Origin of the sequence: Streptomyces sp. NPDC005963, from assembly GCF_040638655.1 — a bacterium.
Lineage (GTDB): Bacteria > Actinomycetota > Actinomycetes > Streptomycetales > Streptomycetaceae > Streptomyces.
The window spans coordinates 227,476-285,146 of sequence record NZ_JBEXVD010000004.1 but is presented as its reverse complement, the minus strand read 5'-3'; the positions used below and the strand labels follow the sequence as shown (position 1 = coordinate 285,146).

The 57,671-nt window shown below is 70.4% G+C and carries 52 protein-coding genes (2 of these 52 only partly in view); 34 read left to right on the top strand and 18 right to left on the bottom strand.

Annotation, left to right across the window (positions count from 1 at the left end; translation table 11 throughout):
- On the bottom strand, positions 1-1,640 hold the 5' portion of the coding sequence (gene ileS / locus ABZ348_RS09125) for an isoleucine--tRNA ligase (protein WP_358930895.1). 1,498 nt of this gene lie to the left of the window's left edge; 1,640 of the gene's 3,138 nt are visible here — the first part of the coding sequence; the start codon lies at positions 1,638-1,640; the stop codon falls past the left edge of the window.
- Positions 1,641-2,204: 564 nt separating this feature from the next.
- On the opposite strand from ileS, the gene ABZ348_RS09120 reads away from it, so the two are divergent.
- From ABZ348_RS09120 to ABZ348_RS09095, 6 genes are all read left to right on the top strand, one after another.
- On the top strand, positions 2,205-3,209 hold the full coding sequence (locus ABZ348_RS09120) for a TraR/DksA family transcriptional regulator (protein ID WP_358930893.1): 1,005 nt from the start codon (positions 2,205-2,207) through the stop codon (positions 3,207-3,209).
- Positions 3,210-3,289: 80 nt separating this feature from the next.
- Positions 3,290-3,829: a signal peptidase II gene (lspA, locus tag ABZ348_RS09115; RefSeq protein WP_358931077.1), complete on the top strand. Its 540-nt coding sequence runs from the start codon at positions 3,290-3,292 to the stop codon at positions 3,827-3,829.
- Positions 3,830-3,922: 93 nt separating this feature from the next.
- The gene (locus tag ABZ348_RS09110) at positions 3,923-4,864 is read left to right on the top strand and encodes an RluA family pseudouridine synthase (RefSeq protein WP_358930891.1); all 942 of its coding nucleotides are present in this window, start codon (positions 3,923-3,925) and stop codon (positions 4,862-4,864) included.
- A gap of 2 nt (positions 4,865-4,866) precedes the next feature.
- The gene (locus ABZ348_RS09105) at positions 4,867-5,340 is read left to right on the top strand and encodes a GNAT family N-acetyltransferase (protein WP_358930889.1); all 474 of its coding nucleotides are present in this window, start codon (positions 4,867-4,869) and stop codon (positions 5,338-5,340) included.
- A gap of 130 nt (positions 5,341-5,470) precedes the next feature.
- Entirely contained in the window at positions 5,471-7,057 is a 1,587-nt protein-coding gene (locus tag ABZ348_RS09100) for a Na+/H+ antiporter (protein WP_358930887.1), read from the top strand.
- Between the two features lie 106 nt (positions 7,058-7,163).
- Positions 7,164-7,910, top strand: coding sequence for an SDR family oxidoreductase (locus ABZ348_RS09095; protein WP_358930885.1), 747 nt, complete (start codon positions 7,164-7,166; stop codon positions 7,908-7,910).
- 33 nt (positions 7,911-7,943) lie between these two features.
- On the opposite strand, the gene ABZ348_RS09090 is transcribed toward ABZ348_RS09095, so the two are convergent.
- Entirely contained in the window at positions 7,944-9,095 is a 1,152-nt protein-coding gene (locus ABZ348_RS09090) for a mechanosensitive ion channel domain-containing protein (RefSeq protein WP_358930883.1), read from the bottom strand.
- Positions 9,096-9,118: 23 nt separating this feature from the next.
- Between ABZ348_RS09090 and ABZ348_RS09085 the strand changes: the two genes are divergently transcribed.
- Positions 9,119-9,697 (top strand): dienelactone hydrolase family protein, encoded by a 579-nt coding sequence (locus tag ABZ348_RS09085; protein ID WP_358930881.1) that lies wholly within the window; start codon positions 9,119-9,121, stop codon positions 9,695-9,697.
- 177 nt (positions 9,698-9,874) lie between these two features.
- On the opposite strand, the gene ABZ348_RS09080 is transcribed toward ABZ348_RS09085, so the two are convergent.
- From ABZ348_RS09080 to ABZ348_RS09070, 3 genes are all read right to left on the bottom strand, one after another.
- Positions 9,875-10,690 (bottom strand): DsbA family protein, encoded by an 816-nt coding sequence (locus tag ABZ348_RS09080; RefSeq protein ID WP_358930879.1) that lies wholly within the window; start codon positions 10,688-10,690, stop codon positions 9,875-9,877.
- Positions 10,691-11,030: 340 nt separating this feature from the next.
- Positions 11,031-11,714 carry a hypothetical protein gene (locus ABZ348_RS09075; protein WP_358931075.1) on the bottom strand — a complete coding sequence of 228 codons (684 nt, stop codon included), beginning with the start codon at positions 11,712-11,714 and terminating at the stop codon, positions 11,031-11,033.
- Between the two features lie 36 nt (positions 11,715-11,750).
- On the bottom strand, positions 11,751-13,115 hold the full coding sequence (locus tag ABZ348_RS09070) for a DUF2252 domain-containing protein (RefSeq protein ID WP_358930877.1): 1,365 nt from the start codon (positions 13,113-13,115) through the stop codon (positions 11,751-11,753).
- 399 nt (positions 13,116-13,514) lie between these two features.
- Between ABZ348_RS09070 and dnaE the strand changes: the two genes are divergently transcribed.
- Entirely contained in the window at positions 13,515-17,057 is a 3,543-nt protein-coding gene (gene dnaE, locus ABZ348_RS09065; RefSeq protein ID WP_358930875.1) for a DNA polymerase III subunit alpha, read from the top strand.
- A gap of 180 nt (positions 17,058-17,237) precedes the next feature.
- Here the strand turns inward: dnaE and ABZ348_RS09060 are convergent, their stop codons facing one another.
- Positions 17,238-17,417 (bottom strand): hypothetical protein, encoded by a 180-nt coding sequence (locus ABZ348_RS09060; RefSeq protein ID WP_358877758.1) that lies wholly within the window; start codon positions 17,415-17,417, stop codon positions 17,238-17,240.
- Positions 17,418-17,726: 309 nt separating this feature from the next.
- Here ABZ348_RS09060 and ABZ348_RS09055 point away from each other — a divergent pair, with 309 nt between their 5' ends.
- The 4 genes from ABZ348_RS09055 (at position 17,727) to ABZ348_RS09040 (ending at position 21,532) form a co-directional block, all read left to right on the top strand.
- On the top strand, positions 17,727-18,962 hold the full coding sequence (locus ABZ348_RS09055) for an NYN domain-containing protein (RefSeq protein WP_358930873.1): 1,236 nt from the start codon (positions 17,727-17,729) through the stop codon (positions 18,960-18,962).
- A 37-nt stretch (positions 18,963-18,999) separates the two neighbouring features.
- Positions 19,000-19,974, top strand: coding sequence for an ABC transporter ATP-binding protein (locus ABZ348_RS09050; protein ID WP_358931073.1), 975 nt, complete (start codon positions 19,000-19,002; stop codon positions 19,972-19,974).
- An 11-nt stretch (positions 19,975-19,985) separates the two neighbouring features.
- Entirely contained in the window at positions 19,986-20,798 is an 813-nt protein-coding gene (locus tag ABZ348_RS09045; RefSeq protein ID WP_358931071.1) for an ABC transporter permease, read from the top strand.
- A gap of 110 nt (positions 20,799-20,908) precedes the next feature.
- A complete protein-coding gene (locus ABZ348_RS09040; RefSeq protein WP_358930871.1) occupies positions 20,909-21,532 on the top strand; it encodes a DUF2567 domain-containing protein in 624 nt (207 codons plus the stop codon).
- Positions 21,533-21,776: 244 nt separating this feature from the next.
- Here the strand turns inward: ABZ348_RS09040 and ybaK are convergent, their stop codons facing one another.
- From ybaK to ABZ348_RS09020, 4 genes are all read right to left on the bottom strand, one after another.
- Complete coding sequence (ybaK, locus tag ABZ348_RS09035) at positions 21,777-22,271, bottom strand: Cys-tRNA(Pro) deacylase (RefSeq protein WP_358930869.1); 495 nt, start codon at positions 22,269-22,271, stop codon at positions 21,777-21,779.
- Between the two features lie 17 nt (positions 22,272-22,288).
- The gene (locus tag ABZ348_RS09030) at positions 22,289-23,029 is read right to left on the bottom strand and encodes an LON peptidase substrate-binding domain-containing protein (protein ID WP_358930867.1); all 741 of its coding nucleotides are present in this window, start codon (positions 23,027-23,029) and stop codon (positions 22,289-22,291) included.
- An 11-nt stretch (positions 23,030-23,040) separates the two neighbouring features.
- Positions 23,041-24,054 (bottom strand): hypothetical protein, encoded by a 1,014-nt coding sequence (locus ABZ348_RS09025; RefSeq protein ID WP_358930865.1) that lies wholly within the window; start codon positions 24,052-24,054, stop codon positions 23,041-23,043.
- Positions 24,055-24,232: 178 nt separating this feature from the next.
- Positions 24,233-25,837, bottom strand: a complete 1,605-nt coding sequence (locus ABZ348_RS09020) for an oxidoreductase (protein ID WP_358930863.1) — start codon at positions 25,835-25,837, stop codon at positions 24,233-24,235.
- A gap of 230 nt (positions 25,838-26,067) precedes the next feature.
- On the opposite strand from ABZ348_RS09020, the gene hisD reads away from it, so the two are divergent.
- The 9 genes from hisD (at position 26,068) to ABZ348_RS08975 (ending at position 33,151) form a co-directional block, all read left to right on the top strand.
- The gene (hisD, locus tag ABZ348_RS09015; RefSeq protein ID WP_358930861.1) at positions 26,068-27,405 is read left to right on the top strand and encodes a histidinol dehydrogenase; all 1,338 of its coding nucleotides are present in this window, start codon (positions 26,068-26,070) and stop codon (positions 27,403-27,405) included.
- 64 nt (positions 27,406-27,469) lie between these two features.
- A complete protein-coding gene (locus ABZ348_RS09010; protein ID WP_358931069.1) occupies positions 27,470-28,573 on the top strand; it encodes a histidinol-phosphate transaminase in 1,104 nt (367 codons plus the stop codon).
- Complete coding sequence (gene hisB, locus ABZ348_RS09005; RefSeq protein WP_358930859.1) at positions 28,570-29,163, top strand: imidazoleglycerol-phosphate dehydratase HisB; 594 nt, start codon at positions 28,570-28,572, stop codon at positions 29,161-29,163. Before ABZ348_RS09010 ends, hisB begins: the two co-directional genes overlap by 4 nt.
- Positions 29,160-29,324 (top strand): hypothetical protein, encoded by a 165-nt coding sequence (locus tag ABZ348_RS09000; RefSeq protein ID WP_358930857.1) that lies wholly within the window; start codon positions 29,160-29,162, stop codon positions 29,322-29,324. Before hisB ends, ABZ348_RS09000 begins: the two co-directional genes overlap by 4 nt.
- Positions 29,321-29,971 (top strand): imidazole glycerol phosphate synthase subunit HisH, encoded by a 651-nt coding sequence (hisH, locus tag ABZ348_RS08995; RefSeq protein WP_358930856.1) that lies wholly within the window; start codon positions 29,321-29,323, stop codon positions 29,969-29,971. Before ABZ348_RS09000 ends, hisH begins: the two co-directional genes overlap by 4 nt.
- Complete coding sequence (gene priA / locus ABZ348_RS08990; RefSeq protein ID WP_358930854.1) at positions 29,971-30,696, top strand: bifunctional 1-(5-phosphoribosyl)-5-((5-phosphoribosylamino)methylideneamino)imidazole-4-carboxamide isomerase/phosphoribosylanthranilate isomerase PriA; 726 nt, start codon at positions 29,971-29,973, stop codon at positions 30,694-30,696. Before hisH ends, priA begins: the two co-directional genes overlap by 1 nt.
- Positions 30,693-31,106, top strand: coding sequence for a RidA family protein (locus ABZ348_RS08985; RefSeq protein ID WP_358930852.1), 414 nt, complete (start codon positions 30,693-30,695; stop codon positions 31,104-31,106). Before priA ends, ABZ348_RS08985 begins: the two co-directional genes overlap by 4 nt.
- Positions 31,103-31,858, top strand: a complete 756-nt coding sequence (gene hisF / locus ABZ348_RS08980; RefSeq protein ID WP_358930850.1) for an imidazole glycerol phosphate synthase subunit HisF — start codon at positions 31,103-31,105, stop codon at positions 31,856-31,858. The genes ABZ348_RS08985 and hisF overlap by 4 nt, the downstream gene beginning before the upstream one ends.
- Before the next feature lie 87 nt (positions 31,859-31,945).
- Positions 31,946-33,151 (top strand): cytochrome P450, encoded by a 1,206-nt coding sequence (locus tag ABZ348_RS08975; RefSeq protein ID WP_358930848.1) that lies wholly within the window; start codon positions 31,946-31,948, stop codon positions 33,149-33,151.
- Positions 33,152-33,306: 155 nt separating this feature from the next.
- Here the strand turns inward: ABZ348_RS08975 and ABZ348_RS08970 are convergent, their stop codons facing one another.
- The gene (locus ABZ348_RS08970; RefSeq protein WP_358930846.1) at positions 33,307-33,948 is read right to left on the bottom strand and encodes a TIGR03085 family metal-binding protein; all 642 of its coding nucleotides are present in this window, start codon (positions 33,946-33,948) and stop codon (positions 33,307-33,309) included.
- A gap of 75 nt (positions 33,949-34,023) precedes the next feature.
- Here ABZ348_RS08970 and hisI point away from each other — a divergent pair, with 75 nt between their 5' ends.
- The 11 genes from hisI to lgt all read left to right on the top strand — a co-directional run bounded on the left by hisI (position 34,024) and on the right by lgt (position 43,624).
- Positions 34,024-34,398, top strand: a complete 375-nt coding sequence (gene hisI, locus ABZ348_RS08965) for a phosphoribosyl-AMP cyclohydrolase (protein ID WP_358930844.1) — start codon at positions 34,024-34,026, stop codon at positions 34,396-34,398.
- 11 nt (positions 34,399-34,409) lie between these two features.
- Complete coding sequence (locus ABZ348_RS08960) at positions 34,410-35,909, top strand: anthranilate synthase component I (RefSeq protein ID WP_358930842.1); 1,500 nt, start codon at positions 34,410-34,412, stop codon at positions 35,907-35,909.
- 25 nt (positions 35,910-35,934) lie between these two features.
- Complete coding sequence (locus ABZ348_RS08955) at positions 35,935-36,579, top strand: TIGR02234 family membrane protein (RefSeq protein ID WP_358930840.1); 645 nt, start codon at positions 35,935-35,937, stop codon at positions 36,577-36,579.
- A gap of 150 nt (positions 36,580-36,729) precedes the next feature.
- Positions 36,730-37,011, top strand: coding sequence for an HGxxPAAW family protein (locus ABZ348_RS08950; protein WP_358930838.1), 282 nt, complete (start codon positions 36,730-36,732; stop codon positions 37,009-37,011).
- A gap of 202 nt (positions 37,012-37,213) precedes the next feature.
- A complete protein-coding gene (locus ABZ348_RS08945) occupies positions 37,214-37,654 on the top strand; it encodes a DUF2752 domain-containing protein (protein WP_358930836.1) in 441 nt (146 codons plus the stop codon).
- Positions 37,655-37,802: 148 nt separating this feature from the next.
- A complete protein-coding gene (gene trpC, locus ABZ348_RS08940) occupies positions 37,803-38,612 on the top strand; it encodes an indole-3-glycerol phosphate synthase TrpC (protein ID WP_358877741.1) in 810 nt (269 codons plus the stop codon).
- A gap of 7 nt (positions 38,613-38,619) precedes the next feature.
- Positions 38,620-38,811 (top strand): hypothetical protein, encoded by a 192-nt coding sequence (locus ABZ348_RS08935; protein WP_358930834.1) that lies wholly within the window; start codon positions 38,620-38,622, stop codon positions 38,809-38,811.
- 466 nt (positions 38,812-39,277) lie between these two features.
- The gene (gene trpB, locus ABZ348_RS08930; RefSeq protein WP_358930832.1) at positions 39,278-40,534 is read left to right on the top strand and encodes a tryptophan synthase subunit beta; all 1,257 of its coding nucleotides are present in this window, start codon (positions 39,278-39,280) and stop codon (positions 40,532-40,534) included.
- Positions 40,531-41,370, top strand: coding sequence for a tryptophan synthase subunit alpha (gene trpA / locus ABZ348_RS08925; protein WP_358930830.1), 840 nt, complete (start codon positions 40,531-40,533; stop codon positions 41,368-41,370). The genes trpB and trpA overlap by 4 nt, the downstream gene beginning before the upstream one ends.
- Before the next feature lie 86 nt (positions 41,371-41,456).
- The gene (locus ABZ348_RS08920) at positions 41,457-42,290 is read left to right on the top strand and encodes a thioredoxin domain-containing protein (protein WP_358930828.1); all 834 of its coding nucleotides are present in this window, start codon (positions 41,457-41,459) and stop codon (positions 42,288-42,290) included.
- Between the two features lie 230 nt (positions 42,291-42,520).
- Positions 42,521-43,624 carry a prolipoprotein diacylglyceryl transferase gene (gene lgt, locus ABZ348_RS08915; protein WP_358930826.1) on the top strand — a complete coding sequence of 368 codons (1,104 nt, stop codon included), beginning with the start codon at positions 42,521-42,523 and terminating at the stop codon, positions 43,622-43,624.
- A 110-nt stretch (positions 43,625-43,734) separates the two neighbouring features.
- Here the strand turns inward: lgt and ABZ348_RS08910 are convergent, their stop codons facing one another.
- From ABZ348_RS08910 to ABZ348_RS08880, 7 genes are all read right to left on the bottom strand, one after another.
- Positions 43,735-44,553, bottom strand: coding sequence for a CoA ester lyase (locus ABZ348_RS08910; protein WP_358931068.1), 819 nt, complete (start codon positions 44,551-44,553; stop codon positions 43,735-43,737).
- A 152-nt stretch (positions 44,554-44,705) separates the two neighbouring features.
- Positions 44,706-45,914, bottom strand: a complete 1,209-nt coding sequence (locus tag ABZ348_RS08905; RefSeq protein WP_358930824.1) for a CoA transferase — start codon at positions 45,912-45,914, stop codon at positions 44,706-44,708.
- Entirely contained in the window at positions 45,911-46,798 is an 888-nt protein-coding gene (gene rbsK, locus ABZ348_RS08900; RefSeq protein WP_358930822.1) for a ribokinase, read from the bottom strand. Before rbsK ends, ABZ348_RS08905 begins: the two co-directional genes overlap by 4 nt.
- Positions 46,795-48,285, bottom strand: a complete 1,491-nt coding sequence (locus ABZ348_RS08895) for an ADP-ribosylglycohydrolase family protein (RefSeq protein ID WP_358930820.1) — start codon at positions 48,283-48,285, stop codon at positions 46,795-46,797. Before ABZ348_RS08895 ends, rbsK begins: the two co-directional genes overlap by 4 nt.
- A gap of 131 nt (positions 48,286-48,416) precedes the next feature.
- Positions 48,417-49,598, bottom strand: coding sequence for an ADP-ribosylglycohydrolase family protein (locus tag ABZ348_RS08890; RefSeq protein ID WP_358930818.1), 1,182 nt, complete (start codon positions 49,596-49,598; stop codon positions 48,417-48,419).
- Positions 49,549-51,042 carry an ADP-ribosylglycohydrolase family protein gene (locus ABZ348_RS08885; RefSeq protein ID WP_358930816.1) on the bottom strand — a complete coding sequence of 498 codons (1,494 nt, stop codon included), beginning with the start codon at positions 51,040-51,042 and terminating at the stop codon, positions 49,549-49,551. Before ABZ348_RS08885 ends, ABZ348_RS08890 begins: the two co-directional genes overlap by 50 nt.
- Complete coding sequence (locus tag ABZ348_RS08880; RefSeq protein WP_358930814.1) at positions 51,039-52,112, bottom strand: ADP-ribosylglycohydrolase family protein; 1,074 nt, start codon at positions 52,110-52,112, stop codon at positions 51,039-51,041. The genes ABZ348_RS08885 and ABZ348_RS08880 overlap by 4 nt, the downstream gene beginning before the upstream one ends.
- A 264-nt stretch (positions 52,113-52,376) precedes the next feature.
- On the opposite strand from ABZ348_RS08880, the gene ABZ348_RS08875 reads away from it, so the two are divergent.
- Together ABZ348_RS08875 and gltB are read left to right on the top strand one after the other, a co-directional pair.
- Positions 52,377-53,105 (top strand): VIT1/CCC1 transporter family protein, encoded by a 729-nt coding sequence (locus ABZ348_RS08875; RefSeq protein ID WP_358930812.1) that lies wholly within the window; start codon positions 52,377-52,379, stop codon positions 53,103-53,105.
- A gap of 552 nt (positions 53,106-53,657) precedes the next feature.
- Positions 53,658-57,671 carry the 5' portion of a glutamate synthase large subunit gene (gene gltB, locus ABZ348_RS08870; RefSeq protein WP_358930810.1) on the top strand. Its footprint extends 552 nt past the window's final position, so the window shows 4,014 of its 4,566 coding nt (coding positions 1-4,014); its start codon is at positions 53,658-53,660; its stop codon lies beyond the right edge, outside the window.

Here is a 57,671-nt window from a genome sequence, read left to right as displayed (position 1 = left end):
TCGAAGACGTCCTTGTTCTGGTACGGGTACCCCCACTGAGCGAAGGGCATCGAACCCGAGTCGTACCAGGCGTCGATGACCTCGGGCACGCGCGTCGCCGTGCCGGAGCACTGGGGGCAGTCGAAGGTGACGTCGTCGATGTAGGGCCGGTGCGGGTCGAGCGCCGACTGATCGGTCCCCGTCAGCTCGGACAGTTCGGCGCGGGATCCGACGCAGGTGAGGTGGTCCTCCTCGCAGCGCCAGATCGGCAGCGGCGTACCCCAGTAGCGGTTGCGGGACAGGGCCCAGTCGATGTTGTTGTTCAACCAGTCGCCGTACCGGCCGTGCTTGACCGAGTCGGGGAACCAGTTGGTCGCCTCGTTCTCCGCGATCAACCGGTCCTTGACCGCGGTGGTGCGGATGTACCAGGAGGGCTGGGCGTAGTAGAGCAGCGCGGTGTGGCAGCGCCAGCAGTGCGGGTAGCTGTGCTCGTACGGCACGTGCCGGAAGAGTCGGCCGCGTGCCTGGAGGTCCGCGGTGAGCTGCTCGTCCGCCTTCTTGAAGAAGACACCACCCACGAGCGGGACGTCCTCGTCGAAGGTGCCGTCCGGGCGGACCGGGTTCACCACGGGCAGGCCGTAGGCGCGACAGACCTTGAGGTCGTCCTCACCGAACGCGGGGGACTGGTGGACCAGACCCGTGCCGTCCTCGGTGGTGACGTACCCGGCGTTGACGACGTAGTGCGCCGGAGCGGGGAACTCCACCAGCTCGAACGGTCGCTCGTAGGTCCAGCGCTCCATCTCCGCGCCGGTGAAGGTCTGCCCCGTCTGCTCCCAACCCTCGCCGAGCGCCTTCTCGACCAGCGGTTCGGCGACGACGAGTCGCTCCTCGCCGTTCGTGGCGACCACATAGGTGACGTCGGGGTGGGCGGCGACGGCCGTGTTGGAGACCAGGGTCCACGGGGTCGTCGTCCACACCAGGAGCGAGGCGTCGCCGGCGAGCGGGCCCGAGGTCAACGGGAAGCGGACGAACACGGAGGGGTCGACGACCGTCTCGTACCCCTGTGCCAGTTCGTGGTCGGACAGACCGGTGCCGCAGCGGGGGCACCAGGGGGCCACCCGGTGGTCCTGGACGAGCAGGCCCTTGTTGAAGATCTCCTTCAGCGACCACCAGACCGACTCGATGTACTCGGGCTTCATGGTCCAGTAGGCGTCGTCGAGGTCGACCCAGTAGCCCATGCGCTCGGTGAGCTCGGCGAAGGCGTCCGTGTGGCGGCCGACCGACTCACGGCACTTCGCGTTGAACTCCGCGATGCCGTACGCCTCGATGTCCTTCTTGCCGGAGAAGCCCAGTTCCTTCTCGACGGCGAGTTCGACCGGCAGTCCGTGGCAGTCCCAGCCGGCCTTGCGGGCGACGTGGTAGCCGCGCATCGTACGGAACCGGGGGAAGACGTCCTTGAAGACGCGGGCCTCGATGTGATGGGCGCCCGGCATCCCGTTGGCGGTCGGCGGGCCCTCGTAGAACACCCACTCGGGGCGGCCTTCGGACTGGGCGAGGCTCTTGGCGAAGACCTTGTTGTCGCGCCAGAAGTCGAGCACGGCGTGCTCCAGCGCGGGCAGGTCGACCTGGGCGGGCACCTGGCGGTACTGCGGGGGTGTCATCGACGAACTCCTCCGGCGGACAGTTTCTCTTCCGTCGGAGGGACGAGAGCTGATTGCTCCCGCGGTACCACCCTCCTTGGCGGCGCAGTGCGCACCGCCCCCTCATTGGGGTCGCGTAGCCGGGTCTAATCGCCTGACGGCTTTCTTCCGGCGGCTCCGGGGTGATCCTTCGCATCGCGCTCGCCCCCGGGCTCGCACCGTCCCCGGGTCGCTCATGGCTGCGTACGACGCTACTCGTCCCCATCCAAGCCTTTCGCTCCGGCCAGTGTAAGGGGCGCCGCGGTGGATCCACGACCGGCTTCCTCCGAGCTCGGCGAAGGGCTCCCGGGTGACCCGAACGGCCAGATGGGCGTCCGTGGGCGTCCCTGGATGTTCGAGGGATCCGCGCGCCCGTCCGGGCCGGTTCGTCGAGCGGGGAGCTGGGCACAACGGATGCAGGTCCGTTTGACGGGACGACTTACGAGCGGAATAGGCGGTGTGCCCCGTTTGCTGCGGAGCTGGAGTCGATTTATCGTCCCAGCACGATTCGCGTGCAAGATCACAATATGTGAAGGGGCCGCGGCCATGGTGGCGAAGAAGACTGCCGAGGGTGAATCGGCGTCCGGGCGATCCACCGCGGCTGCGGCGAACGCCGAGGGCTCGGAAGGCTCTGCCGACACACCGCACGGGGCGGCGAAGAAGGCCGCGGGCGGGGCCCGCAAGGCGACTCCCGCGAAGAAGGCCGCAACGAAGAGAGCGGCGGCGAAGAAGTCTCCGGCCAAGAAGGCGGCTGCGAAACGGACGGAGGAGCCAGCAGAGGCGGCCCCCAAGAAGGCCGCAGCGAAGAAGACCTCAGCGAAGAAGACCCCCAGCAAGAAGACCGCCAGCGAGAAGGCCGGCACCCAGCACGCCGGCGCCAAGAAGACCACGGCCGCGAAGACCGCCCAGAAGGCGGCTACGAAGGCCGCGGCTAAGAAGGCTGCGACGGGGAAAGCGTCCGATCGAACCGACGTGCGAATCCCCCCGCGGAAGAAGGCGGCTGGTCAGGCCGCGCACGAGGCCGCATCCGCGGCCGGGGCGGCTGAGGCCGCGAAGCAGACAGGAGCCAGAACGGTGGGAACAGAGAAGACCGTGGCTGCCGGCGACGGCCCGGCGGCGGTGCCCACGGCCCGTGCGGCGGCTGCTGCCACTCCGCAGGAGCTGGCGGTGCGCCCGGGCGAGGACCCGTGGACCCCGCAGGAGGTCGCAGAGGCCCGCACGGAGCTGGAGGGCGAGGTGACCAGGCTCAATGCCCAGCTCGCGGCCTCCGAGGCCGCACTGATGGGCTTGATGCGCGATTCCGGTGGCGGAGCGGGTGACGACGACGCCGACATGGGCTCGAAGAACATCACCCGCGAACACGAACTGTCACTGGCGGCCGGCGCCCGCGAGATGCTGGAGCAGACGGAGCGCGCGCTGCTGCGATTGGACGCGGGCACCTACGGTGTCTGCGAAAACTGCGGGAAGCCCATCGGCAAGGCCCGTATGCAGGCATTCCCCCGCGCCACACTGTGTGTGGAGTGCAAGCAGAAGCAGGAGCGCAGGGGCTGAGTTCGTACGTCCGTGCCGTACCCTCGTGGTCAGTCAGGCACCTAGGTTGAGGGACTCACGTGGCAGAGGCGGAGCGGACCATCGGTACGCCGGATGTGGACGGCGACGCTGCGGCGTCGGCCGAGCAGCCGAAGGGCAGACGGCGGATCGCCGTGCTCTTCGGTGTGGCGGTCGTGGCGTACGCGCTCGACCTCGTCACCAAGATGATCGTGGTGGCGAAGCTGGAGCACCATGCGCCGATCGAGATCATCGGTGACTGGTTGCAGTTCGAAGCGGTACGGAACGCCGGTGCCGCCTTCGGTATCGGCGAGGCCTTCACCGTGATCTTCACCGTCATCGCCGCAGCGGTGATCGTGGTGATCGCCCGGCTGGCCCGCAAGCTCTACAGCCTGCCCTGGGCCATTGCGCTCGGCCTGCTGCTGGGCGGGGCGCTCGGCAATCTCACCGACCGCATCTTCCGGGCGCCGGGAGTCTTCGAGGGTGCGGTGGTGGACTTCATCGCACCCAAGCACTTCGCCGTCTTCAACCTGGCCGACTCCGCGATCGTCTGCGGCGGCATCCTGATCGTGATCCTCTCCTTCCGCGGACTGGACCCCGACGGGACCGTCCACAAGGACTGATCGACCACCGCGCGCACCGGGTGCCGGGCGGGTTGTCCACAGGCGTCCGCTCCGGCGGGCCGTGCACGGTGGCGGACAAGGCATACTCGACAGGTGAGCACGCTTCCCGAGATCCGCACCCTGCCCGTACCCGATGGCCTTGAAGGCGAGCGCGTCGACGCCGCCATCTCCCGGATGTTCGGGTTCTCTCGTACCAAGGCGGCCGAGCTTGCCGCTGCGGGGAAAGTGCTGGTCGACGGCTCCGCGGTGGGAAAGTCCGAGCGGGTCCACGGCGGTGCCTGGCTTGAGGTGGAGATGCCCCAGGCGCCCGCCCCGGTCCAGATCGTGGCCGAGCCCGTCGAAGGCATGGAGATCATCCATGACGACGACGACATCGTGGTGATCGTGAAGCCCGTCGGTGTGGCCGCGCACCCCAGCCCCGGTTGGACCGGCACCACGGTGATCGGTGGTCTTGCCGCGGCGGGCTACCGCATCTCCACCTCCGGGGCGGCCGAGCGCCAGGGCATCGTGCACCGGCTCGACGTAGGGACCTCCGGGCTGATGGTGGTCGCCAAGTCCGAGCGGGCGTACACCCTGCTGAAGCAGCAGTTCCGGGAGCGTACGGTCGACAAGCGGTACCACGCGCTGGTGCAGGGGCACCCCGACCCCATGAGCGGCACGATCGACGCCCCCATCGGTCGCCACCCCAACCACGACTACAAGTGGGCGGTCACCGCCGAGGGCAAGCCGTCGGTGACGCACTACGACCTCCTGGAGGCGTTCCGCGCCGCCTCCCTGCTCGACATCAAACTGGAGACCGGCCGCACCCACCAGATCCGGGTGCACATGGCCGCGCACCGGCATCCCTGCGTGGGCGATCTGACCTACGGAGCGGACCCCACCATGGCCAAGCGGCTGGGGTTGACCCGGCAGTGGCTGCACGCCGTGCGCCTGGGGTTCGAGCACCCGTCGGACGGTCAGTGGGTGGAGTTCGAGTCCGGTTATCCCGACGACCTCCGCCGGGCGCTGGACACGATCGCAGCCGAGAGCGCCTGACGGTGGCCCTGGTGCGCGTGGCCGAGGGGCCCGCGGATCGGCAGGCGTGCTTCGCCGTGCGCCGTGAGGTCTTCGTCACCGAGCAGGGCGTGTCCATCGACATCGAGTACGACGCCTTCGACGAACCCGGGGCCGACACCGTGCACGTCCTGGCGGTCGATGAGGAGGGTACGGCCGTGGGCACCGGGCGACTGCTCCACGGGCCGGCCGCCGCAGCGCGCACCGGCGGCGATCTCGCGGTCGGTTCGCTGGGCAGGCTCGCCGTGCTCCGGACGGCCCGAGGGCTGGGCGTGGGCGTGGCGCTGGTGCGTGCCGTGGAAGAGGCCGCCCGCGACCGTGGGCTCAAGGTGGTGGACCTCCATGCACAGAGCCATGCCCTCGGTTTCTACGAGCGGCTGGGCTATGCGGCGTACGGCGAGGAAATGACGGAAGCAGGCATCGCGCACCGTTCGATGCGGCGCGAGTTGCACGGCTGAATCGCTCGGGCGTGCGGTCAGACCTGGGCGCACTCCACGGCAGCGATCGGTCTATTCGGGCAAAAAGGGCATCTCGCATGGCAGGCTGAGCCCCTGATCATGGAGGTCCCCCACCCCGAAGGGCACACTCGTGGACCAGGTGGCGCTGCTGCTCGCCCTGCTGCTCGGAGCCGTGGTGACCGTGCCCCTCGGCGAACGACTCGATCTGCCGGCACCCGTGCTGATGACCCTGGCCGGTGCGGGAGTGGCCTTTCTGCCCTTCGCTCCGCCGGTGGAGATCCCGCCCGAGTTCATCCTGCCGCTCATCCTGCCGCCCCTGCTCTACGCGGCGGCCCAACGGACCTCCTGGCGGCAGTTCGCCGCCAATGTGCGGCCCATCCTGCTGCTCGCGGTCGCCCTGGTCTTCGTCACCACGGTGGCGGTCGCGGCGGTCGCCCAATCGCTCCTGCCCGGACTGCCCATCGCCGCGGCCGTCGCCCTCGGCGCCCTGCTAGCCCCGCCCGACCCCGTGGCGGCCACCGCCGTCGCAGGTCGGCTCGGTCTGCCGCGCCGACTCGTCTCCATCCTCGAAGGAGAGGGCCTCTTCAACGATGTGACGGCCATCGTCCTCTACCACGTCGCCATCGCCGCCGTGGTGAGCGGCACGTTCTCCTGGCCGGCAGCCGTCGGTCAACTCGTCCTCTCGGCCGTGGTCGCCGTCGTGGTGGGCCTGGCACTGGGCTGGGTCACCAACAAGCTCATGGGCCTCCTCGGCGATGCCACCCTTCAGGTCGGGCTCTCCCTGATGGTGCCGTTCGTGGCGTACGTGCTGGCCGAAGAACTGCACGGCTCCGGTGTGCTCGCCGTACTGACCACGGCCCTCTACCTGGCCGAACACGCCGCGGACGCCGACGATGTGATGGGGCGGCTCGCAGGCAACACCTTCTGGCGGATCATCGACACGCTCGTCACCGGGGTCGCCTTCGGGCTCATCGGGCTCGAACTCCACAACGTCTTCGGCACCGAGGACGGGCGGGTGCCCCAACTGTTGCTCTGGGGCGCGGCGATCACCGGTGTCGTCGTCGCCGTACGGCTGCTCTGGCTGCTCCCCGCCACGTGGCTCGCGAAGAAGTTGCACTCCCGACGTGACCTCGACGAGGACATTCCGGTCAGTTGGCGCGAGACCGTGGTCATGTGGTGGTCGGGGATGCGCGGAGTGGCCTCGGTGGCCCTGGCACTCGCCATTCCGCTGACCACGGAGAGCGGGGCGCCCTTCCCCGGACGCCATGAGATCGTCTTCGTCGCCTTCGTCGTGATCCTCGCCACCCTGCTCCTCCAAGGACTCACGCTGCCCTGGCTGGTGCGCCGCCTCGGAGTGCGGGCCGACGGGGAGGCCGAGCGCCAGTTGGAGCACGATCTCGCCGTCAGAGCGGCCAAGGCCGCCCGCCACCGACTCCGGGAGATCGAAGCGGTCGAGGACATTCCGGATGAGGTCGGCGAGCGGCTCCTCCGGGGCGCGTACGAGGTGGGAGCACGGATCAGCCCCGACATCGTCGACGAGGACCGACGCGACTGGTACGCGAAACGAACCGAACGGGTCCGCACGATGCGGCGCATCCAACGCGAGATGATGTCGGCCGCCCGCCATGAAGTGCTGTCCGCCCGGAGCGAGCCGGGCGCGAACCCGGAGGTGGTCGACCGGGTACTGCGGCAGTTGGACGTGCACAGCCTGCGCTGAGGGCGGACCGCCGCGCGATGTACCGCTGTGACGCCGCGCGATGCACCGCATCTGACGCCGCGCGCTGATCCACCGGGCACGACGGGACAGCCCTTAGGCTCCTGACATGGCACGAACCGTGGTGATCAGTGGTGGCGGCACCGGAATCGGCTTCGCCGCGGCGGAGTCCTTCGCCGCCGACGGAGACCGGGTCGTGCTCCTCGGGCGCCGCGAAGAGGTTCTGGCGCGTGCGGCCGGACGATTGCCGTCCGCGGGCCACTTCGCCGTCGACCTCAGCGATCCCGCGGACGTCCTGCGCGCCGCCTCCTTCGTCGAGCGCGAGTACGGCGCGGTCGACGTACTGGTGAACAGCGCGGGCGGCAACGGCAACAGGGAGGAGCAACGCGCGCACAGCGATCCGCTCGCGGCCCTGGAACACGACTGGACCACGAACTTCCGGCTCAACACGCTGACCGCGGCCCTGCTCACCGAGGCGCTCAAGGACCATCTGGCGACCCCCGGCGGCCGAGTGCTCTTCCTGAGCTCCATCGCCGCCTACCGGGGGTCGGGATCGGCGGCCTACGGGGCGTCAAAAGCCGCTCTCCACCCGTACGCCTTCCAACTGGCCCGCACGCTCGGACCGCGGGGGATCACCGTCAACGTCGTCGCACCGGGTTGGGTGGAGGACACCGACTTCTTCGCCGAACCCCTGGCGCAGGAGCGCAGGAGCGCCCTGGCCGCCGAGACTGCGACCGGGCGCGTCGCCCGTCCCGGAGACGTCGCACAGACCCTGCACTGGTTGGCGTCCTCCGCCGCCGGGCACATCACCGCCCAGGTGATCCAGGTCAACGGTGGTGCGGAGCGCAGTCACTGACATGCGCTCGCCCCGCCGGCCCCGCGATCCCCCTCAGCCGCGGCCCGTCCGGGCCGGCTCGCCCTCGGCGGCCGGGCCCTCCTTCGGTGCCCGGCCGTTCGGGAGGGCCGGCACGGCGGGCGGTTGTGCAGCCGGTTCGGCGGAGCCCAACAGGGCGGCCGGCGCGGTCGCGACCTTCGGCAGCGCATGGGGGTGGTGCTCGTGCAGCCAGCCGATCAACTGCTCGCGCACGGCACAGCGGATGGTCCAGATGTCGTCGGCGTCCTTCGCGGTGACCACGGCACGCACCTGGATCGTCGTGGGCGTGGTGTCGGTGACCGCGAGCGACCAGTCGCGTCGGTCCCACGCGGGATGGTCCTTGATGACCTCGTGCAACTGCTCGCGCATCCGGGCCACCGGAGTGGAGTGGTCCAGATGGAAGTACACGGTGCCGGTCATCTGCACTCCACCGCGCGACCAGTTCTCGAACGGCTTGCTGGTGAAGTAGGACACCGGCATGGTGATCCGGCGCTCGTCCCAGGTCCGGACGGCCAGGAACGTGAGGGTGATCTCCTCGACGGTTCCCCACTCGCCGTCCACCACCACGGTGTCCCCGATGCGCACCATGTCACCGAAGGCGATCTGGAAGCCGGCGAAGAGGTTGCCCAGGGTCGACTGGGCGGCGACGCCCGCCACGATGCCGATGAGCCCGGCCGAAGCGAGCATCGAGGTTCCCACGGTCTTCATCGCGGGGAACGTCAGCAGCATCGCGGCGACGGCGACGACTCCCACCACGGCGATGACCACGCGTTGGATCAGGGTCACTTGGGTGCGCACCCGGCGGACCCGGGCCGGATCGCGGGTGGCCGCCGCGTAGCGGCTGTAGGTGGATTCGACGATGGCGGTGGCGATCTTCACCACCAGCCATGCGGAGGCACCGATCAGGACCAGGGTCAGCACCTGTCCGATGCCCGCGTGGTGGTCGCGGATGGTCTCCAACTCCGCCTGCTGGTAGTTGCCCCGCAGCAGGGCCGCGGCGAGGACCACTTGGAGCGGAACCCGACACTGCCGGAGCAGACCCCACAGGGGAGCCTCCGGATGCCGGGCGTGGGCACGGCGAAGTAGCAGGTCAGCAAGCCAGCCCACAAGCAGTGTGAGCACGGCCGTACCGCCGAGGACGATCAATGGGCGCAGCACGTTCTCCATGTCTTCGAACGTAACCTGACTCCATGGACATCATGCTTCTTCATTCCGCCTATGGCCTGCGGCCCGCCGTCCGGGCGGCGGCCGAGCGTCTGGAAGCCGCCGGTCACCGGGTGTGGACCCCAGATCTGTACGAGGGGGAGACCTTCGACACGGTCGAGGAGGGCATGGCCTGCAAGGAGCGGATCGGCAAGGACGAACTCCTGAAGCGGGCGGTGCTCGCCGCCGCGCCCTACTCGGAACGCGGCCTGGTGTACGCGGGGTTCTCGCTGGGCGCATCCATCGCGCAGAACCTGGCCGCCGGGGACACGAAGGCGCGCGGCCTGCTCCTGCTGCACGGCACCTCGGACATCGCGCCGAACGCCGCCGTCGACGAGTTGCCCGTACAACTGCACATCGCGGACCCGGACGCCTTCGAGCCGCACGACTGGTTGACCGCGTGGTACCTGGGGATGGGGCGCGCGGGGGCGGACGTGGAGGTCTACCGCTATCCGGGCGCCGGCCACCTCTACACGGATCCGGACCTTCCGGACTATGACGAGTGTGCCGCCGAGCAGACGTGGCGGGTGGCGCTCGGTTTCCTGGCGACGCTGGGGGAGGGCTGACGGTCCGCGGCTGGTGCGACCGTACGGCGGCCGGGCCCGCTCGACCTTGAGGAGGAGCGGGCCCGTGCCGTCCGCGGCCGGCCGTCGGGAGCCGGGACGAAGGCATCCGCACGGGCGTCCGCGGCTGCGCGTAGGCCGGCCGGTCGGTTCACGCGGGCCGCGGGGCCGCCGTCAGGGTCAGCCCTTCAGCGCCTTGTCGATCGCCGTGTTGAACTCGGCGGGCGTCATCGGCGGACTGTCCGTGCCGTCCACGACCACCTTCTTGCCGTCGACCTTGAGGGTCGGAGTGGCGCCGACCCCGCTCTTGTCGAACGCGCTGGACATCTTCATCGCCCAGGCGTCGAAGGTTCCGTCCTCGACGTTCTTCTTGAACTCGGCGTTGTCCTTCAGGGCGGGGACGGAGTCGGCGACCTTGAGCAGGTAGGAGTCCTTGGCGAAGTCGTCCTTGCTCTCGGTGGGGTGGAACTCCTTGGAGTAGAGCGCCGCCTTGAAGTCGGAGAACGCCTCCGGGCTCACGTTCAGCGCGGCGCCCATGGCGCTCAGCGCGTTCTTCGAGCCCGAGCCCTGGTCCATGTTGTCGATGAAAGTCGCGCCCACGAACTTCACCTTGTACTTGCCCGCGGCGAGGTCCTTCTTCACCGTCTCGCCGACGCCCTGCTCGAACTTGGCGCAGGAAGGACAGCGGGCGTCCTCGTAGAGTTCGAGGGTCTTCTTGGCCCCGGGCTTGCCGATGACGACGTTCGTGCCATTGCTGCCGTCGGTGTTCTTGGGTGCGGTGACCGTCTTCTCCTTGGCCACCGACTCCCAGTGGTCCGGCTCGTTGGACTGGATCACGCCGTAGCTGATGCCACCGGCGATCGCGAGTACGGCGATGGTGGAGCCCGCGACGATCAACTGCCGACGCGTCTTGTCCTTCTTCGCCTGCGCCTCGCGCTCCAGACGCAGCCGCTCGCGGGCCGCGGCCTTGTTCGCCTTGCTGTTGCGTGAACTCATGGTGAATCACTCCGTGTGACGCCGCACCGGGAGGTGCGGAAGAATGTGGGGATTTTTAGGGAATTCTGGAAAAGGGGCGTATCTGCATGGCGGCTGCTGGTGGCCCTGTGGCCCTGTGGTCCGGGCGTCCGAACGGGATCGGGCAGTCCGAACGGGATACCGAAAGGCGGCGTTCGATTCCCCGGGAAGGTGCCGGTGGCCGCCCATTCCTTCGAACGCGGAGCTTCGGGCGGGCGGGCGAGGACGCCGCTGCCATCCGCGCGGGATGAGGAGGGGACGCGCGCCGGGACCTTCCGGTGATCGTCGAGCGGACGGCCTGATCACACGGGACGGGCTCGGTTCAGCCGAGGGCCGCGACCGCGGCGGGAGGGCCGCGCAGTCCGAGGGAGTGGACCAGGAGCGCGGTGCGGGAGGCCGTGTGCCGCGGCAGCGACCGCATCAGGGGGCGCAGGGTGTGCGGGAGCCCCCTCGCCGCGACGACGGCGAGCAGCAGCGGTCGGAAGGCGAACGCGGCCATCGTCCGCATCAGCCCCGACAGCGCCGCTTCCCCGCGCCACAGCCAGGCCGCCGCCAGCAGCCCGACCGACACATGGGCGGCGAGCAGGACCCAGGGCAGCGCGGGATGGGTGGTGCCGAGCACGATGGTGGCGCCCGGTTCCGCACCTGTGACCCCGGGCAGGGCGGCGCCCACGCTCCCGCCGCACAGGACGTCGAGCCCCAGCGCCCTCAGCGATCCCGTCACCGGGCCGCCGCCGGGTCCGTAACAGAGGTCCTGGCCGGCGGTGAACACCGTGTCGGCGGCCAGTTCCAGCGGGATGAGGAGGCTTGCGATCCGCCAGAAGCCCCGCTCACGGCCGGAGAGGGCGAAGGCGATCGCGAACACGCCCGCCGAGAGCCCGGCGACCACGGTCCACGGCAGCGGTGCGCGGGACAGCAGCACATGGGAGGCAGCGGACAGCGTCACGACCAGTGCCGTGAAGATCGCTGCCCGCACCGTCCTGAGCTGGATTCCCGATACGTCCATCGTCTGCGAGTGTGCCATGGCTCCCTGAGAAGAGCCTTAACGGATGCCGTTCCCCTCCAGTCCCGGGATGCGTCCGTTGCGGAAGAGGTCGACGAAGACCTGGTGGTCGCGCCTGGCCCGAGCGCCGTACTGGTGGGCGAAGTCGATCAGCAGCGCGGGGAAGCCGTCCTCGTCGGCAGCGATGGCCGCGTCGATGGCCCGCTCGGTCGAGAAGGGCACCAGGGAATGGCCGCTCTCGTCGTCCGCGGCGGCGTGCATGGTGGCCGTCGCCCGCCCGAGGTCGGCGACGACCGCCGCGATCTCGTCCAGGTCGTCGATGTCCGACCAGTCCAGGTCCACTGCGTAGGGCGACACCTCGGCGACCAACTGGCCCGCGCCGTCCAACTCGGTCCACCCCAGCCAGGGGTCCGCGTGATCCTGGAGCGCCCGCTGGGATATCACCGTACGGTGGCCCTCGTGGTGGAAGTAGTCACGCACGGTGACGTCGTCGATGTGTCGGGAGACGGCGGGCGTCTGGGCCTGCTTCATGTAGATGACGACGTCGTTCTCCAGGGCGTCGCTGTTGCCCTCCAGCAGGATGTTGTACGAGGGCAACCCGGCCGAGCCGATTCCGATGCCGCGTCTGCCGACGACGTCCTTCACCCGGTAGGAATCGGGACGGGTGAGGCTGGACTCGGGCAGGGTCTCCAGATATCCGTCGAACGCCGCAAGCACCTTGTACCGGGTGGCGGCATCGAGCTCGATGGAACCGCCGCCGGGGGTGAAGCGCCGTTCGAAGTCGCGGATCTCGGTCATCGAGTCGAGCAGGGAGAAGCGGGTGAGGGAGCGGGCGACGCGCAGCGCGTCCAGCAGCGGTCCCTCCGCGGTGTCCAGGGTGAACGGCGGTACGTCGTCGTCCTTGGCCCCGGACGCCAGCGCGTGGATCCGCTCGCGGTAGGCGGCGGCGTAGACGCTCACCAGTTCGCTGATCTGCTGGTCGCTCAGCGCCTTGGTGTAGCCGATGAGCGCCAACGAGGCCGCGAGTCGCTTCAGGTCCCAGGTGAAGGGGCCGACGTACGCCTCGTCGAAGTCGTTGACGTTGAACACGAGCCGGCCGTTGGAGTCCATGTAGGTGCCGAAGTTCTCCGCGTGGAGATCACCGTGGATCCAGACCCGACTGGTGCGCTCGTCGAGGTACGGGTGGCTCTCGTACGGCTTCGGCCGCTCCCGCTCCAGGTCGTGGTAGAAGAGGCTGGCCGTGCCCCGGTAGAAGGCGAACGCCGAGGAGGCCATCTTGCGGAACTTGACCCGGAACGCCGCCGGATCGGCGGCCAGGAGCTCGCCGAACGCGGTCTCGAAGACGGCGAGTATCTCCTCGCCGCGCTCGTCGGCCGTGACTTCGGCGGGGTGCAGATCCGGCATCGCTCTGTGCCTCCTGGTGCGGTACGTACGGGTCGATCGACGCTTCCCGGCCGCCCGGGCCGAGAAGGCCGTTCCAGCCCGTCCAACGCTCGGCCGCGGCGGGTAGTGCCCGACCGGACCCATGGGCCGGGCGGTCTGACTGCGGGCCCTGCAAAACCAGTCCTGCGGAGCACTCCTGCCCACTCCCGCGCTCCGGCCCGCGGACCCCTCAGCCCCGGCCCGCGGCCCCTTCGACCTCGATCCGCGGACCCTGACATTCCCCTCTTCGGGCCCCGACTCCGGGCTCCCGGCCCTCGCCTTCTGCGCCATGAGGTGTCGGTGGGGAGTCGTAGACTTCCAGCCTGTCCCCCCAGACTCCCTCGCCGCCCCTTCACCGCCCGTTCTCCGGAGGCCCTCGCCGTGACCAAGCCGCCCTTCACGCATCTGCACGTGCACACCCAGTATTCGCTGCTGGACGGTGCGGCGCGGCTGAAGGACATGTTCGCTGCCTGCAATGAGATGGGCATGTCGCACATCGCGATGACGGACCACGGGAACCTGCACGGCGCGTACGACTTCTTCCATCAGGCGAAGAAGGCGGGGGTGACACCGATCATCGGGATCGAGGCCTATGTGGCCCCCGAGTCCCGGCGGAACAAGCGGAAGATCAAATGGGGTCAGCCGCACCAGAAGCGCGATGACATCTCCGGTTCCGGTGGTTACACCCACAAGACGATCTGGGCGGCGAACAGCACGGGCCTGCACAACCTCTTCCGCCTCTCCTCCGATGCATACAAGGAGGGGTGGTTGCAGAAGTGGCCCCGGATGGACAAGGAGACCATCGCGCAGTGGTCCGAGGGTCTGATCGCGTCCACCGGGTGCCCGTCGGGCGAGTTGCAGACCAGGCTGCGGCTGGGGCAGTTCGACGAGGCGTTGAAGGCGGCGTCCGAGTACCAGGACATCTTCGGCAAGGGGCGGTACTTCCTTGAGCTGATGGACCACGGCATCGAGATCGAGCGCCGGGTGCGGGACGGTCTGCTGGAGATCGGGAAGAAGCTCGGCATCCCGCCGCTGGTGACGAACGACTCGCACTACACGTATCCCCAGGAGGCCGCGGCGCACGACGCGCTGCTGTGCATCCAGACGGGAAAGAACGTCTCCGACCCGGACCGCTTCCGGTTCGACGGCACGGGCTACTACCTGAAGTCCACGGACGAGATGTACGCGGTGGACTCCTCGGACGCCTGGCAGGAGGGGTGCCGCAACACGCTGCTGGTCGCGGAGCAGGTCGACGTCTCCGGCATGTTCCAGGCGAAGAACCTGATGCCGAAGTTCGACATCCCCGCGGGCTACACCGAGGTCACCTGGTTCCAGGAAGAGGTCCGGGTCGGCATGGAACGCCGATTCCCGGGCGGTGTGCCCGACGACCGCCAGAAGCAGGCGGAGTACGAGATGGACGTCATCATTAAGATGGGGTTCCCGGGGTACTTCCTGGTGGTCGCCGACTTCATCATGTGGGCGAAGAACCAGGGCATCGCCGTGGGCCCCGGCCGTGGTTCGGCGGCCGGTTCGATCGTGTCGTACGCCATGGGCATCACCGACCTCGACCCGATCGAGCACGGGCTGATCTTCGAGCGGTTCCTCAATCCCGAGCGCGTCTCCATGCCCGACGTCGACATCGACTTCGACGAGCGTAGGCGCGTCGAAGTGATCAGGTACGTGACGGAGAAGTACGGCGCCGACAAGGTCGCCATGATCGGCACATACGGAAAGATCAAGGCGAAGAACGCCATCAAGGACTCGGCCCGCGTGCTGGGCTACCCGTACGCGATGGGCGACCGGCTCACCAAGGCCATGCCCGCCGACGTCCTCGGCAAGGGCATCGACCTCTCCGGCATCACCGACCCCTCCCACCCGCGCTACAGCGAGGCGGGCGAGATCCGGGGGATGTACGAGAACGAACCCGACGTGAAGAAGGTCATCGACACCGCGAAGGGCGTCGAGGGCCTGGTCCGGCAGATGGGCGTGCACGCCGCCGGCGTGATCATGTCCAGCGAGACGATCACCGACCACGCGCCGGTCTGGGTGCGGCACACCGACGGCGTCACCATCACCCAGTGGGACTATCCGCAGTGTGAGTCGCTCGGTCTGCTGAAGATGGACTTCCTGGGTCTGCGCAACCTCACGATCATGGACGACGCCATCAAGATGGTGAAGTCCAACAAGGGCGTCGACCTGGAGATGCTGTCGCTGCCGCTGGACGATCCCACGACGTACGAACTGCTCTGCCGCGGTGACACGCTCGGAGTCTTCCAGTTCGACGGCGGCCCGATGCGTTCCCTGCTGCGGCTGATGAAGCCGGACAACTTCGAGGACATCTCCGCAGTTTCGGCCCTGTACCGTCCGGGCCCGATGGGAATGAACTCCCACACGAACTACGCGCTGCGGAAGAACAAGCAGCAGGAGATCACCCCGATCCATCCGGAGTTGGAGGAGCCTCTCAAGGAGGTTCTGGACATCACCCACGGATTGATCGTCTACCAGGAGCAGGTGCAGAAGGCCGCGCAGATCATTGCGGGCTACTCGCTGGGCGAGGCCGACATCCTCCGCCGGGTGATGGGCAAGAAGAAGCCCGAGGAACTGGCCGCCAACTTCACGATCTTCCAGGCGGGCGCCCGGAAGAACCAGTACTCGGACGAGGCGATCCAGGCGCTGTGGGACGTGCTGGTGCCGTTCGCGGGTTACGCCTTCAACAAGGCCCACTCGTCCGCGTACGGCCTGGTCACCTACTGGACCGCCTATCTTAAGGCGAACTATCCCGCCGAATACATGGCGGCACTGCTGACCTCGGTGAAGGACGACAAGGACAAGTCGGCCGTCTATCTGAACGAATGCCGGCGCATGGGCATCAAGGTGCTGCCGCCCAATGTGAACGAATCCGAGTCGAACTTCGCGGCCCAGGGCGACGACGTCATCCTGTTCGGGCTCTCCGCCATTCGCAATGTCGGTACCAACGTCGTCGACTCGATCATTCGCTGCCGCAAGTCCAAGGGGAAGTATTCGAGCTTCTCCGATTTCCTCGACAAGGTCGAGGCGGTCGTCTGCAACAAGCGGACCGTTGAATCGCTGATCAAAGCCGGCGCATTCGATGAGATGGGGCACACGCGCAAGGGCCTCGTCGCCCACCATGAACCGATGATCGACAATGTGGTCGCGGTCAAGCGCAAGGAAGCCGAAGGCCAATTCGACCTCTTCGGTGGAATGGGCGGCGACGACAGTGCGGACGAACCCGGTTTCGGGCTGGATGTGGAATTCTCCGACATCGAGTGGGAGAAGTCCTATCTGCTGGCGCAGGAGCGGGAAATGCTCGGGCTCTATGTGTCCGACCACCCGCTCTTCGGCATCGAGCACGTCCTGTCGGACAAGAGCGACGCATCGATCTCCCAACTCACCGGCGGCGAGCACGCGGACGGGGCGATCGTCACCATCGGCGGCATCATCTCCGGTCTCCAGCGCAAGATGACCAAGCAGGGCAACGCCTGGGCCATCGCCACCGTCGAAGACCTCGCCGGTTCCATCGAGTGCATGTTCTTCCCCGCCACCTATCAGCTGGTGTCCACCCAACTCGTCGAGGACACCGTCGTCTTCGTCAAGGGGCGACTCGACAAGCGCGAGGACGTCCCCCGGCTCGTGGCCATGGAGCTCCAGGTCCCCGACCTCTCATCGGCCGGGACGAACGCTCCTGTGGTGGTGACGATTCCCACGGTCAAGGTGACGCCGCCGATGGTCACCCGGCTCGGGGAGATCCTCAGCCACCACCGGGGCAACACCGAGGTGCGGATCAAGCTCCAAGGGCCCCGTACGACCACCGTGCTGAGGCTCGACCGGCATCGAGTGCAGCCCGATCCGGCGCTGTTCGGCGACCTCAAGGTGTTGCTCGGCCCGTCCTGTCTGGCCGGCTGACCCGGCGGCAGCCGAGGCAAGGGCCCAGAAGGCCCCCCGGATTTCGCTGCTTTCGGTGAAGAGTGCCCGGGGCGACTGAAGACGCTGAAGGGGCGCGCTCGTGGTCATGAGCGCGCCCCTTCTCTGCCGTGCCGGGCGTCCCGGACGGTCCAGCGGTTCGAGTGCTACCGGCCGGCGCGATCAGTTGTGGCCGAAACGCCGCTGGTGCTTACGTGCAACATCCGCCGGGCTGCCCTGTGCCTGCGACTGCGGCTGGGCCTGTGCTTCGTAGGCGGTCGACTTCGCGTCCTCGTTGCGGCGCTCCGACTGTGCCGAGCGATCCTGCTGATGGCCACCCTTGCGATTCTTGTGCTTGGCCATGGTGTGCCTCCATCGTGGGCCTCGGGGCCAGGGTCGCGACCAGACTCACATATGGTGGGATACGTCGCATTTTGGATCATTGCCGTGGGTAAACGCCCCTTGTCACCGGGCTTGACGAGGTTCCGCCACGCCGATGATCGAGTTCCGGCCGTTTAGCCCTTCGCGGTCGGGCAGACTCGAAGCAGTCGGTAGGAATTCCCGGCCCGCAAACGTCTCCGGGGGCCTCACGCCCCTGTGAACTCAAGATCTCAGAACCCCAAGATCCCCAATGATCCTTGGTCCCCGAGACCTCGGAGTGTGTGAAAGAGGGTGGAGCGCGTGGACCGCTGCGTTGTGTTGGTGGACGCCGGCTATCTCCTCGGTGCCGCTGCGAGCCTGCTCGCCGGCGAACCGGCGCGTTCCCGGATCACCGTCGATCACACCGCCCTGATTCAGGGCCTGCGTGAGCTCGCCGAAGCCGATACGGAGCGCCCCCTGCTCCGCATCTACTGGTTCGACGGCGCCCCCGACCGAGTCCCCCAGCCCGAGCACCGACGGCTTCGGGTGATGCCCAGGGTCACCGTCCGGTTGGGCGCCTTGACCCGCAGTGATGGGCGGTGGGCTCAGAAGGGCGTCGATGCCGCCATGCATGCAGAGCTCACTGAACTGGCCAGAAATCGTGCATGTTCGGACGTGGTGCTGGTCACAGGTGACGGAGACCTCCTGCCCGGCCTGATGTCGGCCAAGGAACACGGAGTCGCGGTCCACCTCTGGGCTGTGCAGGCCGCCGACGGCGACTACAACCAGTCCGAAGACCTCGTCGCCGAAGCCGACGAACGACGGGTCCTCGACCGGGCCTGGATCACCGGAGCGGTCCGCGCGAAGGAACTCACCGGAGTCTGCGCCCCGCCCCCCGCACCCCGTCCGGAGATCGCCGCGATCCTCTCCGCCCCGCTGCCCGAGTCGGCGCTCGCCGCATCGCAGGCGGCGGCCGAGCCCGTGGCCAACGGCACCCGACCGGCCACCCCCGAGCACCGCCCCGGGGTTCAGGCACCGCCCCCCGCGAAGGGCGTCCCCACCCCCAAGGACCTGGCCGCGCTGCGCGCCTCCGGCGCGACCCCGGTGCCCCAACCGCCGAACGCCACCCTGCGCTGGTCCTCCGACAAGGGCTGGGTGGAACGCCCGCACACCAGCCCCCTCGGCGAACCGCCCGAAACCGCCTCACTTCCCACCCTGGCCCAGCTCACCAGCGCCGAGCAGCGCTGGGCCGACCGCGAGGAGGACATCACCACCGTCGGGGGTGACCCCTTCGAGGTGGGTCAGGTCTTCGCCCGGCGCTGGATGGCCCGGCTGTCCGAGAGCGGCCACGTCCAGAAGCTCTCGACGATGTACCCCCGGATTCCCCACCGCATCGACGGGGAACTCCTGCGCTACGCAGCGCGTTTCGGTCTGCTGGCGCACAAGGACGACCAGATCGACGAACACGACCGCTATGCGATCAGGGCGGGATTCTGGCGGGAGATCGACGTCCAGGCGGCAGCGGAACACGCCCCCGCCGGGGAGTAGCGCGGACGACCCCGTACTCTCATACCTCGTGAGTACGGTGTGCGTGGTGCGACGGCTGGTCAAGACGTACCCCGCTGCGCGTGCCCGCCGGGGGGTGCCCGCAACCCCCGAGATCCGGGCCACCGACCAAATCAGCCTGGAAGTCCAGGGCGGCGAGATCTTCGGACTGCTCGGCCCCAACGGCGCCGGCAAGTCCACCCTCGTGCGGCAGCTGACCGGACTGATGCGCCCGGACGCCGGCAGCATCGAGGTGCTGGGACACGATCTCGTCCGGCACCCGGAGCGTGCCTCCCGGCTCATCGGCTACCTCGGGCAGGAGTCCACCGCTCTCGACGAACTGACCGTCGCACTGGCCGCCGAGACCACCGGGCGGCTCCGCGGGCTCACCATCCGTGACGCCCGCGCCGAGCGCGACGCCGTACTGGACGAACTGGGTCTGGCCGAACTCGCCGGTCGACCGTTGAAGAAGCTCTCCGGTGGACAGCGGCGCCTGGCCTGCTTCGCGGCGACGCTCGTCGGCGAGCGTCCGCTGCTGGTCCTCGACGAACCCACCACCGGAATGGACCCCGTGGCGCGCCGGGCGGTCTGGGCCGCTGTGGACCGTCGCCGGGCCGAGAACGGCACCACGGTCGTCCTGGTCACCCACAACGTCATCGAGGCGGAGACCGTGCTGGACCGGGTCGCCGTGCTCGAACGCGGCCGGGTCATCGCCTGCGACACCCCCGGCGGACTGAAGGAACACATCGCCGGCGAGGTCCGGGTCGAACTGGTCTGGCGGGAACGGGCGCCGCTCGACGTGCCCGAGGTGGCCGCCCTGCGCGGCTCCGCACAGGAATCGGGCCGTCGTTGGGTGCTCAGACTCGCCCCCGACGAGGCTCGGGCGGCGGTCGCCGCCGTCACGGGTGGCGCGGCGTTCGCGGCGCTCGACGACTTCTCGCTGGCAACCCCCAGCCTGGAGGACGTGTACTTGGCTCTCGGGGGGAACGCGATGAAGGGGCTGGTCAAAGCGTGAGCATCGTGCCCATGGAAGCGGTGTCGGGACAGACGCGGGTCAGGGGACGCGGTACGCCCGCGATCGCCCCGGCCCCGCTCGCCCCCCGGGCGCGGCTGCTGCCGGCGCTCGGGGCGGTCTACACCGCGCAGTTGTCCCGGGCCCGGGTCGCCCGCATCCCGCTGCTGTTCGTGGCGACCTTCCAATCCATCGGGATCATGGTCTTGATGCGGGGCGTCGTGGAGGGCGGGGACGAGGCACGGGCCGTGGTCGCCGGCTCCTCGGTCCTGGTCGTCGCCTTCGTGGCGCTCAACCTCCTCGCCCAGTACTTCGGACAGTTGCGGGCCACCGGCGGCCTCGACCACTACGCCACCCTGCCGGTGCCTCCCGCGGCCGTGGTGCTGGGCGCCGCCGGCGCCTACGCCTCCTTCACCGTCCCGGGCACCATCGTCACCGCCGTCGCCGGCAGTGTCCTGTTCTCGCTGCCCATGACCCATCTCTGGGTCCTCCTCGCCGTGATCCCGTTGGCCGGCGCCGCACTCGCCGGACTGGGAGCGGCACTCGGCCTGCTCGCGCCCCGCCAGGAACTGGCCACCCTCCTCGGGCAACTGGGCATGTCCGCAGCGCTGCTGCTGGGCGTGCTGCCCCCGGACCGGATGCCGGAGCCGATCTCGTACGCACGTGACCTGCTGCCCTCCACGTACGGAGTCGAGGCGCTGGCCATGACCTTCGGGCCGAATCCCGACTGGGCCGCCGTCGGGTTCTACCTGGCGATCTGCGCCATGGTGGGCGTGGTCTCGCTGACCGTGGCGACCTGGGCCTACCGGCGGGCTGCGGTCCGCTGAAGCACCGGGCCCCACGATCGCGCAGAGGTGCCGCGCCCGCCGCTGCCCGGGAGCCGTCGGGCAACCGGTCCGATGAGGCGCCCCCGCGCCATGCCTGGCACGATGGCCGGGTGACCGCACCGCTGACTCCGCCGCACCCACCGCACCGACCGTCCGCTTCGGGGGGGCAGGGCGACAACCCCTGGCAGGCTCCGCCGAACGACGGGGACACGGGTCCGCACGAGGCGGCGGTGGTGCGGGACGACATCCGGGATGCGGTGATCGTGTTCTTCGCCGTGGCCGTGCTCGGTGTCGGGCTCGGGCTGCTGTGGTTGGCGCTGGCCCCCAGCGTGCCGCTCATCTCCGACGGCAAGGCCGTCTTCCTGAGGGACTCCGAGGGTGAGGAGGCGGTCGGCGCGGACGGTACGTTCGCGCTCCTGGGGTTGGCGTTCGGTGCGCTGAGCGCCGTGGGCGTGTTCGTGTTCCGCCGTCGCGGCGGGATCGCCCTGGTGGTGGCGCTGGCCCTCGGCGGGCTTCTGGGCGCATTCGTGGCCTGGGGAGTCGGCACCTGGTTCGGGCCGACGGAGGACGTGGTCGCCCACGCCAAGGCCGTGGGTGCGGGGGTGGTGTTCGACGCTCCGCTGGAGCTGAACGCGAAGGGTGCGCTCCTGGCGTGGCCGGTGGCCGCGATGGTGGTGCACCTGCTGCTGACGTCACTGTTCGGCCCCCGTGACCCGGAGCCGCTGCCCGACTGAGCTCCCCGCGGGGCCCCTAGGGCCCTTCTTTCGGATCTTGCTGGGGTCGCGTGCCCTGGCACCGCGCTCCCCCTGTGCCTAGCGGCACGGGAGGTACCCCCACGCCGCGTTGTCGTCAATCACCAATGGCCCCCTGTGCCTGGCGGCACGGGAGGTGCCCCCACCGCAGTGATTCATTCCTCCGTCTTGCGATCCACGGCACCAGACCCCGCTCCCTGATCCAGCCTGATCCAAAAGAAAGACCCTAGCCGCGACCGATCGGGGCCACCACCGCCGACGTCAGCTCCGCGAGCGCCGCCGGGGACAGCTCCACCTCAAGGCCCCTGCGTCCCGCCGAGACACAGATCGTCGCATGTGAGGACGCGGAGGCGTCCAACACCGTGCGCAGCCGTTTGCGCTGGCCCAGTGGCGAGATCCCGCCCCTGACGTATCCGGTGGTGCGTTCCGCCGCGGCCGGATCGGCCATGGCCGCCCGCTTGCCGCCCACCGCAGCCGCCAGCGCCTTGAGGTCCAGCTGACCGGCCACCGGTACGACGGCCACCGTCAGTTCGCCGTCGACCTCGGCCACCAGCGTCTTGAAGACCCGGTCGGGGGAGACCCCCATGGCCTGTGCCGCCTCCTCCCCGTAGGAGGCGGCTGCCGGATCGTGTTCGTAGGCGTGTACGGCGAACTCCGCACCCGCGGCCGTCAGCGCGACCGTGGCGGGGGTGCCGCCCGTCTTCTTGGCCTTCTTCGCCATCGAGGTGGTGTTCCTGTTCAGTTCAGGCTGGTCGGCAGCCTGGTGAGGTCGGCCGCTGGCAGCGACGGGAGGTGTCGGATGACGGCGGTCTCCGAGCGGAGGAGCTTCAACTCCTCGCGCAGGCGTGCCGCGGCGTCCGGTGCTTCGAGCAGCCGCTGCTTCGCGGGGGTATCGAGCAGTGCCTTGGCCGCGACGAGGTAGGAGACGACGGTGGGGTCGTCCGGCAGGTCGCCGTTGCCCGTCAGCGATCGCTCGCGGGCTCCTGCCAGTTGCTTCTGGTACTTGAGGAAGGCCCGCAGCACCCCTTCGGCGAGTGCGCCCGCGCCCTCTCCTGCCACCTCCCCGAGCTCTTCCACCTCCGCCAGCAGGAAGGGCCCGCTGGCGTCGACCGAGCGCAGGGCGACCCGGGTGGTGGCGGTGGCGAGGACTTCGAAGCCGCCGTCCTCGCGCTCCCGGATGGTCGCCGCGTCCACGATGCACCCCATGGTGTGGAACACCTTGAGGGGATCGTCACCGAAGCCGGCGGCGGGGCCGCGCTCCGGTACGGCGGTCTGGTCGGGCATTCCGGGCGAGGTCGGGGCCACCTCGTGGCCGTCGCGAATGGCGACCACGGCGAAGCGGCGCGGTTCGGAATCATCGATCTTGAGCAGCTCGCGCATCATGGCGCGGTAGCGCTCCTCGAAGACGTTCAACGGAAGAACGAGGCCAGGGAACACGACCGAGTTGAGCGGGAAGAGCGGCAGACGTGCGGTGGTCACACTGGCCAACCCTAATGGTCCGTGCGCTCGCCGAGGCAGGTCCGCAGCGGCGTCATCGACGCGACCTCGATCCGTACGCCGTCGCGGGTGTCCAGGAACTGCCCCAACGGGTCGTCGGACACCCGGCTCCACGGGAAAGAGGTGGCGTGCGGTCCGATGAGCCGGAACTGTTCCAGGGCGTCCTGCCAGCGCCCCCGTCGCACCAGTACGTACGCCGTGAGGTTGCGGACCTCCGCCGGCCAGGGGTCGCCCGGGGGATAGCCGGCCGAGAGCGCGATCGCGAGGTCCGCCGCCGCGTCGGTCCGGTCCTGTGCCAGCGGTGAGCCGTCGCCGCTCTCCAGCCAGGCGAAGGCCGCCCGCACCGGCAGGGCCTGGACGAGGGAGCCGGGCAGTGCGTCCGCCGCCGCCTGCTCGGCGAAGTCGAAGCACTCGCGGTGTGATCCGTACCACTGGGCCGAGAGGTAGCGCAGGGCGGCGACATGACAGCCGTAGTGGTGCGAGGACCGCCGGACCGCCTGTTCCCAGAGCGCCTCGAAGCGCGCGTGTCCGACATGGGTGCCGCGCGCGTGGTCCAGTGCGATGCGCCAGGGCACCGGGTCGCCGGCGCACCGGTCGGCAGCCGCGGCGATCAGTGGGCCGATCTCGCGGAGCCGCTCCGAACGGGCCGGGGAGTCCCACGCCCTGCGGACCGCCAGTTCGGCCTTGACGACCAGTGCGTCGGGGTCGTGGGGCGCCGCCGCGAGCCAGGCGGACAGCCAGTCGCCGCGGGAGGAGGCGAAGGTGGCGAGCCGCATGACGTAGCGGTCGCGGTTCTCCCACTCGGCCGCCGACCTGGTGGCGGCCAGGAGCGAGGCCGCCGGTCGGTACTCCCCGACGGCCGCCGCCACAAGCGCGGGCCCGATGAGCTCGTCGGGCGCATCGAGGAGCACGGTGTCATCGGCGGGCAGCCCGCCGTCCACGACCCCGAGCCGTGACGTGTGCCTGATCATCCGCGCGGTGCGCACCAGGGCGCGAAGCAAAGACATGGTCCGGCCATTGAAAACCGCAGGTCGGAGGCGACGCCAGAGGGCCCCTGTGAAGCTTTGGTAGCGGCCGGGAAGGTTGTCCTCCAAGAAGTCAAGAGAGCGCAAAGAATGCGACCGGGTGACTGGTCTCGGGTCGCAACCGCACCCCGTGCCCCGGCGCGCGCCACCGGGACGGAGGTCACCCCCGGCGCAACAGCCTCGACGCCCCCGCCGCCACCGTCGTGGCCAATATCCACCCCAGCAACACCAGCACGGCCGCCGCCCACTGCCAGCGCCCGTCGAGTCGCCAGTAACCGTCCTGCCCCAGGTTGATCACCGGGATCAGCAGGTCCAGGGCGTACAGGGGAGCGTTCCAGTGTGGATGCTCCCCGGGCTTGAACGGATCGGGCTCCACCTGGGCGAAGGCCAGTGCGCCCGCAGCCCAGAGCACCGCCATCCACAGGGCGGCGCGCCCCGGGCGGTAGCCGTAGGCGACGGTCCAGTCCTGGAGGTAGCCCCACAGCTTCGCCGCCAGTGGCAGGGTCTCGCGGCGCCGGCGCTGCTTGGCCAGCAGGACTTCCCGGGCGTCGGCGTCCTCCCCGCTGTTGCGCAGCACGGTCGCGAGACGTTCGTACGGCTCCGGCGAGTACTCGGGCGTTGCCGATGCCACCCACTCCAGACGTCTGCTGAGCGGGAACTCCTCGTACGGCACCAGGTTCTCGTAGACGAATCCGCCCATGGCGAGTCCTCCCGGGCCGGGCCAACTCGCCGCCAGGTCCACCAGGGTCACCACCTTCGCCCCGTTGAGGACGACACGGCCCTCCTCGGGGCGGGCGGCGTTGAAGCGTAGTTCCGGGGTGACGATCCGACGGAGGGAGAGCTCCTCGCGCGGGCTGAGGGTGAACCGGGCCCGATGGAGGTCCACCGCGTCCCCGAAGCGCCCGTCGTCCAGCCGGACGCCGCCGTAGCACTGGAAGGGCTGGAGCCGGGTGGTGCCCTGGCCCGACTCCCCGCCGCGCCCGATGCCGAAGGGGGGAGTGGCGCCCTGCCGGCCGGTGGACTCGCTCACCCAGGCGCCCGTCATGTAGAGCGTCCGCTCCACGCTGATCTGCGGCGCGTTCAGCGCCCGGCGCTCGCCCGCGGCCCGCAGTCGGCTGCCCCGCAGACTGAGCGACACGCCCACCTTCGCACCGCGCAGACTGAACTCCCCGTACGTCTCGATCAGTTCCGCTTGCAGGTCCTGCGCCACCGAGAGCCCGTCCGCCGTGATCGCCCTGCCCCTGCGGTCGGGGCGTACGTGGATCTGGTTGATCAGCAGGTCCGTCCCGATCTGTGCGTCCGTGAGCCGGATGCCGTGTTCGACCCGGCAGCGCGGCAGATGCAGATCGCCTTCGGTGCGCAGCCGTGCGGCCTCCAGTCGCGGAATGGCGCAGCCCACCATCCGTACGGTGGTGAAGTGGGCCTCGGGCAGCCAGATCTCGCTCTCGAAGCGGCAGCCGTTCAGTTCGACGTAGGGTGCGACGCTGCCGCCCGCGAGCTTGAGCGTGCCGGTGATCAGGACGCCCCGCAGTTTGAGGGCGGCGACCCGGCCGGGGTGCGGGGTGGGGCCGCTCAGCAGCAGACGCGCCACGATCGTGGCGCGGACACTGCGCTCGGGGCCCCAGGGTCGCGGGGAGAACGGATCGTTCAGCAACGGGTCGGGGTCGCTGAGGTCATAGGTGCTGCCGCTGCGGAACGCGTTCCACATGCGCTGCTCGGTCAGGGTGAGCCCGTCCGGGCAGCCTTCGTCCAGCGGCTCGGTCACTACCGCCCCCTCTTCGATTCCGTGAAGGTGTGCGCGTTCCCCGTCGCATGCGCGGACACCGGTGCGGGGTGCGCTCCGGCCAGCCGGGCACCGGGCCCGTACTGCCGTTCTTCCCGCTGTGTGACGGAGTGAACGCTAGTGGTCATCGATCACTCGTGGGTGGTCCGGGTCGCGTATCAGCCAGTGATACGGGAAACAGCAGCCGAATCGGGTCTGCGAGAATTGACCCTGTGATCTCCCGAATCGATCTGCGCGGCGATGCCCTCCCCGAGGGCGCCGCACTGCGCGACCTGCTGCCCCGTGCCGAGTTCGACGTGGAAGCCGCCCTGGAGAAGGTGCGGCCCATCTGCGAGGACGTGCGCCATCGCGGCACGGCGGCGTTGATCGAGTACGCGGAGAAGTTCGACGGGGTCGCGCTGGAGCGCGTCCGGGTGCCCGCCCGCGCCATCGCCGAGGCCCTGGAAGGGCTCGATCCCGAGGTCAGGGCCGCGCTGGAGGAGTCGATCCGGCGCGCCAGGATCGTCCACCGCGCCCAGCGCAGGACCGAGCACACCACCCAGGTCGTCCCCGGCGGCACCGTGACCGAGAAGTGGGTTCCGGTGGAGCGCGTCGGGCTGTACGCGCCCGGTGGTCGTTCCGTCTACCCCTCCTCCGTGATCATGAACGCCGTTCCCGCCCAGGAGGCGGGCGTGACCTCCATCGCCCTGGCCTCGCCGCCGCAGAAGGAGCACGGCGGCCTACCGCACCCGACGATCCTGGCCGCCTGCGCACTGCTGGGCGTGGACGAGGTGTACGCGGTGGGCGGAGCCCAGGCCGTCGCGATGTTCGCGTACGGCACGGACGGCCCCGACGGCTGTGCGCCCGCGAACATGGTCACCGGCCCCGGCAACATCTGGGTCGCCGCGGCCAAGCGCTACTTCACCGGCCGGATCGGCATCGACACCGAGGCCGGCCCGACCGAGATCGCGGTCCTCGCCGACGCCACCGCCGACCCCGTCCACGTCGCCGCCGACCTGATCAGCCAGGCCGAGCACGACCCGCTGGCCGCCGCGGTCCTGGTCACCGACTCGGTGGAACTCGCGGACGCGGTCGACAAGGAGTTGGAACCGCAGATCGCGGCCACCCGACACGTCGAGGACCGGATCGTGCCCGCCCTCACCGGCCGGCAGTCCGCGATCGTCCTCGTCGACGGCGTGGCCGAGGGCCTGCGGGTCGTCGACGCCTACGGGGCCGAGCACCTGGAGATCCAGACCGCCGACGCCGCCGAGGTCGCCGCCCGGGTGCGCAACGCCGGAGCGATCTTCGTCGGGCCCTGGTCGCCCGTCTCGCTGGGCGACTACTGCGCCGGCTCCAACCACGTCCTGCCCACCGGGGGCTGCGCCTGCCACTCCTCCGGTCTCTCCGTCCAGTCCTTCCTGCGCGGCATCCACATCGTGGACTACAGCCGTGACGCCCTCGCAGACGTCACCCACCATGTGGTCACACTCGCTGAGGCCGAGGACCTGCCCGCCCACGGCGCCGCCGTGAAGGCCCGCTTCGGTTGGAAGGTCCCGGGCCGTGAGCAGTGACACCTCCGCACGCGGCGGCACCCCCGCCCAGGGCGGACAGACAGACGGAGAAGGTACGGAGCGCGTGAGCATCGACGATCTGCCCATCCGCGACGAGCTGCGCGGAAAGACCGCCTACGGCGCCCCCCAGCTCGACGTCCCCGTCCAGCTGAACACCAACGAGAACCCCTATCCGCTGCCCGAAGCCCTCGTGGAGCGCATCGCCGAGCGGGTCCGGCAGGCGGCGCGCTCCCTCAACCGCTACCCCGACCGGGACGCCGTCGAGCTGCGCACCCAGCTCGCCGCCTACCTCACCCGGACCACCGGGCACCCGGTCGGCCCGGAAGGCGTCTGGGCGGCCAACGGCTCCAACGAGGTCATCCAGCAACTGCTCCAGACCTTCGGCGGCCCCGGGCGCACCGCGATCGGCTTCGAGCCCTCGTACTCGATGCACGGGCTGATCTCCCGCGGCACCGGCACCGACTGGATCAGCGGGCCCCGCAACGACGACTTCACCATCGACCTCGCCGCGGCCAAGCGCGCCATCGCCGAGCGGCGCCCGGACGTCGTCTTCATCACCTCGCCCAACAACCCCACCGGAACCGCGGTCGAGCGGGACACGGTGCTGGCGCTGTATGAGGCGGCCCAGGCCGCGAAGCCCTCCCTGGTGGTCGTCGACGAGGCGTACGTCGAGTTCAGCCACCGCCCCTCGCTGCTGTCGCTGATCGAGGGCCGACCGAACCTGGTGGTCTCCCGGACCATGTCCAAGGCGTTCGGTGCGGCCGGCCTGCGACTCGGCTATCTCGCCGCCGACCCCGCCGTGGTCGACGCCGTACAGCTGGTGCGGCTGCCGTACCACCTGTCGGCCGTCACCCAGGCCACCGCGCTCGCTGCGCTGGAGCACACCGATACGCTGTTGGGGTACGTCGAACAGCTGAAGACCGAGCGGGACCGCCTGGTCACCGAGCTTCGTGCCATCGGCTTCGAGGTGACCGAATCGGACGCCAACTTCGTGCAGTTCGGACGGTTCGCCGACGCCCACACGGCATGGCGGAAGATCCTCGACCACGGAGTGCTGGTCCGGGACAACGGAGTGCCGGGATGGCTGCGGGTCACCGCCGGCACCCCGGCTGAGAACGACGCGTTCCTCGACGCGGTCCGTGAGTTGATGAAGGAGCAGAGCGCATGAGCCGCGTAGGACGGGTCGAAAGGACCACGAAGGAGACCTCCGTCGTCGTCGAGATCGACCTCGACGGCACCGGGCAGGTCGATGTGTCGACCGGGGTCGGTTTCTACGACCACATGCTCGACCAACTCGGCCGGCACGGTCTCTTCGACCTCACCGTGAAGACCGAGGGCGACCTCCACATCGACACCCACCACACCATCGAGGACACCGCCCTCGCGCTGGGCGCCGCCTTCAAGCAGGCCCTCGGCGACAAGGTCGGCATCTACCGCTTCGGCAACTGCACCGTCCCGCTGGACGAGTCCCTCGCACAGGTCACGGTCGACCTCTCCGGACGCCCCTACCTGGTGCACACGGAGCCGGAGAACATCGCCCCGATGATCGGCGCCTACGACACGACGATGACGCGCCACATCTTCGAGTCCTTCGTCGCCCAGGCCCAGATCGCGCTGCACATCCACGTCCCGTACGGCCGCAACGCCCACCACATCGTCGAGTGCCAGTTCAAGGCGCTCGCCCGGGCCTTGCGCTACGCAAGTGAACGGGACCCGCGCGCCGCCGGCATCCTCCCCTCCACGAAGGGCGCCCTGTGACCGGCCTGTCGACCATCCTGATCGTCGTCGGCCTCTTCCTCCTCGGCGGCATGTACTCCTTCCAGAAGCAGGGGCTGCCGCGCGGAGTGATCGTGCTCCTCGGCATCGGCTCGTTCATGTGTCTGCTCGCGGGCGTGCTGCGACTGGACGTGTGGTCATGAGCGCCGGGAGGAAGCCCAGGAAGGTCGTCGTCTTCGACTACGGCTTCGGCAATGTCCGCTCCGCTGAGCGTGCGCTCGCCCGGGTCGGCGCCGACGTGGAGATCACCCGCGACTTCGACACCGCCATGAACGCCGACGGGCTCCTGGTCCCCGGCGTGGGCGCGTTCTCCGCCTGCATGGACGGGCTGCGCGCCGCACGCGGTGAGTGGATCGTCGGCCGCAGGCTCTCCGGCGGCCGTCCCGTGATGGGCATCTGCGTCGGCATGCAGATCCTCTTCGCCCGCGGCATCGAGCACGGCGTGGAGAGCGAAGGGCTCGACGAGTGGCCCGGCACGGTCGGCCCGCTGAAGGCGCCCGTCGTCCCCCACATGGGCTGGAACACCGTCGACGCGGCACCGGACAGCCGGCTCTTCGCCGGGCTCGACGCGGACGCCCGTTTCTACTTCGTGCACTCCTACGCCGTGCACGACTGGGAGCTGGAGATCACCAACCCCGCCATCCGCGCACCCCAGGTCACCTGGGCGACCCACGGCGAACGCTTCGTCGCCGCCGTGGAGAACGGTGCGCTGTGGGCGACCCAGTTCCACCCCGAGAAGTCCGGCGACGCCGGGGCCCAGCTGTTGACCAACTGGATTGAGACGCTGTAATGCCGAAGCTTGAACTCCTGCCCGCAGTTGACGTCCGTGACGGCCAGGCCGTCCGCCTCGTACACGGCGAGTCCGGTACGGAGACGTCGTACGGCTCGCCGCTGGAGGCGGCCCTCGCCTGGCAGCGCGCGGGCGCCGAGTGGCTGCACCTGGTGGACCTCGACGCCGCGTTCGGCACCGGCGACAACCGGGAGCTGATCGCCGAGGTGACCGCCGCCATGGACATCAAGGTCGAGCTGTCCGGCGGCATCCGCGATGACGCCTCGCTCGCCGCCGCACTCGCCACCGGCTGCACCCGGGTCAACCTCGGCACCGCAGCCCTGGAGACCCCCGCATGGGTCGCCAAGATCATCGCCGAGCACGGGGACAAGATCGCGGTGGGTCTCGACGTCCGCGGCACCACCCTGCGCGGCCGTGGCTGGACCCGCGACGGCGGAGACCTCTACGAGACCCTCGCCCGGCTCGACGCCGAAGGCTGCGCCCGCTACGTCGTCACCGACATCGCCAAGGACGGCACCCTCCAGGGCCCCAACCTGGACCTCCTGCGCAACGTCTGCGCCAAGACGGACCGGCCCGTCGTCGCGTCCGGCGGTGTCTCCTCACTGGACGACCTGCGCGCCATCTCCTCCCTGGTCCCCGAAGGCGTCGAAGGCGCGATCGTGGGCAAGGCGCTGTACGCGAAGGCGTTCACGCTGGAGGAGGCGCTCGCGGCGGTGTCCGAGTGAGCGAACTGCGGCGGATCACCACGGGAGCGCCCTGGGAGGAGGAGTTCGGCTACTCGCGCGCCGTCGAACTGCCGGGCGGGCTCGTCCTCGTCGCCGGCTGCACGTCCGTCGTGGACGGCGCGATCGCCGACGGAACGCCCCACGAGCAGACCGTCAACTCCTTCCGGGCCGCCTTCGACGCCCTGGCGCAACTCGGTCTCGGACCGCAGGACGTCGTCCGGACCAGGATGTTCATCACCCACGCCCGGGACGTGGACGAGGTCGGACGGGCCCACAAGGAACTGTTCGACGCCGTGCGCCCGGTGGCCACCATGGTCATCGTCGCGGGCCTCGTCGACCCACGCCTGGTCGTCGAGGTGGAGATCGAGGCGTACCGCACACCGAACCGAGAGGCGGGCGAGAACGCATGACGCTGGCCGTGAGGGTCATCCCCTGTCTCGACGTCGACAACGGACGCGTCGTCAAGGGCGTCAACTTCCAGAACCTGCGCGATGCGGGCGACCCCGTCGAGATGGCGAAGCTGTACGACGCCGAAGGCGCCGACGAACTCACCTTCCTCGATATCACCGCCTCGTCGGGCAACCGGGAGACCACCTACGACGTGGTGCGCCGCACCGCCGAGCAGGTCTTCATCCCGCTCACCGTCGGCGGAGGCGTGCGATCCCCCGACGACGTGGACAAACTGCTGCGCGCGGGCGCGGACAAGGTCGGCGTCAACACCGCCGCGATCGCCCGCCCCGAGCTCATCCGTGAGATCGCCGAGCGCTTCGGCCGCCAGGTGCTGGTGCTGTCGGTCGACGCCCGCCGCACACCGTCGGGCTCGTTCGAGGTCACCACCCACGGCGGTCGCCGGGGCACCGGCATCGACGCCGTGGAGTGGGCCCACCGGGCCGCCGAACTCGGCGCGGGGGAGATCCTCCTCAACTCGATGGACGCGGACGGCACCAAGGACGGCTACGACACCGAGATGATCGCGGCGGTGCGCACCCATGTGACCGTGCCCGTGATCGCCAGCGGCGGCGCCGGCCGGCTGGAGGACTTCGCGCCGGCGATCGACGCCGGTGCCGATGCCGTGCTCGCGGCCTCCGTCTTCCACTTCGGCGACCTCAGGATCTCCGAAGTCAAGGAGGCGCTCCGAAGCTCAGGGCACGTCGTGCGCTGATCACAGCGGCTGAAAATGGGCATCCGTCCGGACCTCGGGCCGGGTTAACGTGCGTGTACTTCCCCACGGTTCATCAGGGAGCACACCATGTCGACCCGGCCCGTCGTCGATCTCTTACGCCTCAGCCCCGACTTCGTCCGCGACCCCTACCCGGTCTACGCCCGGCTGCGAGCCGAAGGCCCCGTCCACCGGGTGCGCGACCCCGACGGTGAGGAGAAGTGGCTCGTCGTCGGCCACGAGGCGAGCAGAACGGCCTTCAACGACCCCAGGCTGAGCCGTGACTGGCTGCGCTCCGGCGACATCAGCTCGATCATCAACACCGGCGGGGACGAGTCCGCCCTCGCCCATATGCTCATGTCGGACCCGCCCCACCACACCCGCCTCCGACGGCTCGTCGCCCGGGAGTTCACCCCCGGACGGGTCGCAGCCCTCGCGCCCCGCGTGCAGCAGGTGACCGATGAGCTGCTGGACGCAATGCTCGCGAACGAGACACGGCGGGCCGATCTGGTCGCCGCCTTCGCCTTCCCACTGCCGATGACGGTCATCTGCGAACTGCTCGGCGTACCCGAGCTGGATCGTGATGCGTTCCGCGCCTGGTCCAACGAGATGGTCGCGCCCTCGGGCGCCGAGGCAGAGGGCCTCGCCTACACCGAGACCACCGCCTACCTCGGTGAACTGATCGGGGCCAAGCGGGAGCGACCGGGCGAGGACCTCCTCAGCGGCATGATCCACGCCGTGGACGAGGGCGGCGACCGGCTCTCGCCCGCCGAACTCATCGGCATGTCGGTGCTGCTGCTGATCGCCGGCCATGAGACGACGGTCAACCTGATCGGGAACGGCCTGCGGGCGCTCTTCCGCCATCCCGATCAACTCGCCGACCTGCGAGCCGACTTCGGCCTCCTTGACGGGGCGATCGAGGAGATGTTGCGCTACGACGGTCCGGTGGAGAACTGCACGGCACGGCTCGCCCTGGAGGACGTGGAGATGGGCGGGGTGACCATCCCCGCGGGCTCACCGGTCCTGATCGCCATGGCGGACGCGGACCGCGACCCGGCCCGCTTCAAGGACCCCGACCGCTTCGACATCCGCCGTGACGCCCGCGGCCACATCGCCTTCGGCCACGGACTCCACTACTGCCTCGGCGCCCCGCTGGCCCGGCTGGAGGGCCGCATCGCGCTGCGCACCCTGCTGGAGCGCTGTCCCGACCTGACACTCGACGCCGATGAGGCGAGCCTGCCCTGGATGGCCGGCATGTTGATCAGGGGAGTGCGGCGGCTACCGGTCCGCTGGTAGACCGGTAGCGCCGGGGGCTCGACGGCTGGCCGCCCCGTTCTCATCGGTCGGCGTACGGCGGGTGCGAGGACGGGCAGCGACGGCGGGGGCGACGCACATCGGCCGACTCATGCGGCCTGTCGATGCCCGCCACGACTGCCTGCCACGACTGCCCGTCAGGCCCCGGGCAGCCCCAGCGGGGCGGTACGGACGCGCTCCACCGCATCCTTCTCGCCCTCCAGGTCCACCTGCGCCACCTCCTGGCGACCGAACGCGAAGAGCGTCAGCTCCCCGGGCTCGCCGGTCACCGTGACCACCGGCGTGCCCCGACGGGCAACCGCCGTCTGGCCATCGAGACGGCGCAGCACCAGGCCCTGCGGAGCCTTGCGCCCCAGGACCTTCGCCGCTCGCTCCAGCCGTGCCCACAGCGCGTCCTCGAAGACGCGGTCCAGGGGCCGTGGGGTCCAGTCCGGCTGGGCCCGTCGCACGTCCTCCGCGTGGACGAAGAACTCGACGGTGTTCGCCGCCTCGTCCACCTGCTTGATCGCATACGGCGACATCCGCGGCGGCCCCGTACGGATCAGCTGGATCAGCTCCTCGTACGGCTTCTCGGCGAACTCCGCCTGCACCCGGTCAAGACGCGGCTTGAGGGCGCCCAGCAGGATTCCGCCCGCCGCATCGGCCCGTCGCTCCCGCACCACCACATGGGCCGCCAGGTCCCGGGTCCGCCAGTCCCCGCAGAGGGTCGCGGCATCGGGGCCCGCGGACTCCAAGAGATCCGCCAGGAGGAGTCGTTCACGCTTCGCATGGGTCGACATGCCCGCCAGCGTACGGTGACCGCGCCGGGTCCGCCCAGTGGACGCCCTCCCGCCACACCCCCGACACCCGGCACAATGGACCGCATGACCAGCAGTGTTCCCGCCAGCCCCCTCGATCCCGCCATCGCCGCTCGCCTCAAGCGCGGGGCGGACGGACTGGTGCCCGCTATCGCCCAGCAGTACGACACCGGCGAGGTGCTGATGCTCGGCTGGATGGACGACGAGGCCCTGCACCGCACCCTCACCACGGGCCGGTGCACCTACTGGTCCCGCAGCCGCCGCGAGTACTGGGTCAAGGGCGACACCTCGGGTCACGTCCAGCACGTGAAGTCCGTCGCCCTGGACTGCGATGCGGACACGATCCTGGTCAAGGTCGACCAGGTGGGCGCCGCCTGTCACACCGGGGACCGCACCTGCTTCGACGCGGGCACCCTCCCGCTCGCCCAGTAGGGTCGGGCGCCATGGATCTGGAGACCTTCCGCAAGCTCGCCGTCGACCGCCGCGTCATCCCCGTCCACCGTCGCCTCCTCGCCGACGGCGACACCCCGGTCGGGCTCTACCGCAAGCTCGCCGCCGAGCGGCCCGGCACCTTCCTCCTGGAGTCCGCCGAGAACGGGCGGTCCTGGTCCCGGTACTCCTTCGTGGGCGTCCGCAGCGCCGCCACCCTCACCGAACGGGACGGCGACACACACTGGCTCGGCACTCCGCCGGTCGGCGTCCCCGTGACCGGGGACCCCCTCGCCACCCTGCGGGCCACCGTCGAGACCCTGCACACCCCGCACGACCCGGCCGCCGCGATGCCCCCCTTCACCGGCGGCATGGTCGGCTACCTCGGCTACGACATCGTCCGACGGCTGGAGAAGATCGGCCCCGGCGAGCGCGACGACCTGAAGCTGCCCGAGCTGACCATGCTCCTCACCTCGGACCTGGCCGTGCTCGACCACTGGGACGGCACCGTCCTGCTGATTGCCAACGCGATCAACCACAACGACCTCTCCACCGGGGTCGACGAGGCGTACGCGGACGCCGTGGCCCGCCTCGACGCGATGGAACGCGACCTCGCCCGCCCCCTCGCCTGGGCCCCCGCAGCCCTGCCGCCGTCCGAACTGCCCGCCTTCACCGCCGAATGGGGAGGCAAGGACTACCAGGACGCGGTGGAGGACATCAAGGAGCGCATCCGCGCCGGTGAAGCCTTCCAGGTGGTGCCGTCGCAGCGGTTCGAGACCCCCTGTACGGCCAGCGCGCTCGATGTCTACCGGGTACTACGCGCCACCAACCCGAGCCCGTACATGTATCTGATCCGGTTCGAGGACTTCGACGTCGTCGGCTCCAGCCCGGAGGCCCTGGTCAAGGTGGAGGACGGACACGCCATGGTCCACCCCATCGCCGGTACCCGCCCGCGCGGCGCCACCCCGCAGGAGGACCAGGCCCTCGCGGACGAGCTGCTCGCCGACCCCAAGGAGCGCGCCGAGCACCTGATGCTCGTGGACCTCGGCCGCAACGACCTGGGCCGGGTCTGTGAACCGGGCAGTGTCGAGGTCGTCGACTTCATGTCCATCGAGCGGTACTCGCACGTCATGCACATCGTGTCCACGGTGACCGGGAAGGTCGCCGCGGGCAGCACCGCCTTCGACGTCCTGACCGCCTGCTTCCCGGCGGGCACCCTCTCCGGGGCGCCCAAGCCCCGCGCGATGCAGATCATCGATGAGTTGGAGCCGTCCAGGCGCGGTCTGTACGGCGGGTGCGTCGGCTATCTCGACTTCGCGGGGGACTCCGACACGGCCATCGCCATCCGTACCGCCCTGTTGCGTGATGGGACCGCGTTCGTGCAGGCGGGGGCGGGTGTGGTGGCCGACTCGGACCCGGTCGCCGAGGACACGGAGTGCCGCAACAAGGCGGCTGCCGTCCTGCGCGCGGTGCACACGGCCAACCGGCTGAACGGCCGGGGGGCCACCGGCTGAACGGACTTTCGGGTCATGAGGGATAGTGGGGTATGTGAGCGCTGTCCCCGTACCCCAGCCCCGCGCCCGGTCCGCCAACTCGTCCTCCACGGCGGACAACGGGCGCCGCAGCCTTGTCCTGGCCCTTCTGCTCGGTGCCCTCGGCGCCGCCGTCGTGTTGCTGACCTCCGGCCAGACGTGGGCCGAGGGCACGGCCCAGGTCGGCGGCGGCACCCTCGCGCTGGACGCCGAGGGCGGTGATGTGACCGGTGTGCCGAGCGCACTCGCCGTCGTCGGCCTGGCCGCGCTGGTCGCGGTCTTCGCCGTGCGCCGTGCGGGTCGCGTGCTCGTTGCGGCCGTACTCGCCCTCAGCGGTGCGGGCGCGGCCCTCGCCGCCTTCCGCGGCGCCTACGACAGTTCCGCGCTCGACGCCGAGGCCGCCCGCACCAGCGGCAACGCCTCCGCCACCATCGACGCCCTCACCCACACCGCCTGGCCGTTCGTGACCACGGGCGCGGGAGTGCTGATCCTCCTCGCCGGAGTGCTCGCCCTTCGCTACGGTCGGCACTGGCCCTCCATGTCGGGACGGTACGAGCGCGAGGCGTCCCCGCGAAAGGCCACGCCCCCCGCGAACCCCGATCGACCGGAAGAGCTGTGGAAGGCCCTCGACCGCGGCGAGGACCCCACCTGATCCCCGGCCGCACGGGTGACCCCCCGCGTCGCCCGCGCACGGCGTACGGGACAATGGGCCGCGAGCGTCCGGCTCACCCACAGAGCAGCAGTTCACCGCGGTAGCGCCGTAGGGCGCCCACCCCAGAGCACCAGCAACGAGGAGCAACTCATGTCGGGCACCGCCCACGGACACACCCCGGCCGCCTGGACCGGCGTCACCATCGGTTTCTTGGGTTTCTGCGTCTCCGGCGTCTTCATGGTCGCTGCCAACCCCCTCGGTTTCTGGGCCGGCCTCGTGATCGTCGCCCTCGGCGGAGTCGTCGGCGGTGCGATGAAGGCCGCCGGGCTCGGTATGCCCAAGGAGTCCGCCGACCGGACGGCCGCCCGCGATCGCGCCACGCAGGTGGCCCGCTCCAAGGCGCAGCCCGCCACCGCTGACACCGCCGTCTGAGTCCGCTGTACGCGGCATTCCGGACGCAAGGCCCTGCGCGGATCGTGTGCAGGGCCTTCGCCCACCCCACGGCGGGCCGGCCGACCGCCCGGGCCCACATAGCCCCGGTCCGACCGTTCCCCGCACCTCGACACGAGGCACGCGACCGGCACCGTCCGGCTGCGTCCGCCGTGCTCCCGGAGAGAATCAGCGGGTGGACGCCATGACCTCTCCCGTCACCCCGGGGCCCGCGCCCCGACCGCCCGTCCCGCTCGTGCGGCGGCTCGCAGCCCCCCTCGGGACGATCACCGCCGTCGCCGCGGCCTTTGCGTACGTCGGCACCGTCGATCCCCATGAACCGGGCCACTACCCGGTCTGCCCCCTGCTCAGCATCTCGGGCCTGTTCTGCCCCGGCTGCGGGGGCCTGCGCAGTGCTCACTCCTTCATCCACGGCGACCTCCCGGCCGCGCTGGGCGCCAATGCGGTGGCCGTCGTCGGCTATCTGGTCTTCGCGGTCGTCTGGACGGTATGGCTGATTCACGCCGTTCGGGACCGGCCGGTGAGGTTTGCCATCCGACCCGTGTGGTGGTGGGCGATCGGCACGGTCGTGCTGATCTTCACGGTGATTCGAAATCTGCCCTTCGGCTCGGTGCTGGCCCCGTGAACCGGGCGGTCCCCACACTGGTCGGCCGGTGTGCCGAGTCCCATCCAGTGGGACAGGCGGCGCCCGGATGCGAGCCCGAGGGCCTCCTGCGGATACCATCGACATGGCTGATCCTTGACCATCAACGTCCCGGAAGGGGGCCGCTCGGGTGAGTGTGCTCGACGAGATCATCGAAGGCGTACGCGCCGACCTCGCGGAGCGGCAGGCGCGCGTCAGCCTCGACGAGCTCAAAGAGCGTGCGGCCAAGGCTCCGGCTGCCAAGGACGGTGTCGCGGCACTGCGCGGCGAGGGCGTCCAGGTCATCTGCGAGGTCAAGCGCTCCAGCCCTTCCAAGGGGGCACTGGCGGCGATCGCCGACCCCGCGGCGCTCGCGGCCGACTACCAGGCGGGTGGCGCCGCGGTCATCTCCGTACTGACCGAGGAGCGCCGCTTCGGTGGCTCCCTCGCCGACCTGGAAGCCGTACGGGCCCGGGTCGACATCCCCGTCCTGCGCAAGGACTTCATCGTCACCGCCTACCAGCTTTGGGAGGCCAGGGCGTACGGCGCCGATCTGGTCCTGCTGATCGTGGCCGCCCTGGAGCAGGAGGCCCTGGTCTCGTTGATCGAGCGGGCCGAGTCCATCGGACTCACCCCGCTGGTCGAGGTCCACGACGAGGAAGAGGTCGAGCGCGCCGTCGAGGCGGGCGCGAGGATCATCGGGGTGAACGCACGCAACCTCAAGACGCTCAAGGTGGACCGCTCCACCTTCGAACGGGTCGTGGACGAGATCCCCGCCCATATCGTCAAGATCGCCGAGTCCGGTGTGCGCGGCCCGCACGACCTGATCGCCTACGCCAATGCGGGTGCCGATGCCGTGTTGGTGGGGGAGTCCCTGGTCACCGGACGCGACCCGCGCACGGCGGTCGCCGATCTGGTCGCCGCCGGGGCTCACCCCGCGCTGCGGCACGGACGGAGCTGAACCACCCATGACCGGCGCACCCACCCGCCCGGCGCTCCTGAGCGCCGACGCCTACGCCCGCCTGGCCCGCGGCTGCCGCCCCCGTGGCTGCCGCGCCCCGGCGCGCCGGGTGCACGGGCGCCGGGTGCGCTATGTCATTGGCTCCGAGCCCGGCCAGGTCAACGGGATGCGATGGCGTACCCGGGAAGCGCGCCGCTGAGGCCGGTCCTTCGACCTGTCGTCCGGGCCCGTCACACGGTCGTCCGCCCCGGTCAACCGGCCGGGAGCGGCTACCCCGCGCGGGGTATGGGCTCCGAGCCCGGTCCGACCGACGGCTCGGGCGAACGCCCTGAGCACCCGCTGCCCCTGCCCGCACCGACCACGACGTCCCCGGCCGCCGGTGACCGCCCGCATGGGGCGGCCCCCGCGGCCACCCGGGACGCACGGGTCATGCACGGGTCTCGGACAACGGGGCAGCAGCGGGCAGCCGGTCCGCCGGCCGACGCCGAATGCGGGCGTACGCGACCGGGTGACCGCCGTATGCGGCGCCGAGCACCCGGGCCGACCCGTGCGGGATCGGCCCCCTTGCGCACCGGACGGCGGCGAACGGCCGTCCGGCGCGCACCACACGTGTCCTGTGAACACCAGACATCAGGGGCTCACGCCCCTTCTGAGGAGTACGTCGGATGTCTTCTGACTTCTTCATTCCGGACCCCGAGGGTCAGGTCCCGAGCGCCGCGGGCTACTTCGGCGCCTTCGGCGGCAAGTTCATCCCCGAGGCGCTCGTCGCCGCGGTGGACGAGGTCGCCGTCGAGTACGACAAGGCCAAGGCCGATCCGGCCTTCTCCGCCGAACTCGACGACCTCCTGGTCAACTACACCGGCCGCCCGAGCTCCCTGACCGAGGTCCCCCGGTTCGCCGAGCACGCGGGCGGCGCCCGGGTCTTCCTCAAGCGGGAGGACCTCAACCACACCGGCTCGCACAAGATCAACAACGTGCTCGGTCAGGCGCTGCTCACGCGGCGCATGGGCAAGACGCGCGTCATCGCCGAGACCGGTGCAGGTCAGCACGGTGTCGCCACCGCCACCGCCTGCGCCCTGTTCGGCCTGGACTGCACCATCTACATGGGCGAGATCGACACCGAGCGCCAGGCGCTCAACGTCGCCCGGATGCGGATGCTCGGCGCCGAGGTCATCCCGGTCAAGTCCGGCAGCAGGACCCTCAAGGACGCCATCAACGAGGCGTTCCGTGACTGGGTCGCCAACGTCGACCACACCCACTACCTCTTCGGCACGGTCGCAGGCCCCCACCCCTTCCCGGCCATGGTCCGCGACTTCCACCGGGTCATCGGCGTCGAAGCGCGCCGTCAGATCCTGGAGCGCGCGGGCCGCCTCCCGGACGCGGCCGTCGCCTGCGTCGGCGGCGGCTCCAACGCGATCGGGCTGTTCCACGCCTTCATCCCCGACGCGTCCGTACGACTCGTGGGCTGTGAGCCCGGCGGTCACGGAGTGGAGTCCGGCGAGCACGCGGCCACCCTGACCGCGGGCGAGCCGGGCATCCTCCACGGATCGCGCTCGTACGTCCTCCAGGACGACGAGGGCCAGATCACCGAGCCCTACTCGATCTCCGCCGGTCTGGACTACCCGGGCATCGGTCCCGAGCACTCCTACCTCAAGGACATCGGCCGCGCCGAGTACCGGGCGATCACCGACGCGCAGGCGATGGAGGCACTGCGGCTCCTCTCCCGCACCGAGGGGATCATCCCGGCGATCGAGTCGGCCCACGCGCTGGCCGGTGCGCTGGAGGTCGGCCGGGACCTGGGCCCCGACGGGCTGCTCCTGGTCAACCTGTCCGGTCGCGGCGACAAGGACATGGACACCGCCGCCCGCTACTTCGGGCTGTACGACTCCGAGGCATCGCAAGAAGGAGAGGCCGCCCGGTGAGCGGGAACAGAACGCTGCTGACGGACACCATCGCCCGCGCTACCTCCGAGGACCGGGCCGCGCTCATCGCCTACCTCCCGGCCGGTTTCCCCACCGTCGACGGCGGGATCGAGGCCGTCAAGGCCGTCCTCGACGGCGGCGCGGACATCGTGGAAGTGGGGTTGCCGCACAGCGACCCCGTGCTCGACGGTCCCATCATCCAGACCGCCGACGACATCGCCCTGCGCGGCGGCGTCCGAATCGCCGATGTGCTGCGCACGGTCCGTGAGGCCCATGCCGCCACGGGCAAGCCGGTGCTCGTGATGACCTACTGGAACCCCATCGACCGCTACGGCATCGAACGATTCACCAGCGAACTGGCCGAGGCGGGCGGCGCCGGGTGCATCCTGCCGGACCTGCCGGTCGAGGAGTCCGCCGTGTGGCGCGAGCACGCGGACAAGCACGAACTCGCCACGGTCTTCGTCGTCGCCCCGAGCAGCAAGGACGCCCGCATCGCCCGGATCACCGAGGCCGGTTCCGGGTTTGTGTACGCGGCGTCCCTGATGGGCGTCACGGGCACCCGCGAATCGGTGGGTGCGCAGGCCCAGGACCTGGTCCAGCGCACCCGGGCCACCACCTCGCTCCCCGTCTGCGTCGGTCTGGGGGTCTCCAACGCGGTGCAGGCCGCGGAGGTCGCGTCCTTCTCCGACGGCGTGATCGTGGGGTCGGCTTTCGTGAAGCTGCTCCTGGATGCTCCGGACAGCGCGGCGGGGCTTGCCGCCGTGCGCGGGTTGGCCGGTGAACTGGCGGCCGGAGTGCGCAGGGGCCGCACGGGCGCTGCGTCGGACGCGAGCTAGGACACCCCGCTCGTACGTCGTCGCTCGTACGGGTGGAACCGGGACCGGGGAGGCGCGCAGGTGCCTCCCCGGTTCGTTTGCGGGATGTGAACGAGAAGAATCAGGCACCGAAGGGGACCGCGCGGGAGCGGCTCCAGCAAGAACGCGCGCGGGAGAAGGCGCGTGACAAGCGGCGGCGGGTGCTCGTCGTGTCCTCCGCCGTGGTCGCGATCCTCGCCCTGGCGGCCGTGGTCGGCGTGATCGCGGCCAACGCCGGCAAGGAGAAGGACGGCTCCAGCCAGGCGGGGCCGCTGCTGGCCCCCTCGGGAGTGGCGGGCAAGGAACAACTGGCGATCCCGGTGGGCGCGACCGACGCCCCCTCCACGCTCACCGTCTGGGAAGACTTCCGCTGCCCGGTCTGTGCGCAGTTCGAGAACATCTTCCGCAAGACCATCCATGAGCTGGAGGAGTCGGGCCAGCTGAAGATCGAGTACAACCTGGCCACGATCATCGACGGGAACATGGGGGGCACGGGCTCGCTGCGGGCGGCGAACGCCGTTGCGTGCGCCCAGGACGCGGGGTCGTTCGTCCCGTACCACGACGTCCTCTTCCAGAACCAGCCGCCGGAGCCGGACGACGCCTTCGGCAGCAACGACAAGCTGATCGAGTTGGCGGGCAAGGTGAAGGGTCTCGACACCCCTGGATTCCGCAGCTGTGTGCAGGACGGAAAGCACGACTCCTGGGTCAAGAAGTCCAACGACACCTTTGTGAACGGCGGGTTCCGCGGTACGCCGACGGTCCTGCTGAATGGTGAGTCGATCTTCCCGGACAAGGCCGGCCAGCAGATCTCGGTCGCCAATCTGAAGAAGTGGGTCGCCGAGGCGAACAAGGGCAAGGAGCGGGGGACCGAACGGCCTGCACCCGCACCCGACGCGTCCTGAGCGGGCCCCGGCCGGAGGCAGGGGCGACCGGTTCGCTCCTGTCCCGACCCACCGGTTCGCTCCTGCCCCGATTCACCGGTTCGTCCTGGCTGTCGTCCGTTCGGGCCGGCCGGGTGCCGTGAGCGTGCCCGCACCCCGGTGGAGGCCGTTCCTCCGGGCGGCTCGTTATGCAGACGTTGCCCGTCCGGGTTGCCGTCTGCGCCGTGCGGCAGGGTAGCGTCGGAGCTGCCATGGAACTTGCCTACATTCCCAGCCCGTCGACCGGAGTGCTCCAACTCGGACCCCTCCCGCTGCGCGGCTATGCGCTCTGCATCATCCTCGGCGTCTTCGTTGCCGTCTGGTACGGCAACAAGCGGTGGATCGCCCGGGGCGGAAAAGCCGGCACGGTGGCCGACATCGCCGTCTGGGCGGTGCCCTTCGGCCTGGTCGGCGGACGGCTCTACCACGTGATCACCGACTACCAGCTGTATTTCAGCGACGGTGAGAACTGGGTCGATGCCTTCAAGATCTGGCAGGGCGGCCTGGGCATCTGGGGCGCCATCGCCCTCGGCGCGGTCGGCGCCTGGATCGGTTGCCGTCGTCGTGGCATTCCGCTGCCCGCCTGGGCGGACGCGATGGCGCCCGCGATCGTCATCGCCCAGGCCATCGGCCGCTGGGGCAACTGGTTCAACCAGGAGCTGTACGGAAAGCCGACGGACCTGCCCTGGGCGCTCAAGATCAGTGAGGGCGCGAACCGCGAGGCCGGCCTCTACCACCCGACGTTCCTCTACGAGTCCCTGTGGTGCATCGGGGTCGCGCTGCTGGTGGTCTGGGCGGACCGGCGGTTCAAGCTGGGCCACGGCCGGGCCTTCGCCCTGTACGTCGCCGCCTACTGCGCGGGGCGCGCCTGGATCGAGTACATGCGGGTGGACGAGGCGCACGAGGTGCTCGGCCTGCGACTCAACGTCTGGACCTCGATCGTCGTCTTCGTGCTGGCCGTGGTGTACATCGTGGTCTCGGCGCGGGTCCGGCCGGGCCGCGAGGAGATCGTGGAGCCCGAGCGGGGTACGTCCGGTACCGCCGGCGGGTCTTCCGCTGACAAGGCTCCCAAGGCCGACAAGGCTGTGAAGACTGACAAGGCTGACACCGCCCAGGCTGTGCAGACCGAGAGTGCCAAGAACGGCAAGAACGCCACAAACGCCACGAACGCCACGAACACTGATGGCGCGGACAGTGCCGTGGACGCTGAGGGCTCTGACGGCTCCGACCCGTCCGAGGCCCCCGGCAGTGTGCAGTCCGCCGCCGCGGGCACCGACGGCGCGGTCGCCGATGCGGGGTCCACCAAGAAGGGCTGACCCGGGCACCAGTGCGTACCGGCTCCGTACCGCCCGCTTTGGGGGAGCTGGACGACGAGGCCGCCGGAGACCGAAAGGTCATCCGGCGGCCTCGTGTCATTCCCGGGGGCTCACGAGGTGTCCGCGCGGTGTGCGATGGACAGGGTGCGGCGGGCCGCGGCCACGATGGCGGCGTCGACGAAACGACCGTCGGGCAGGGCGAGCGCGCCCTCGTCGGTGGCCGCCGCGGTGATGACCTCCTCGGCGGCCTCGATCTCGCGTTGCGTGGGGCGGAAGGCGCGCTCGATGACGCGTAGCTGGCGGGGGTGGATGGCGGCCCGCCCCAGGAAGCCGAGCGCACGGCCGTGGGCGCAGGAGGCGTACAGCGCGTCCAGGTCCCGGATGTCGGGGAAGACGGACTGCGGCGGGGGCGGCAGTCCGGCCGCGCGGGCGGCGACGACGATGCGGCTCCGCGGCCAGTCGAGCGCGGCGCCGTCCCGTACGCCGAGGTCGGCGCGGAGGTCGGCCTCTCCCAGGGAGATCCCGTGGACGGCCGGGTCCGCGGTGGCGATCGTGTACGCGTGCTCGATCGCCAGGGCCGTTTCCAACAGGGGGTGCAGCGGGACGCCGGGGGCGAGTCGGGCGATCCGGCGGATGTCAGTGGCGTGTGCGACCTTGGGAACACGGAAGGCGGCGAGGCCGGGCAGTGCGCTGAGGGCTTCGACTGCCTGCCGGGTGTGCCGGGAGCGGGGGGAGTTGACGCGTACGTGTACGGGCAGGGGTTGGGGCCCCGCGAGCAGTTCGGCGGTGGCGGTGAGGGCGTAGTCCTTGCGGTCGGGGGCCACCGCGTCTTCAAGATCGATGATCACTGCGTCGGCGCCGGACGCCAGGGCCTTGGCGACGACGTGCGGGCGATCGCCGGGGGCGTAGAGATAGGTCAGGGGGGTCATGGGCTGGTGCGCCGGGGAAGGGACCACGGGCTCATGAGCGGGCGGCACGGCCGGGGAGCCCGGGGGCTCCGGTGGGGTCTGCGGAGCGCGGGCGATCGAGGGGAGCGGAGAGAACTGAGGGGTGTGAGGGGTCTGGGGGATCTGGGGAGAAGTCATACGGCTCCCTGGGTGCGCAGTGCGGTGATGTCGGCGGCGGTCAGACCCAGTTCGGTCAGGACCTCCTCCGTGTCCGATCCATGGGCGCGGCCCGCCCATCGAATGGCTCCGGGCGTCTCGGACAGTCGGAAGAGGACGTTCTGCATACGGAGGGGGCCGAGATCGGGGTCGGGCACCTCGGTGATGCTCTCCAGCGCCCGGAACTGCGGATCGTCCATCACATCGCGGATGTCGTAGACCGGGGCGATGGCCGCTTCCGCCTTGTCGAAGGCGGCCAGGGCCTCCGCCCGGGTACGTCGGCCGATCCAGTGGCCGACGGCCTCGTCGAGTACGTCGCTGTGTTCGGCACGGCCGGTACCGGTGGTGAACCAGGGCTCGTCGATCAGTTCGGGGCGTCCCACCAGCCGCATCACCCGCTCGGCGATGGACTGCGCGGACGTGGAGACGGCGACCCACTGTCCGTCGGCGGTCCGATAGGTGTTGCGCGGGGCGTTGTTGCGGGAGCGGTTCCCCGTGCGGGGCTGTACATAGCCGAGTTGGTCGTACCAGAGCGGCTGGGGGCCGAGAACGGCCAGGATCGGTTCGATGATCGCCAGGTCGACCAACTGTCCGCGTTCGGTGGTGTGGCGGGCGGCGAGGGCGGTCATGACGGCATAGGCGGTGGCGAGCGCGGCGATCGAGTCGGCGAGACCGAAGGGGGGAAGGGTCGGGGGGCCGTCGGGCTCACCCGTGATGGCGGCGAAGCCGCTCATCGCTTCGGCGAGCGTGCCGAATCCGGGCCGGTGGGAGTAGGGGCCGTGCTGTCCGAACGCCGTGACGCGCGCCAGTACCAGCCGCGGGTTGGCCGTGCTCAACTCGGGCCAACCGAGGCCCCAACGCTCCAGGGTGCCCGGGCGGAAGTTCTCGATGACCACATCGGCGGTGGCGGCGAGTCTGAGCAGGGTGTCGCGCCCGCCGGGGGCGGACAGGTCGAGGGTGATCGTGCGTTTGTTGCGGCCCAGTACCTTCCACCAGAGGCCGATGCCGTCCTTGGCCGGGCCGTGGCCGCGGGAGGGGTCCGGGCGCCGGGGGTGCTCGACCTTGATGACCTCGGCGCCGAAGTCGCCCAGCAGGGTGGCGGCGAGTGGTCCGGCGAAGAGGGTGGCCAGATCGAGCACGCGCAGTCCGTCTAGGGGTGCGTGGGGGGTGGGTGATGGCTGTGTCATGAGGCGTCGTCGATCTCCGAGCGGTAGGGCATGGAGGTGGATGCGCCGTGGCGTCGGACGCAGAGGGCGGCGGCCGTGGACGCCCAGTGCAGGGCTTCGCCCACCGGCCGTCGCTCACCGAGGGCGACGGCGAGGGTGCCCACGAAGGTGTCACCCGCTCCGGTCGTGTCCACCGCCGTCACCCCGGGGGCGGGGACGGTGAAGGGCGCGGCGTCCCTGCTGGCGTAGAGACTGCCGGCCGCACCGAGGGTGATCACGACCTCCGGCACCTTGCGCAGCAGTGCGACCGCGGCCTGATGGGGGTCTGTCGTTCCGGTGAGTGCCGCGGCCTCGTGTTCGTTGGGCACCAGGAGGTCGACGGCGGACAGGAGGTCGTCGGAGAGCGGCTGGGCGGGTGCTGGCGTCAGTACGGTCCGCACGCCGTGTCGACGGGCGGCCCGTGCTCCGTCGAGTACGGCGCTGAGGGGGAGTTCGAGTTGGAGCAGGAGCAGATCGGCGGTGGCGATCAGGGCCTCGTCACCGGGGGCGAGCGCGGTGACCGTGCCGTTGGCGCCGGGGATGACGACGATGGCGTTGCCCCCCTCGTCGTCGACGACGATGTGGGCGGTCCCGGACGGGCCGTCGGCCCTGCGCAGCAGATCGACGTCGACCCCGGAGGAGACCAGGGTCTGTCGGAGCTGGTCGCCGAAGGCGTCCGAGCCGACCGCGCCCATCATGGCGACGTCGCCGCCCGCTCGCGCGGCGGCGACGGCCTGATTGGCGCCCTTGCCGCCCGGAACCGTACGGAACTCCCGCCCGGTGACGGTCTCCCCGCGTTTCGGCGCGCGGGCCACATAGGCCACCAGATCCATGTTGGTGCTGCCGAGCACCGCGATGCCGGTCATGGGCGGAGCGCCTCCTGATGGGTGAGGTGGGCGAGGGTGTCGAAGCCGATGCCGTCGAATCCGGCGATGGACGTGGTGAGGCGGTTCTTCAGGGGTGCGGTCCACCGGTCGGGCAGCGCTTCCGGCCGTCGGGCGAGCAACCCCGCCAGGGAACCCGCGGTAGCGCCGTTGGAGTCGGTGTCCCATCCTCCGCTGACCGCACGGCAGATGGACCCGGTGAAGTCGCCGTCCGCATGGGTGAGGGCCGCCGCGAGGAGCGCCGCATTGGGGATCGCATGGACCCAGTGGTAGTGGCCGTGGGCGAGGTGCAGTCGGTCGACGACGGTGTCGAAGTCCGCTTCCTGGCGGGCGGTGAGGACGGCGTCGCGAACGGCGACCGCAAGCCGGGACGCGGCGGGTACGACGGTGAGGCCGATGTCCAGGGCGCGGTGGACGTCGGTCTGCGGGTCGGCAGCCGCGGCGATGGCGGCGGCGATGAACATGGCGCTGTGGACTCCGCTCGCCGTGTGGGTGAGCGCCGCGTCGCGCTGTGCCTGGGCGGCTGCCGCACCCGGGTCACCGGGGTTGGTCCAGCCGTGGACATCGGCACGGATGGCGGCACCGATCCACTCCCGGAAGGGGTTGTGGTGGCGGGCGCAGTCGGGGGGTTCGAGTCCGAAGAGGAGGTTGCGCAGGGCGATGCGCTCCGCGGTGAAGGTCCGGCCCGCGGGCAGCTCGTCGAGCCAGAGCCGTGCCACGTCGTCCGTGCGGAAGCCGCGCCCGTACCGCTGGAGCAACAGCAGGTTGAGCAGCGGGTAGTTGAGGTCGTCGTCCTCCGGCATTCCGTTGATGTTCTCGGCGAGCGAGGTGCCCGCGGAGCGGCGGTTCCACGGGTGGGCGCGGCTCAGCTCCTTCGGTAGACCCCGGGCGGTGAACCAGGTGCTCAGGGGCCAGTTGTCGGTGGCGCGCCCGATGGCACGGATCGCGCCCAGGGGGAGCTTCTCGACCGGCTTGCCCAGCAGGCATCCGGCCGCCCTGCCGAGCCAGGCGGCGTGGAGGGCGCGGAGGTGGGAGGCGCCGGTCGCGTACTCGGGAGCTCGTGACGCGGGTCGATCGCTGCCCGGTTTACTGTCCGGCGCGCTGCGCGGGCCTGTGGTGGCGTGGGGGAGTGGGGAACGGCGTTCGGGTGGTGGCGGCCAGTCGGGGCAGAGTGCGCGGATGGCGGCGAGTTCGGTCGGTTCCGTCGCGGCGAGCGGATCGGGCAGGCCCGCCAACTCGTCCAGCAGCCGTAGCGCCAGGGTGCGCAACTCCGCAGGGGCGGGTGACGCGGACGCCCCGGCCGCGGACGGAGGCCCACTTCCGCCTGCGAGGTGCCAACGGGCGGCGATGGCACGGGCGTCCCGCCCGTCTTCCGCGGCCTGCCGCAGTTCATGTCCGATGAGGTCCTCGGGCTGCACCCAGGTGAAGCGCAGCCCGGGGGCGCCCCGGGACGTACGGCCCCGAACCACCGGACCACGGTCCCGTCTATCGGCAGCCCGGTCATGCGACGGTGCGGGGGCGCCGGCGCTGCTCCGCGTACCGGCCTCCGCCGATGTCGCCTCCCGGGTGAGCGGGGAGCCAGAGTCCGGGGGCAGGGGGCTCATCGGGCTTCCGCGGTCAGCAGCGCGAACGCCGACTCATGGTCGCGTCGGCGCTCACGGTCCCGGGTGAAGACCTCCCGGGCCACCGCGGCGAGTTCACGCGCCGGGGCGTGCAGATCGAGCCGGCTGGCCTCGGCGACCTGCTTCGCCCAGTCGTGCGGGATGGCCGACTCGCCCTGGAGCGCACCGGCGATCGCCCCCGCCATGGTGGCGATCGAGTCGCAGTCCCGCCCGTAGTTCACCGCGCCCAACACCGTGTGTCGGTAGTCGCCCGCCCCGACGATCAACATGCCGAGCGCCACGGGAAGCTCTTCGATCGCGTGGAGCCGGGAGGGTCTGCGGGCGGCCAGGGACGGCGAGCGGTAGTCGGGTCCGACGGTGTCGAACGGGGTCACCGCGGCCCGCAGCGGGGCGAGCGCCGACTCGAAGTCCGTGTATCGGTCCGCGACGTCGGCCACCGCTTCGATGGCCGCCCGGGTTCCGTCCTTGGCCAGGGAGAGCGACGCTTCCAGTACCGAGGTGGGTGTGGCTCCGGGTTGACAGGCCGCGGCGACGGCGGCGGCGAACACTCCGGCCGCCTCGCGCCCGTAGGAGGACTGGTGGGCGCCCGCGATGTCCAGCGCCTCGGCGTAAGCAGCTTCGGGATGTGCCGCGTTGACCAGTCCGACGGGAGCCATGTACATGGCCGCGCCACAGTTGACGATGTTTCCGTAGCCCGCCTCGCGCGGATCGTGGTGCCCGTAGTGCAGCCGCGTCACCAGCCATTTCTCGGCGAGGAAGATCCGCTGGAGGGGGAGGGCCGCCGCTTCGAGTTCAGGGATCCAACGGGGGGTGGAGATCAGGTCCGGAACGAGGTGTTCGGCGATCGCGTAGGCGTCGAGGTGGTCGCGGACCCGGACGTACACCCGGATCAGGGCATGGGTCATCAGGGTGTCGTCGGTGATGTGGCCGTCGCCCTTGTGGTACGGGGCGAGGGGGCGGGCGGTGCGCCAGTGTTCGCCGGCCCAGGGGCCGACGATGCCGTGGATCCTGCCGCCGTGCCGTTCGGCGATCTGCTCGGGCGCGTACCCCTCCACCGGGCCGCCGAGCGCATCGCCGACCGCTGCGCCGATCAGACTGCCGGTGATCCGGTCATCGAGGGTGGGGGTCGCGAGCGTGAACCTCTCGGATTTCAGCGTCATGTCGGAATTGTCCACCCGGGGCGGCCAGTTCCGTGTGTGCGAGCAACTCGGCGAGTTCGACGAGATCGGTACCCGCGAGACGCGGTAGCGCACACCCCGCCAGGGTGCGGCAGGCGTCTCGCCAACTGCCGGGGATGGCGTCGCCGCCGCCGAGTGCGCCGGTCAGCGCACCGGCGAGGGCGGGCGCCGAGTCCGCGACCCGGGAGAGGCAGGCCGCGGCCGGGACCGCCTCGGCGACCCGGCCGCGGGCCGCAGTGGCGACGGCGAGCGCCACCGGTACGGTCTCGGCCGCGGCGATTCCGTAGCTGTAGACGTGGTCGACGATCTGGTGTTCCAGCAGGGGTACGAGGTCGAAGGCGGCGGTCGCGTCCCGGGCGAGTTTGACGGCGTGTTGGGCGTTGCGGCCGATCTCGGTGGTGTCGGGGAGTTGGGCGAGGGCCGCGTCCACGGCGTCGTCGACCGAGGCGCCCCCGAGTGCCGCTGCGATCGCCGCTGCCATCGCCCGTGCGCCGTGCACCCCGTCCCCGTCCTGGGTGTACCGGGCGTCGAACTCGGCCAGAGTCGCCGCCGAACGGGGGTCGCCGGGGTGCGCGACGGCCAGGACCGCGGCCCGTACGCAGGCGGCGTCGTCGAAGTAGTGCGGATTGTCGTGGCCGGTCGCGGGCGGGCGCAGCCCGGTGGCGAGGTTCCCGAGCCCCGCCCGCACCGAGATGCGGGCACGCAGGGGCAGCACCGCCGACTCGACCTCGGGCGCGCGTTCGGCTGCGGCGGCGATCGCGCTGGCGAGGGAGTTCCACGCGAGGTCGACGGCGGCCCGGAGCCGTCGGGCGGGCGGCAGGGAGGCGAACAGCGGGCCGGCCGCGGTGAGGACGGTCTCCGCGGTGAAGGCGGCCCATTCGGCGTCGTCGGACGGGCCCAGCCGCAGGGGTTCGGGCGGTTGGTTGAGCGCGATGGGCACCGGAAGGGTGGTGGTGGCGTTCTGCTCGGCGAAGGTGTCGAGTTCGCGGGTGAGGCGCCGGGTCCACTCGGGCATCCGGGCGGCCCGGTGGCGGGCGGCGGGCCAACCCGCCGCGTCCCCGGCGGCGAGCCCGAGCAACAGGCCCTCGACGGCCCGGGCCGGAGGGGCGGATGCGGGTCGTCGCCGTCCGGCCCGGCCCTGCCGTGGGCCGGAGCCGTCCCCGTCCGGTTGACCCGTGTCCGGGCCGACCGCTTCCGGTGTGGGCTGCCGATCTGGTGACGGGTGAATCCGCCTGTCGGGGCCGCCATCCGCCGGGGTGGCGCGTTTCGCCGGGCGGGGCTGCGCTGTGCTGGTGGCGTCCACCGGGTGCGGCGGGTCGCCAGCGTTCGGCTCCCGGTACTGGTCCGCGCAGAGGCCCCCGTACAGATCTCCGCGCAGGTCCTCCCAGCGCTCGTATCCCGTACGGACCGTGCCGACCTCCGTCACGACGCGACCTGTGGATCTTCGTCGGGCATCAGCAGGTCCGCGACGTCCAGGATGTGCTGCCCCCTCATCGAAGGCAGGCAACTGCCCCGGACCGGGCCGATCGCCGATGACCACTCCGTCGGGATCGCGGACGCGCCGAACACCGCGCCCGCCAGTGCGCCGGCGACCGCGGCCGTCGTATCGGCATCGCGTCCCATGTTGACCGCGGTGAGGACCGAGGTGCGGAAGTCCCCCCGGGCCGCGGCGAAAGCGCCGAAGGCCAGCCCCACCGCCTCCGGCGCCAGGTCGGTCCAGGGGTAGCCGCCGATCACCACCGCTGAGCGCACGGCGCGCTCCATGCTGAGCGTGTCCTCGTACACCCGTTGGGCCGCCACCACACCGCGGCGCAGGGACCGGGACGTCCAGGAGTCGAGGGGGATGACCGACAGGGCCGCGCCGATCACTCCGGCCGGACCGGCGCCAGCCATGGCGGCTGCCACCCCCGCGGCCACGGCCTGGCCTCCGTAGATGCCCTCCCCGTCATGGCTGACGGTGCCGTCGATGGCGACCAGCCTGGCCGCCTCCAGCGGACGTCCCGCGGCGAACACCCCGAAGGGCGCCGCCCGCATGGCCAGTCCGTCGCTCCAGGCGTGCCGGTGCTGGGCCGAGATGGGCGCGGCCAGACCGCGCCGTAGGTTCTCCAACGTGCCGCGTTCGCTGAACCCCGCGCCCCGGAAGGGGCCCTCGTCCAGATCGGCGATCCAGTGGTGCCACGCCTTCTCCACCTGCGCCACGGTGAGTGCCGAGCCGTGGCGGGCCAGCAGCAGTCCCGAGAAGATCGCGTACTCGGTGTCGTCCGTACCGGCCGGATCATCGCTGACGAAACCCTCGATGCGCCCCCACCGCCGGCGGATCTCCGAGGGGCGCAGGTTCTCCGCCGGAGCGCCGAGCGCATCCCCCACGGCCAACCCGAGGAGGGCGCCGCACGCGCGGTCCCTGAGCGTCGAGTACGGCACGGGGGCGGGCGGCGCATGGGGGCGCCGATGCCTGCTCCCGAGGGGATCGGTGGGATGGCAGACGGCCAACTCCATGGGGCGGGCCCCTTTCACGCGCGAGTCAGGTTGCGACCATCTGTGCCCCGACGAAGGCGCTGCGAGTCAGACATTCCCCTCTTGTCACCCCAAATGTTCTCCGTGTCCGAGAAGGTAAGTACGGCCTGCCTTCCTAGCGCGCCCCTTACATCGCGCGTATTTTCGAGGTGTTCGACGGAGTGCTGAGATCGAGATGCCCGGGCCGGGGAGAGATCCACAGCAGGAAAAGCAGGAAAAGCAGGAGAAACAGAAAAAGGGGGCAGTGTGTCCATCATCGACACCGAGGCGCCGCTGCACGAGGCGCACCGCGACAACCACTCCCACCGGGACGTCAACGGTGGGTGGCTGCGGCCCGCGGTCTTCGGTGCGATGGACGGACTCGTCTCCAACCTCGCGCTGATGACCGGGGTCGCCGGTGGCGCGGTCGCCCCGCAGACCATCGTGATCACCGGACTCGCGGGCCTCGCCGCAGGCGCATTCTCGATGGCTGCGGGCGAGTACACCTCGGTCGCCTCCCAGCGGGATTTGGTCCAGGCGGAGTTGGAGGTGGAGCGCAAGGAGTTGCGCAAGCACCCCGTCGACGAGATGGAGGAGCTCGCCGGGCTCTACGTCACCCGTGGGGTGGAGCCCGCGCTCGCCCGAGAGGTCGCACTCCAACTCTCCCGCGACCCCGAGCAGGCGCTGGAGATCCACGCCCGCGAGGAACTGGGCGTCGACCCGGACGATCTGCCGTCCCCACTGGTGGCGGCCGTCTCGTCGTTCGGGGCGTTCGCGCTGGGCGCGCTGTTGCCCGTGCTGCCGTATCTGCTGGGGGCGACGGAGCTGTGGCCGGCGGTGCTGCTGGCGCTGGTGGGCCTCTTCGCCTGCGGGGCGCTGGTGGCCCGGGTGACGGCGCGCAGCTGGTGGTACAGCGGACTGCGGCAGCTGGTGCTGGGAGGGGCGGCCGCCGCGGTCACCTACGGGCTCGGCGTCCTGTTCGGAGCGGCGCTCTGAGCACCACTGCACGCTCGGGTCATCTCCTCGGGCGGTCCGCGTCAGCCGGGCGGTGACCGGATCGGTCCGTGTCGTCACTCGCGGTACGGACGGTGTGATCGCCATCGGTTGTCCTCGGCGGGTGGCTGCGGAATTCGTACGGGCCCCCCAGGCAGACCGCCCCCGGTGCGCCCCTAGCGCTGCCCGGGCGCGCACCCGGCGGTGACCGTTCGTCCCCGCAGGTGGCAGGGGTGTGACGGACGTCCCCGCGCCGGATTCCGTTGAGGGTGAGACACTATGCGTGGCGCCGCAAAAACAGTCACGTAACCCGGCGGTTTCGATTCCGTCATCACAGGGCATGAGCCGTAGGCGCTGCCGGCAATGAAGCCAGCTCCGCACCAGGGCCTCGATCTGACCGAAGGCGACCTACCCACACCCCCCACGGTGTCCGCATGTTGGAATGAAGAATCCACTTTCCGAGAATCACTCCATCATGTAACCTGCACGAAATTTCGCAGAGGGCCAACGTCGTCCCTCGGCACTGAACATGCCACGACGACGACGGGAGAGCCGATGCGTTCCGACGCCTGGTCGCCCATGGACGGTCGCCCCGCTGCTCAGGGGATGTACGACCCTCGTAACGAACACGACGCATGTGGTGTCGGGTTCGTGGCCACCCTCACCGGTGTGGCCAGCCATGAGCTGGTGGAACAGGCGCTGACCGTACTCCGCAACCTTGAGCACCGCGGTGCCACCGGCTCCGAGCCCGACTCGGGAGACGGCGCCGGCATCCTGCTCCAGGTTCCGGACGCGTTCCTGCGCGAGGTCAGCGGATGCGAACTGCCCGAGGCCGGGGCGTACGCCGTCGGAATCGCCTTCCTGCCGGAGCAGGGGACCGACGACGCCGTCTCACGGATCGAGACCATCGCCAGCGAAGAAGGACTCACCGTCCTCGGCTGGCGCGAGGTCCCGGTGGCCCCCGAGCTGCTCGGCGCCACCGCCCGCGCCACCATGCCCGTCTTCCGACAGATCTTCGTCGGTGACGGTGCCAGCCGGGGCATCGCCCTGGACCGCAAGGCATTCGTGCTGCGCAAGCGCTCCGAGCGCGAGGCAGGCGTCTACTTCCCCTCGCTCTCCGCGCGGACCGTCGTCTACAAGGGAATGCTGACCACCGGCCAGCTGGAGCCCTTCTTCCCGGACCTCTCCGACCGCCGGATGGCCACCGCCGTGGCCCTGGTCCACTCGCGGTTCTCGACGAACACCTTCCCGAGCTGGCCGCTCGCCCACCCGTACCGCTTCGTCGCCCACAACGGTGAGATCAACACCGTCAAGGGCAACCGCAACTGGATGCGCGCCCGCGAGTCCCAGCTCGCCTCCGACCTCTTCGGCGGCGATGCCCAGCAACTGGAGCGGATCTTCCCGGTCTGCACCCCGGACGCCTCCGACTCGGCGTCCTTCGACGAGGTGCTCGAACTCCTCCACCTCGGCGGACGCTCCCTGCCCCACTCCGTCCTGATGATGGTCCCCGAGGCGTGGGAGAACCACGACTCGATGGACCCGGCCCGGCGCGCCTTCTACCAGTACCACTCCACGATGATGGAGCCCTGGGACGGCCCCGCCTGCGTCACCTTCACCGACGGTGTCCAGGTCGGTGCGGTCCTCGACCGCAACGGTCTGCGCCCCGGCCGCTACTGGGTGACCGACGACGGTCTCGTCGTGCTCTCGTCCGAGGTCGGCGTCCTCGACATCGACCCCGCGAAGGTCGTCCGCAAGGGCCGCCTCCAGCCGGGCAAGATGTTCCTCGTCGACACCGCGGAGCACCGCATCATCGAGGACGACGAGATCAAGTCCACCCTCGCCGCGGAGCAGCCCTACGCGGAGTGGCTGGACGCCGGCATCATCGGGCTCGGCGACCTGCCCGAGCGCGAGCACATCGTCCACACCCACGCCTCGGTGACCCGCCGTCAGCAGACGTTCGGTTACACGGAGGAGGAGCTCCGCATCATCCTCGCGCCGATGGCGAGGACGGGTGGAGAGCCCCTCGGCTCCATGGGAACCGACTCCCCGATCGCGGCCCTCTCGGCCCGCCCCCGGCTGCTGTTCGACTACTTCACCCAGCTGTTCGCGCAGGTCACCAACCCGCCGTTGGATGCCATTCGCGAGGAACTGGTCACCTCCCTGCACTCGTCGCTGGGCCCGGCCGGCAACATCCTGGAGCCCACGGCCGCGTCCTGTCGTAGCGTCACCCTGCCCTTCCCGGTGATCGATAACGATGAGCTGGCCAAGCTCATCCACATCAACGCCGACGGTGACCTGCCCGGGATGAAGGCCGCCACGCTCTCCGGCCTCTACCGCGTCAGCGGGGGCGGCGAGGCCCTGGCCGCCCGTATCGACGCCATCTGCGCCGAGGTCGACGACGCCATCGAGGGCGGCGCCCGGCTGATCGTGCTCTCCGACCGCCACTCGGACGCCGAACACGCACCGATCCCCTCCCTGCTGCTGACCTCCGCGGTCCACCACCACCTCATCCGCACCAAGCAGCGCACCCAGGTGGGCCTGCTGGTCGAGGCGGGCGACGTCCGCGAGGTGCACCACGTCGCGCTGCTGATCGGTTACGGCGCCGCCGCGGTCAACCCGTACCTCGCGATGGAGACCGTCGAGGACCTGGTCCGCGCCGGCACCTTCATCGAGGGCATCGAGCCCGAGCAGGCCATCCGCAACCTGATCTACGCGCTCGGCAAGGGCGTCCTCAAGGTCATGTCCAAGATGGGCATCTCGACCGTCGCCTCCTACCGAGGCGCCCAGGTCTTCGAAGCCATCGGCCTGGACTCGGCCTTCGTCGACACGTACTTCAACGGCACCGCCACCAAGATCGGTGGTGCGGGGCTCGACATCGTCGCCGACGAGGTCGCGGCCCGGCACACCAAGGCGTACCCCACCTCGGGCATCGCCCCTGCGCACCGCGCGCTGGACATCGGCGGCGAGTACCAGTGGCGCCGCGAGGGCGAACCGCACCTGTTCGACCCGGAGACGGTCTTCCGCCTCCAGCACGCCACCCGCAACCGTCGCTACGACATCTTCAAGCAGTACACGGACCGGGTGAACGAGCAGTCCGAGCGACTGATGACCCTGCGCGGCCTCTTCGGCTTCAAGGGCGAGCGCGAGTCCATCCCGCTCGACGAGGTCGAGCCGGTCAGCGAGATCGTCAAGCGGTTCTCCACCGGTGCCATGTCCTACGGATCCATCTCGCGCGAGGCCCACGAGACCCTCGCCATCGCCATGAACCGGCTCGGCGGCAAGTCGAACACCGGTGAGGGCGGCGAGGACCCGGACCGCCTGTACGACCCGGTCCGCCGCTCCAGCATCAAGCAGGTCGCCTCCGGGCGCTTCGGCGTCACCAGCGAGTACCTGGTCAACGCCGACGACATCCAGATCAAGATGGCCCAGGGCGCCAAGCCCGGCGAAGGCGGCCAGCTGCCCGGCCACAAGGTCTACCCGTGGGTCGCCAAGACCCGGCACTCCACCCCCGGCGTGGGCCTGATCTCGCCGCCCCCGCACCACGACATCTACTCCATCGAGGATCTCGCCCAGCTGATCCACGACCTCAAGAACGCCAACCCGCGGGCCCGCATCCACGTCAAGCTCGTCTCCGAGGTCGGAGTCGGCACGGTCGCCGCCGGCGTCTCCAAGGCCCACGCCGACGTGGTCTTGATCTCCGGACACGACGGCGGTACGGGAGCCTCCCCGCTCACCTCGCTGAAGCACGCGGGCGGCCCCTGGGAGCTGGGACTGGCCGAGACGCAGCAGACCCTGCTGCTCAACGGCCTGCGCGACCGGATCGTGGTGCAGACCGACGGCCAGCTCAAGACCGGCCGTGACGTGGTCATCGCCGCACTGCTCGGTGCGGAGGAGTACTGCTTCGCCACCGCGCCGCTCGTCGTCTCCGGCTGCGTCATGATGCGCGTCTGCCACCTGGACACCTGCCCGGTCGGCATCGCCACCCAGAACCCGGTGCTGCGGGACCGGTTCTCCGGCAAGGCCGAGTACGTCGTCAACTACTTCGAGTTCATCGCCGAAGAGGTCCGAGAACTCCTCGCCGAGCTGGGCTTCCGTTCCGTCGAGGAGGCCGTCGGCCATGCCGAACTCCTGGAGACCGAGCGGGCCGTCAGCCACTTCAAGGCCCAGGGCCTGGACCTGGCACCGCTGTTCCACGTGCCCGAACTCGCCGATGGCGCGGTGCGCCACGCCCTGATCGAGCAGGACCACGGGCTGTCGAAGGCGCTCGACAACGAGCTGATCAAGCTCGCCATCGACGCCCTGAAGGCGGAGAGCCCCGAGGCCGCCCAGCCGGTGCGCGCCCAGGTGGCCATCCGCAACATCAACCGGACCGTCGGCACCATGCTCGGGTACGAGGTGACCAAGGCGTTCGGCGGTGCCGGACTCCCCGACGACACCATCGACATCACCTTCACGGGCTCCGCCGGCCAGTCCTTCGGCGCCTTCGTACCGCGCGGTGTCACGCTGCGGCTGGAGGGCGATGCCAACGACTACGTCGGCAAGGGTCTGTCCGGCGGTCGGGTCATCGTC

Coding starts and splice junctions, on each gene's coding strand:
- ABZ348_RS08970 (WP_358930846.1), bottom strand. CDS start 33,948: ATGTCGACCCATGCGAAGCGTGAACGACTCCTCCTGGCGGATCTCTTG.
- ABZ348_RS09085 (WP_358930881.1), top strand. CDS start 9,119: ATGGACATCATGCTTCTTCATTCCGCCTATGGCCTGCGGCCCGCCGTC.
- ABZ348_RS08910 (WP_358931068.1), bottom strand. CDS start 44,553: ATGACCCCCCTGACCTATCTCTACGCCCCCGGCGATCGCCCGCACGTC.
- ABZ348_RS08975 (WP_358930848.1), top strand. CDS start 31,946: ATGTCGACCCGGCCCGTCGTCGATCTCTTACGCCTCAGCCCCGACTTC.
- ABZ348_RS09070 (WP_358930877.1), bottom strand. CDS start 13,115: ATGCCGGATCTGCACCCCGCCGAAGTCACGGCCGACGAGCGCGGCGAG.
- ABZ348_RS08890 (WP_358930818.1), bottom strand. CDS start 49,598: ATGACGCTGAAATCCGAGAGGTTCACGCTCGCGACCCCCACCCTCGAT.
- trpB (WP_358930832.1), top strand. CDS start 39,278: ATGTCTTCTGACTTCTTCATTCCGGACCCCGAGGGTCAGGTCCCGAGC.
- ABZ348_RS09080 (WP_358930879.1), bottom strand. CDS start 10,690: ATGAGTTCACGCAACAGCAAGGCGAACAAGGCCGCGGCCCGCGAGCGG.
- ybaK (WP_358930869.1), bottom strand. CDS start 22,271: ATGGCGAAGAAGGCCAAGAAGACGGGCGGCACCCCCGCCACGGTCGCG.
- ABZ348_RS09120 (WP_358930893.1), top strand. CDS start 2,205: ATGGTGGCGAAGAAGACTGCCGAGGGTGAATCGGCGTCCGGGCGATCC.
- rbsK (WP_358930822.1), bottom strand. CDS start 46,798: ATGACCGGCATCGCGGTGCTCGGCAGCACCAACATGGATCTGGTGGCC.
- ABZ348_RS08960 (WP_358930842.1), top strand. CDS start 34,410: ATGGATCTGGAGACCTTCCGCAAGCTCGCCGTCGACCGCCGCGTCATC.
- ABZ348_RS08880 (WP_358930814.1), bottom strand. CDS start 52,112: ATGGAGTTGGCCGTCTGCCATCCCACCGATCCCCTCGGGAGCAGGCAT.
- ABZ348_RS08905 (WP_358930824.1), bottom strand. CDS start 45,914: ATGACACAGCCATCACCCACCCCCCACGCACCCCTAGACGGACTGCGC.
- lgt (WP_358930826.1), top strand. CDS start 42,521: ATGGAACTTGCCTACATTCCCAGCCCGTCGACCGGAGTGCTCCAACTC.
- ABZ348_RS09025 (WP_358930865.1), bottom strand. CDS start 24,054: ATGTCTTTGCTTCGCGCCCTGGTGCGCACCGCGCGGATGATCAGGCAC.
- hisI (WP_358930844.1), top strand. CDS start 34,024: ATGGACCGCATGACCAGCAGTGTTCCCGCCAGCCCCCTCGATCCCGCC.
- priA (WP_358930854.1), top strand. CDS start 29,971: ATGCCGAAGCTTGAACTCCTGCCCGCAGTTGACGTCCGTGACGGCCAG.
- ABZ348_RS09095 (WP_358930885.1), top strand. CDS start 7,164: ATGGCACGAACCGTGGTGATCAGTGGTGGCGGCACCGGAATCGGCTTC.
- ABZ348_RS09075 (WP_358931075.1), bottom strand. CDS start 11,714: ATGGACGTATCGGGAATCCAGCTCAGGACGGTGCGGGCAGCGATCTTC.
- hisH (WP_358930856.1), top strand. CDS start 29,321: ATGAGCGCCGGGAGGAAGCCCAGGAAGGTCGTCGTCTTCGACTACGGC.
- ABZ348_RS09090 (WP_358930883.1), bottom strand. CDS start 9,095: ATGGAGAACGTGCTGCGCCCATTGATCGTCCTCGGCGGTACGGCCGTG.
- ABZ348_RS08935 (WP_358930834.1), top strand. CDS start 38,620: ATGACCGGCGCACCCACCCGCCCGGCGCTCCTGAGCGCCGACGCCTAC.
- ABZ348_RS08945 (WP_358930836.1), top strand. CDS start 37,214: ATGACCTCTCCCGTCACCCCGGGGCCCGCGCCCCGACCGCCCGTCCCG.
- ABZ348_RS09060 (WP_358877758.1), bottom strand. CDS start 17,417: ATGGCCAAGCACAAGAATCGCAAGGGTGGCCATCAGCAGGATCGCTCG.
- hisB (WP_358930859.1), top strand. CDS start 28,570: ATGAGCCGCGTAGGACGGGTCGAAAGGACCACGAAGGAGACCTCCGTC.
- ABZ348_RS09045 (WP_358931071.1), top strand. CDS start 19,986: ATGGAAGCGGTGTCGGGACAGACGCGGGTCAGGGGACGCGGTACGCCC.
- hisF (WP_358930850.1), top strand. CDS start 31,103: ATGACGCTGGCCGTGAGGGTCATCCCCTGTCTCGACGTCGACAACGGA.
- ABZ348_RS08950 (WP_358930838.1), top strand. CDS start 36,730: ATGTCGGGCACCGCCCACGGACACACCCCGGCCGCCTGGACCGGCGTC.